Raw genomic sequence first — 57671 nt, 5'->3', positions numbered from 1 at the left:
CTAATAACGTAACATAACATTGTTACGTTGTAAATCCGTTTCTAGCCGGAGCGGATCTCCTTCTACAGAAGGAGGCGGGCGGGATCTCGACGGAAAAGCAAAAAAGCTCCGCGATCTCTCGGGCGGAGAGATTAGCGGAACCCGGCTTGACAGGGACAGACAGAACGGTTGAATCTAAATTGAAACGGAACGTTTGGATCTAAATCGGATTGGATCCGGCTGAATCATGAGGATCTGTTTCCAGCATGAGCTTTTTCAGCGCGGCCGGTAGCTCACAAAAGCCAGCTGCCGGCTGTCCGGCGACCAGGAGTTGACGTTCATCGTTCCCTGTCCGCCGAACAGCTCGGCCAGCACCCGGGAAGGACCGCCTGCAATCGGCATGAGGCGAAGCTCCACCTGCTTGTTCGGAGGATGGTCGGCTGGGGCGACATCGCCCTTGCGGTAGGCGATATAGGCGACGGATCGACCGTCCGGCGAGACATGGGGAAACCAGTTGTTGCTTTCCTCATCCGTCATTCTCGTCTGCCCCCCGCCGTCCGCGTCCATCCGCCAGATCTGCATCAGGCCGCTGCGGGTGGAGTTGAACCAGATGTGCCTGCCGTCCGGCGAATATTCCGGCCCGTCGTCCAGTCCGGGCGTATCCGTCAGCCTGGTCTCTACCCCGCCGAGGACGGGAATCGTGTAGATGTCGTACGCATCGTCCCGCTCGGCGCAGTAGGCCAGCGTGCGGCCGTCCGGCGACCAGCCGTGCAGGTAACTCGGCGCCATCGGCGTCACGAGCACCGGCTGTCCGCCCGCCAGCGGAAGGACGTAGATCCGGGATTGCCCGTCCTCCTCGGCATGATGGCTGACGGCGACCTGCGAGTTGTCCGGAGAAAGCACATGGTCGTTGTTGCACCAATCGGCGAAGCCGGAGTCGATCGGAGCGCTTGTCCGGCCTGCCAGATCGAACGAATGCAGCAGGCCGCAGCTGTTGTAGATCAGCCTTTTGCCGTCGGCCGTCCAGTTCGGCGCTTCGATGAGCTCCTCGAATTCGGCCAGCACGGTACGCTCGCCCGTCCCGATATCCAGCGTCTCGAGGATGCTGACGACGCCGCGGTCTTCCTTCAGGCGCGCTCCCTGCCTTCTTCTAGTTTTCATGGCTTTGCGCCTCCGCTCTGCAAAGTGGATGGATCAGATCGGCATTTCCTTGCCTTCGTAATCGACGAAATGGAACTTCGGGTGCAATTCCGCCTTGCGCTCGATCAAGTCCAGAATGCCCGCCGCGCTGCGGCGAGGATCCGTCGGAGCGCTCTCGCCGCCCATATCCGTCCGTATCCAGCCCGGATGCACGCTAAGCACCTGCACGCCGCCCGCGCCGAGCAGGCTGTGCAGCTGCTCGGTAAACATGTTCAGCGCCGCCTTCGTGATGCCGTACGGGTAGTCGCCGGGGTAAGCATGGGTCAAGCTGCCGGCCTCGGAGGAAATGTTGACGATGGAAGCTCTAGGCTGGAGCAGCAGCGGCAGCATATGCTTCACGACGCGCATCGGCCCGTACAGGTTGATGTCGAAGGAATGCTCGACATCCTTCATGTCGAGCTCCTCGATACCCGTGTCGCGAGCCTTCAGCACCGCTGCGTTGTTGACGATGGCGCCGAGCTGCATGCCCTCCCGCTTGAGCGAGGCGGCCAGCTCGGCGATTCCCGCTTCGTCTCTCACGTCGAGACGCACGCTTGCCAGCTTGCCTGGAAAGGCCGCCTCAAGCGCCTGCATCGCCTCGCTCTTGTCCTGCGGCTCGCGCATGCCCGCAAGGACGTAATGGCCGCGCTCCAGCGCTTCGGCCGCCAGCTCCAAGCCGAGTCCCCTTCCGGCTCCCGTAATGAGAATGTTCATGTCCGCGTTCCCTCCTTGGATCGGGCTGAGCTCCTGTCCATCCCTTTGACGAATCCAGTGCTGTCCCGTCAGGCTAAATTCCGTCTATCCATGCCCGCTTCGGGTGCGGACAAGGCCATGCGGCCTTGCTCTAGTCGTTCTCCAGCAGCTCCACGAGCACCTTCAGCTGCGGGATCGTATCGATGTAGGCGTACCGGCCTCCGGTGTACTCGCCCTTCTGCTGCAGCGGGAAGCCCTTGCCCTCCAGTAGCATGATCCTTTCCTTCATCCCTTCGATGACAAAAGCGATATGATGGGGGCCTTCCCCATGCTCATCGAGGTAGTTCCTCCATGTGCTGGGATGCTCGTCCGGCTCGATCAGCTCCAGCTGCAGCGAGCCCATGTCGATGAACGCCAGCTTGGCCCGGGCGGGACTGGGCGCTCCCATGAATTCGGTCTGCGCGGTGTCGGCCGCGTCGGTCAGCATCGCCTCCGGCTTCGGAATGCCGAAGAAATCCGCGTAAGCCTGGCTGACCTTGTCGATATCGTGGACGAGAATTCCAATCTGCGTAATGACGTTGTTTCCAAGCAATCCTGTCATAGGGAGCAGCTTCCTTTCCGGTTTGGGAGTGTGGTCTCTCATGAAAATGTCCTTGTCGATGCCTAGCGGTCAAATCCTCCGGCAGGAATCCCGGATGACGAGGCTGCAGTCCTGCCTGATGGAACGGACGAGGCTGGCGGCCAGACCCTGATTATCCTCGTCCGCATCGGACTGTCCTTGCTCGATCCGGCCGATCAGCGCCGAGGTCAGCCTCTGCAGCATCTCCCCCATGTCGAAGCGGATCGTCGTGAGCGCAGGCTGATGCCGGCTGCTGAGCGGATGGTCGTCGAAGCCGATGACGGACATCCCCTCCGGCACGGCCAGCCCGTGCTCCCGCAGCGCCCGGACAGCTCCGAACGCTGCGCTGTCATTGGCCGCAATCAGGGCGGTGGGCAGCGGTCCGCCCGCCTGGAGCAGATGCTGCGCGGCCGCATATCCGCCGCTTTCGCTGAAGCTTCCGGGCAGCACCCACTCGGGACGGACGGTCAGGCCGTTGTTCCGCATGGCGTCCCGGTAGCCTTCGTACTTCTGCGGACCGGACAGCCGGTTCATATCGCCGTTGATGAGAGCGATATTCCGGTGGCCGAGCTTCTGCAAATACGAGACCGCCTGCTCCATGCCGAGCGCGTTGTTGAACTCCGCCGTCAGCCGGCCCGGCTGCTGCCGGCCGTCCTGCACCTGATCCACGATTCCGATCGTGAAGCCCTCCGCCGCCAGCTCGTCCAGGAATGGCTCCCGAATCGCCGCTCCGATGAAGATGCCGCCGTCGATCCGGCGCTGAAAGAATATTTCCTTGACCCTGCGGAGCGTGACCGTATCGGCGGGATCCCGGATAATATGGGTCAGCACGAAGTACCCGAGGGACGAAGCATGCTCGATGACGCTCACGATGAGCATATTGGTCAGCGTGTCGCTCGCGACCGTGCCGGGCTCGATCAGGAACAGCCCGATCGTGCGGGAGCTCTTGCCGGCCAGCATCTGGGCGGAAGCGTTCGGGAAATAGTTATGCTCCCGAATGACCTCCATGACCTTCTCCCGCGTATGGGCGGGGACGTTGGAGTAATTGTTGATGACCCTGCTCACGGTACTGCGGGACACCCCGGCCAGCCGCGCGATTTCAACGCTGTTGATATCGGTCTTTTTCATCCGGCTGTCAGCTCCCTTCAGCATGAACACGCGTTTACACCTATCACTATACGCAGGATGGAAAGCGCTGTCAACTTCGGGAACAGAGCAAATAAAGAAGATTGATCATAATCAAAATCCGTATGAACACGCGTTCACACTATGGTATACTGTAGGATGAAAACGCTAGCACTAGTGCTCGGAAAACGATGACGGCCGGAATGTCAGACCGACTCGACAAACGATGCAAGCAAAGGAAGGGATCGCGAATGAGATTAGGCGGACAAGTGTTTCTGGAGCAGATGAACCCGGAGAGCTGGTCGGAGGCGATGGCGGAAGCGGGATTCCGAGCCGCCCCCTGCCCGGTGGACGGCAAAGACCTTGCCGAGGTAGACGATTATGTGAAGGCTGCGGGCAGGCGCGACATTCTCATCTCCGAGGTGGGCGCCTGGAGCAATCCGATCAGCCGGGATGAGGAGACGCGGAGCCGGGCGGTCGCTTATTGCATCGAGCGGCTGAAGCTTGCGGAGCATATCGGCGCGGGCTGCTGCGTCAACATCGCCGGATCGCGCGGCGCGCAATGGGACGGCCCCGATCCGGACAACTTCAGCAGCGAGACGTTCGAGCTGATCGTCGAGACGACCCGCCGCATCATCGACGCCGTGAAGCCGGAGCGGACCGTATTCGCCCTGGAGATGATGCCCTGGGTATTCCCGGACTCCGCGGATTCCTATCTCGATCTGATCCGGGCGATCGACCGCCCCGGATTCGGCGTGCATTTCGATCCGGTCAACATCATTTCCAGCCCTCGCGCCTATTACCGGAACGGGGAGCTGATCGAGGACTTCTTCCGCAAGCTGGGACCTCATATCCGCAATTGCCATGCCAAGGATATCCGGCTCGGCAGCAAGCTGACCGTGCATCTGGACGAGGTCATCCCGGGCACGGGAGCGCTGGACTACCGGATCTTCCTGGCGGAGCTGAACAAGCTTCATCCCGATACGACGCTGATCATCGAGCATCTGTCGACCAACGAGGATTATCGGCAGGCAGCCGCCTATATCCGCGGCGTGGCCGCGGAGCTCGGGATCCGGCTCTGAGCAGCGCGAAAAAAAACCGCCCCGTTCGATGGGGCGGGTTTTTGACGTATCTGGACGGCCATCGCATTGCAGCCGATCAGCCGTTTTTCATCGCGTCGGGATATACGACCGTGTTGAACACTTCGCCCGATGCCTGGTCCTGAATATGGACGGTGACCTTCGTCTTGTCCGCAGCCGTTCCGCTGTACACTTGATAAAGCATGGACGGCAAAGCGACGCCAAGAGCGGCGAATGCGTCGAAGCTCCCTTCGTAGGCGGCCTTGTCCACGACGAGCGTGTACTCCGTGAAGGAATCGTTATGCTCGATATCCTTGACCGAGGCGAAGTCCTTGCCGCTCTTCAGCTCCTCGATGCCCTCCAGCAGGTTGTCCTTCATGCTGCCGATCATCTTGCCGTAGACATCCTTGGTCATTTTGTAGGTCACGGAGCCGTCTTCGTTCTTAGTCGCTTCCTTGACGCCGTCTTCCTTCGCCTTCGCGATGACGGCGTCCAGATCCTGCCCCTCCAGCATGGACGCCGGAATCGTGATTTCATTATGGAAAAGTCCCTTGTCGACCTCGACCTTGCCTGCGTCCTTCCCGGCGTCGCCGTCCGCAGCCGGTGTCACCGAAGCCGCCGGCGCGGATGCTTGCGGCCCAGTGGACGCAGCCGGATCATTTTTGCCGCCGCAGGCGGAGAGCGTCAAGCTAAGCGCAACCACGGCGCCGATGAAGAGTTGTTTGTTCATGCTTTCTTTTTACCCCCTGAGTTCGAGCTTCTTCTGGAAAGGATTGAAATTCCTTCCTCCTTCCACTTATCGGCTGGCCGAGAGCAAAAGAATAGAGACCGCCCTGAAAAGGACGGTCTCTGCTGCCGTTATTCAAATCGGTACGTCCAGAACCTCTCCGTGCCAAAGCGTTCCCGGACTTCGCGGGACGGCTTCTTGTCATCCAGCCCCGGAACCTGGAACTGGGAGCGATGCGCCTGAATGGAGCCGATCTTCTGCTTCAAATAGTCGCCCACATCGAATTGGGTGTCCGGCATGCCGATGGCCAGCTGATGATCTCTCGCGAAAGCCATGCAGTACACGACGGGCCGATCCTTCTCCGGAAGGCCTCCGATGACGCGCACGACGGCTGCGCCGGTCGCGTCGTGATCCGGATGCACGCTGTAGCCCGGGTAGAAGGTGAATACGATATCCGGCTTCAGCTCCTGCAGAATGGCGCCGATGCTGCCGTCCAGCAGCTCCCGCTCCTCGAACTCGATCGTCTTGTCGTGGAAGCCGAGCAGGCGCAGATCCTGGATGCCGATGATGCGGCACGAAGCCTCCAGCTCCAGCTTGCGCACCTGAGGCAGCGTAACCCGGTTCGCAAATGGCGGAATGCCCATTGTACGCGCCATTTCACCGAGCGTCAGGCAGGCGTAGGTGACCTCGGCGCCTTCCCGGATCATTTTGGCCAGCGTGCCCGACAGACCGAAGCATTCGTCATCGGGGTGAGGGAGCACGACTAGTATACGTTTGTTCATACCGGACTCTCCTTTCTCCGCCGTCATCAGAACGGCTCCCGGCTCAGCTGCAGCGCCACGACCAGCTTGCCCGCGCTGTCATGGCCGGCCATGATCAGCCGCTCCGGCTCGGTCTCTTCGTAATGGGTCAGTCCTTCGGAGTACACCCATCCCCGCTCCATCTTCAGGCCGACCCGGAAGGGCCCGACACCCGAAATCGAGCCCTGCGAATATTGAATGGAGGCATTGCTGATGAAGGTCGCCGCCGGGTGTTTCGAGCTATCGTTATGGGACGCGTAAGCGCCCGTCGTCATTTCAAGGTGAAGATAAATGTCCTGATCCTTCAACTGGTCGATGCGGCGCTGAACTTCAAGCGCGTTGATGAGCTGCATCCTGGTCCCTCCTTATTCCTAATCAAGCTGGCGTCCCGCTAGGAGGCAGGACGGCCAAGGTCTGCTGTTCATTGTTCTGTAGAAAGAAAGATACGCCCATCCAGAGGAAAATGCAAGTAATCTCCTTGGATTATCCGTATTTATATGAATGCTATTCCGAAAGCGTCCGTCTTTGGCATCCCTTCGTCCCCTCTATGGAAACTAGATCCTGCCAGCTCCGCTGCCGCCGCCGTTCACGACGACCGATTTCATGAGTCCTCCGGACGCCTCGAACACCTGGCCGAATCGCTGCGGAATGTCTTCCAGGCCAAATCGATGCGTCACGATTCGGATCGGGTCGATCTCGCCGCGCACCATCAGCTTCTGCACTTCCTCGCCGTCCGTCATGCCGGAATACAGCGAGCCGACGATCGTATAATGCCTGTGGATAAGGTCGCTGGAATCAAACGTTACCCGCGCATGCTCGCCTATCGCCACGATCGTGCCGCGCATGGCGAGCGCCCGGAAAGCAAGCTCATAGCTGGAGCTTCTGCCCGAGCATTCCACGACATAGTCGAGCCCATGGCCCCCGGTAAAGTCCCGCAGCTCCGCATCCAGGCCGTGATCGCCGGCGGCCGGATCAAGAGCGAGCTCGGCGCCCATCGCGATGGCATACTGGCGCCTCTCCGCGATGGGATCCACCGCCGCCACCCGCGCGCCGCGCTGGACAGCGAGGCCGATGGCCGCCAGCCCGATCGGGCCGCAGCCGGTGACGGCCGCCCAGTCGCCCGGTCCCATCGATGTTCTCGCCAGAGCCGAATAAGGCGTTCCCCAGTTGTCGAAGAGGAGCGCTCCTTGCTCGTAGCTGAGCGACGGGTCCAGCAGCAGGCAGTTGCGCTCCGGCACGGCGATGCGCTCGGAGAAGCCGAAACCCATATGCTCCACTGTATTCGGACAGCGGATGAAGGCTCCCTCCAGGCATGCCGGGCATTCCCCGCAGCCTTTCACATTGTTGACCGCGACGCGGTCTCCCGGCTGCAGCGAGCGGACGCCAGGGCCGACTGCCGTCACGAGACCGGCAACCTCATGGCCGGCGACGTATTCGGAATGCCTCTCGACATTCCAGAACCATTTATCCGAGCCGCAGATGCCGCATGCCCGCACCTCGACGATGACCTCGCCGGCTCCAGCGGCCGGTTCAGGCACATCCACGACCCGCAGATCCTGCGGGCCGAATGCTTGTACTTGTTTCATCGTGCCGAATCCTCCGATCCCTGCTCTGGCTGCAAAACCTCTCCTTCTACCCTACCACAACTAGGCGGCTTGGGGAAAATGGCGCTGGCGAATGTCCGTCCGGTCCGGCTTCGATTACTCAAGAAACCGTTAGTCCCCTATTCTCACCTCTTCCGAGATGATAAAATGAATCCAACTATTTCCATATATAGGGAGGCGATTCGATTGAATGTGTTTATTTTCGCTGCTCTCATCGTGCTCATTCTCGGTGTCATAAGCATCGATTCCCAGTTAAGACTGCTGAACAGCAAGTGGGATCGCTGGCAGAAGGAGCAAAGGCGCAGCAAGGAGGATACGTAGAGAGCCCGAATTGAAAATAGACCGCCTGGGGGCGGTCTGGACATGGATAAAGCGCGTTGCAGGAAGGTCAAAACCGAATCATCGTGCCCGCTGCTGACACCCGGCCCCATCCGGACGGAAGCAGAACCGGCCGGAAGGCCTCCATGCCTTCCGCGTTTCCGGCTTCCGCTATTCGGCGTTCGGCCTCTCCAGCCTGCTGGAGGGATCGGATCCGTCGATTCAAATCGGCATGGGGAGGCAGCTTCAGCAGCTCCGGATCCCGGGTGAATTCAGCGGTAACCTCCAACGTAAACGAGCTGGTGAAGGAGCCGCAGGTTCCGTTCTTGTACTCCATTTCCATGAGCATGACCGGGTGGGTCCCCGTCCGATGCGGCATGATTTCCAGCTCTACCAAAATGCTTTTATATTCTTTGTGGTAAATATCTCCGGCATGGATAATTTTTTCGCCGAAAATATCCTCCGCGGCAAAGCCTGTAATGCCGTCAAACCGGATGTAATCCGAGGGCTGGAGCGTCAGCTTCACTTTGCGTGCGGCAATCGCAAGCCGGCTTTGGAGCTCCTCCCGGAACAGGTCGGAAGCCTGCATGTCATGGGCGACGGGATCTTTCACCTTCTCCGAGGCCGGCTGACCGCTTGCGGCTCCTTGAGCTTCTAGGATCAGTTGAACTTTCTCTGCTCCGTCCGCCGGCAAGTATGGACGGCTCCATGCGTATGTAAAGGTTACGGTTGGAATCATAAAAAATGATGTCCTCCTCGAGTATGTACGAATCCCTGCAAGATAAAAACGCCGCTTATAGAGAATTGGTATGCGAACATATGTTCGAAAGGAGAAAAAAAGTCCCGAAATGGGGACTTTTAGTCTAGGACATCGCCGTTTCAATGATAAAAGGGCCGTATTACCCGGGAATACCCCTCTATAGCCGCATGACAGAAACCTAAAAGAATCGTTGCTCTGAAGAGGCCCTAAAAGGAGTTCAAGCGGTTGAAGCCCTTATAAATTCAAATGCTGCGGGCTGGCGTCATCCAGGGCCTCGCTCGCCCTCTGCCGTTCGACTGTCCCATCCTCCAGCCGCAGCCAGGACTCGAACTCCCGGCTTCCCTCCGTCAGCCGAATGACGCGGGCTCCGCGCTGGAAGCCCTCCCGGCCATAGGTGGCATAACCCGACGCCCGTCCGTAGGAGAGGCGGATGCCGAGCCATTCGCCCGAGTAGTCATTGATGTGGTCATGGCCGCAAAAGGTTCCGATCACGTCGCCGGCCTCCGCCATCGCGGCGAAAAAGCCGCCGTTCACCTCGGCGCAGCATACCCGCTCATGCTTGTTGCCCGAGCAGGAGCCGGACTCCCAGGCCGCGTTGTACTCCGGCAGAGGAATGTGGAAGAAGGCCAGCGACGGCAAAGGCTCGCCCCCGCCGAGCTTCCTATGCTCCGCCGAGCGGGACAGGTACCATTCCGTCTGGTCCCGGCCGATCCAGCCGTAGCCGGGAATCCGATCGACGCGGGAGTAATCGCCGCTGTCCAGGAAGTACAGCGACGCGGCGGGCTTGCCGTCAACGCCTAACACGGCATGGTCGTAATTGCCCCAGCCGCCGATGCCCGGCTCATGACCCGTGACGCTGCCGCCGGCAGCCATCAGCTCCCGCAGCACCGCCTCGCGGCTGACGCCGCAGCCTTCCTCGGCGTCATGGTTGCCGAGCACCGCAGCCCAGGGAATGCCGCTCTCCGCCGCAGCGGAGACGACTTCGCGCACCGAGCTCAGCGGGTCTCGGCAATGCAGGCTGAAGATCAGATCGCCCGTGAAGACGATGAGATCCGGCCGCTCCGCCTTGAGCACCCTTTCCATCAAGGAACGGGTCAGCTGATCCTCAGCCTCTCCATTTTGCCAATGAGTATCCGTGAATTGAACGATCTTGAACGTGCCGTCCTTGCGGAACCGCAAGCTGCTGCCCATCTCCGCCAACCTCCTTCATCTCATTCCCACAAGCTTCAATGCGCTCCGAGCGCATGATTCCTACCGTATGGCTTTCGGCGGCCATGGCGCCTTTTCCTCCCGCCGTCTTGACCGGCAGTACGATGAACGAGATGGCATGCCTTGCTTGCCCTGCACGATCGGCCCTGCTTGTCCGGCCTAGATCTGCAGTACGGGACGATCCTGGAGCTCGACCTCCGCGGCGGCGGCGCCATGCAGCTCGAAAAGCACCAGCTCGTTGCGGCCGGACTTCAGGAGCGGAGCCGGGATATACAGCGTCCCCTGCGGACCGATCTCCCAGTAGCGGCCCAGATTGAAGCCGTTGATGCAGGCGACGCCTTTGGTCCAGCCTTTCACGTTCAGGAACGTATCCGCCGGCTCTCCCTCCACCTCGAACCCACCGCGGTAGAAGGCCGGCTCGTTCGCAGAGGCTTCAACGGCGGCATCCGCGCCGGACGGCCCGTAACTGATTCCGGACAGATCCTCCAGCGGCAGCGAACGGATCGTCCATCCGTACAGAAACTGCTGGCCGAAGCGGATGCCCTCGGTGACGCCTTTCGGATCCTTGAGCAGCGGACCGTAGTTGATGCGGCCCATATTTTCCACGAGCAGGCTTACGGTCACGCCTCCCTCGGGCACGGAGAAGCTCACCTCCCGCTCCGGATTCCAGCGCTCCAGCGTCCCCTTGTACTCGCCGTCCACGAACACCATCGCTCGGTCCCGCACCTCCTGCGCCGTCAGGCGGCTCTCTCCCCGCGGTCCGGACAGATGCGTCGTGTACAAAATGAAGCCGTAATTCTGCCCAAGCTGCTCCATCGTCTCGGGGCAGGCGCGTGTCACCGGGGCGGAAAGGCTGTCCAGGACGGAGAACAGCGGCGCCCGCTCCGTCAGGCTCACCTTGCCGTAGCCCTTGCTCGGGATAGGCTCCGGCAGCTCCAGCGGACCAAGCTCCGCGTACTTGCCGATCACCTCGCGCACCGCATGGAACTTATCCGTGATCTCCCCCGATTCGCTCACGAGGACATCGTAGTCATAGCTCGTGATCGTCGGCTCGAACTTCTCGCCGTGGTTGGCCCCGCTGTAGAAGCCGAAGTTCGTGCCGCCGTGGAACATGTAGAAGTTGACCGAAGCTCCGGCGGCCAGCATTTCATCCAGCACCTGTGCCGTGTCGGCGGCGTCGCGGGTATGATGCTCCTCGCCCCAGTGGTCGAACCAGCCGTTCCAATACTCCATGCACATGAGCGGCTGATCCGGCTGCGCCTTCAGCAGATCTCCGAACGCCTCGTCCGGGCGCGAGCCGAAGTTGACCGTCTCCCATACCCCGTCCACCATGCCGCCCTGCAGCATGAAGTCGCAGGGACCGTCGGAGGTGAACAGCAGCACGTCCACCCCGCGGTTGATCAAGCCATCCCGCAGATGAGCCAAGTATTCCTTGTCGTTGCCGTAGCTTCCGTATTCATTTTCAATCTGCATCGCGATGACCGGCCCGCCGTTCGTCGTCAGCAGAGGCACCAGCCTGGGGATCAGCTCGTCGTAATAGGCGTCTACCTTGTCCAGAAAAGGCTTGTAGGCGCAGCGCAGCCGCATGTTCCCGTCCTTCAGCAGCCAGGCGGGCATGCCCCCGAACTCCCATTCCGCGCAAATATAAGGACTCGGCCTGACAATGACATGCAGTCCGAGCTCTCCCGCCGTCCGGATATAGCGCTCGATGTCCGCCAGACCGTCGAAGTTGAACCGGCCCTCTACGGCCTCATGCAGATTCCACGGCACATACGTTTCCACCGTGTTGAAGCCTGCCGCCTTCAGCTTCAGCAGCCGGTCCCTCCAATACTCCGGCACCACGCGGAAGTAATGGATCGCGCCGGAAAGGATGCGGATCTCCTGATTTCCCAGCATCAGCTTGGGACCTTGAATGGTCAGACGGGTCATACGGACAGCTCCTCCTTGGGATGGACTTCTGGCGATGCTTCGGCAGCCCGCGCCATGTCCGGTTCTTTCCCTTATCGTATCGGGCTGGGAGCGACTTCAACAATGCACAAAGTCCGCAATTTCTTAACCATTTGTCGCAAGAGACCCTTATACTGGTTGTAGATGCACGACCGTAGATCCATCCCCCGAGAGGAGCCTATGCAGCATGGAGCGCTTGTTCGCCTTCCAAAACCGATCCGACACCTTGCAGCTGTATGGCTGCCATTTCGGCCTCAAGCCGGCCGGCTGGTCCTATGACAAGCATCATCATCATCTCTATGAGCTGTTCTGCTGCATGGACGGCTCGGCGGTGCAGGAAATGCAGGGCGGCTCCGTTCCGCTCGCTCCGGGCGACTGGTTCCTGCTGCGTCCCGGCGTCAGCCATACTCTGGCCAATGCCGGCACGGGTCCGCTCGCCTTCTTCAACTTCCACTTCGACCTCGACGATCTGGAAGTGCGCGGCCGGCTGGGAGCCGCACCGTTCCGGCTCATTCCCGGAAGCCATGCCTCCGACAGCGGACTGCCCGGCTGCGTGGCCGGACTGGAGAGCCTGCTCGGGCAGCAGCTCATCGGCGATCGAGATTCGGCCCTCCCGGACAGCGGCCCCCGCAGCCAAGCCATCCCGCTCGGGCTGCATCAGCAGCTTGCCTTCCAGTCCGCGATCCTGGCGATACTGGGCGAGGTCATCCGCCTGCTGGAAGAGATTCCGCAGCCGGAAGGCAATCACGGCCTGACGGCATCGGCCTATGCGCTCGACATCGCCCATGCCGCGGAGAAGCGGCTGACGGCCGACGGGTCGGAGACCCCGTCCGTGTCGGCGATCGCGGCGGAGATGGGAATCAGCCGCAGCCAGCTGTGCCGGATTTTTGTCCATGTCTACGGCCTCTCCCCCCGCCAATATTTGACCCGGCGCAAATGGAGCAAAGCCAAGGAGCTGCTCGCCATCTCCAATCTCAACGTCTACACCGTCTCCGAGCAGCTCGGCTTCCGTTCGGTCCATCATTTCTCCCGCCAGTTCCGCCGCTGGACCGGCCTGACTCCGAGCCAGTACCGGAAGCAGGAGCAGGAAGGAGCGGGCGGCTAGGCAAGGCTTTCCTTCGCGGGAAAGCCCTTTTCTGCTTGCGCAAGCGCCTTGTGCCGCAGGGGAGTTTTACTTCCTCCCCCAAGTTCGGTATAGTAGGTTCAAATAAGGACAATAAATATCCACGTTATACATAGTTCTTAACGAGCTGCATTCGCAAGAACTGACCTCTCTCCTCATGCAGGAGATCGAGAAAGGAGGACTCATCGAGATGCAAATGAAAACCGGCGTGGAGCAGGCGGTCTATGCCGTGCTGCTGCTCGGCATGCTGCCGGACAAAGCCGTCCTGCCCGGCGAAGCGATCAGCGCCCGCATCGGGGCTTCCCCGACCTATTTCCAGAAGCTGCTGCGCAGGCTCGTCAGCGCCGATCTCATCGCCTCGACGGCGGGAGTGAAGGGCGGCTTCAGGCTCAAGCGGCAGCCGCAGGACATTACCGTCTATGATATTTACCTGGCCGTCGAGGGGCAGCAGTCTCTATACTCCTCCTGCGGCATCCTGCACGACGTGCTGGATCGGCCGGAGCCGACATCCGGCTGTCTGCTGTCGGAGCTCATGCTCGAGGCCGAGCAGTCCTGGAAATCCGTGCTGCAGCGCGAGACGATCGCGTCCCTGTATGCGCATATGTGCTCGGAGACGGAAGTAGACGGCCTGGACGCTTGGGTGAAGCAAAAGCTCGTGCTGTAGCGGGCTGTTCCATTAGAAGGTTGAAGAGAGGATGTTGAAAGCCATGAAAATCAGCCTCCTGGACCAGGCTCCGGTCACGAAAGGCCATGCGGCCCCGGACGCCCTCCAGAATGCCGAGAAGATCGCCGTTCTCGCCGACGAGCTCGGCTACCACCGGATGTGGATGGCGGAGCATCACAATACCCGCCATTTCGCGAGCGCGGCTCCCGAGGTCATCATCGCCCATCTCGCCGCCAAAACCAAACGCCTGCGCCTCGGAACCGGCGGCGTCATGATGATGCATTACTCCCCGCTCAAGCTCGCGGAGGTGTTCAACACGCTGAGCGCCCTTTCGCCGGGCCGGATCGACTTCGGCGTCGGCCGCGCTCCCGGAGGAGACCACTTTGCGACCCAGGCGCTGGCCGAAGGCCGGCCCTACTTGCCGAGCGACCTGTACGACAAGCTCGCCGCCTCGCTTCAGCTCATCGCCGGCGGCGTGCCGACCGATCCGCTGTACAAGAACGTCGTCGCCTCGCCTGCCGGCATCGCCCTGCCCGAAGCCTGGCTGCTCGGCTCCAGCGGCAACAGCGCCGTACGAGCCGGCCGGCTGGGAGTCGGCTACTCGTTCGCCCAGTTTTTCAACGGCCAGCTGTCCAAGGAAATTCTCGACGCCTACCGCTTGAACTTTGAGCCCACCTCCTTCATGCCGGAGCCGGTCGTCAGCGTCACCTACGCCGCCACAGCCGCAGAGACGGAGGAGGAAGCGGAGTTTCTCGCCAAGCCGGTCGACCTGATGCGGCTGTTCCTGACCAAAGGCATGCTTCAGCCGATCATGTCGCCGGAGGAAGCCCGCGACTATCCGCTCACCGAGATGGACCGCATGCAGATCGCCGAGAACCGCAGCATCCATTTCGTCGGGACGGGGCCGCAAATTGCCGAGCGGTTATACCGGGAACGCGAGCTGTACGGCTTCGACGAGGTCATGATCAACAGCACCCCTCACGGCTTCGAATCGCGTCTGAACGGATACCGGCTCCTGGCGAAGGCTCTTCTATAGACCGCTATCAAAAAAACAAGCCGGCTCCTCCAGGGAGTCGGCTTGTTGAAATTCGGTTGCAGCACGGCTTAAGGAGTCGGCTCTCCGCCATTGGCATTCAGCGTCTCGCCGATGACGTAGCTTGATTCCGGGCTCGCCAGGAACACATACGCCGGAGCCATCTCCGCCGGCTGACCGGGACGGCCGAGCGGCGTATTCTCGCCGAACTTCGCCAGCTTGGACTGAGGCTGGCCGCCGCTGATCTGCAGCGGAGTCCATACCGGACCCGGCGCAACGGCGTTCACGCGGATGCCTTTGGGAGCGACCTGCTGGGCAAGCGCCTTGGTGAACGTGTTGTTCGCGCTCTTGGTCGTAGCGTAGTCGAGCAGGATAGGCGAGGGCTTGTAAGCCTGAATGGAGCTCGTGTTGATGATCGCGCTGCCCGGAGGCATATGCTTGACCGCCGCCTTGCACAGCCAGAAGAGCGAGTAGACGTTCGTCTTGAACGTGGCGTCGAACTGCTCCGTCGTCAGATCCGCGATATCCTCCACGAATTGCTGCATGCCCGCCACGTTGGCAAGGATGTCGATGCCTCCAAGCTGCTCCACCGCGGCAGCGATGAGCGACTCGCAGTAGGCCTCGTCCTTCACGTCTCCGGGCATGGCGACCGCCTTGCGGCCGGCCTCCTCGATCAGCTGCACGACTTCCTTGGCGTCCGGCTCCTCCTCCGGCAAATAGGAGAGCACGACATCCGCCCCTTCCCGGGCGAAGGCGATGGCAACCGCGCGGCCGATGCCGCTGTCGGCGCCGGTGACGACCGCTTTGCGGCCGGTGAGGCGGCCGGTGCCGCGATACGTCTTCTCCCCTGCATCCGGCTTCGGCGTCATTTCCTTTTCCAGGCCCGGCGGATTCTGCTTCTGTTGAAACTCCGGACCCGCCTTCTGGTATTGGGACGTCGGATCCTGCATTTTGTATTGATCGCTCATGGCATATCCTCCTTCAGATTCTTGTCTATGTGTATATACCCGCTTTGAAGCCTTTTAAAGGGTTCACCTTCATTCTCCCCTCTTTGGCGCCAAATAAAATCAGCCCCCATCCGGAATAACGCCGAACGGAGGCTGCTGATTTCACTGCTTCCTGACCCTGTTCAATCCAGCCGCTCCCTCTGCAGCTCCTGCATCATGAACACTTGCTCCAGATTGGACGGCTTGAACCCAAGCTCCGTCAGCAGCCGGAGCAGAGCATCGTCGGAACGAAGCATAGGCACAGTCCGCTTGTACGAGCTCCGCCCGGGCTCGGCAATGCGGGCCAGCAGGAAACGAAGCAGAGCTTCGCGATCCTCTCTGCCGTCCAGCACCCGCAGCTGGCTGATCGTAACGCCGATGTCCGCGCCCGCCGGATCGAAGCTCCGCCGATATAGAGCGCAGGCGACCGGCTTTCCCTGCTCAAGCACAAGCAGAGACTGTCCGTCGCGCCGATAGTTCGGCCACTGGAACTGCCACGGAAGCATCCTCTCATAAGGCTTCAAGTCCAGCGCGGTGCCAGGCACAGCCGTCAAGCCGTCCACGTCCGCCGCAAGATCGGGCAGCTTGGAGTCGCAGGCCAGGTAGAGCATGTCGTCGACAACCTCGTATCCCCTGCTTTTGTACAGGGAAATCGCCCTTTGATTCTCGCTGATCGCCTCCAGCGTCGCGATGTGCACGCCCTGCTCCCGGTAAAGCTCAAGCGCGTGGTCGATCATCGCCTGGCCGACTCCGGTTCCCCTCTCCTTCTGAGCGACTCCTGTCCCCCCGTTCCAGGCGACCTTGCGGCCCTGCACCTCGCGGATTCCGTTCAGGACGATGCCGACAGCGCGGCTGTCGCGGCAAGCGATGAAGGAAAGCGCCGGCGAAAGCTCTTCCAGCACAAGCCGGTTCACAAACGATTCGACAGACAGGACAATCGGAACAAAATACCCGGCAAAACCTTCGTTCCATACGTGGACGGCTTCCTCCAGCGTGCATTCGCTCAAACGTTTGAATGTAATCAAGGCTTGATCCCTCCGCAATGAGTGGTAGAATAAGAGCCATAACAATTAAAACCGACTGGTCAGTCTTTATTATAAAAGAGGAAGGATCTGGACATCAAGAACAACCTTTCCCGATTCAACTTCTTCCTCGCATCCAGCCTGCATTGGAGCCTATCTATGCTATGATTTCCCTAGCGGATGGATCCTTCATCGTTCCATGGCTTAGGAACCTTATCCCGTGGGAAGCAAACATAAGGCAAAAGGAGATCGACGATGGCACCAAAGGTTACCGAGCAGTACCGAAAAGAAAAACGGACTTCCATTTTGGAAGCGGCCCTGGACTGTTTTGTCGAAAAGGGCTTCCAGGCGACATCCGTGGACGATATCGTCCGCCGCTCGGGCATGAGCAAGGGCGCCCTGTACGGATATTTCTCCAGCAAGGAAGAAATGTACATCGAGCTGGCCCACAGCCGCATGGATGAAATGGCCGAAATCGTGCACGGCCCGTTCAACCGGCTGAACGGAGCCACGGCTAAAATACAGAGCTTGTTCACCCGCTTCCGGAACCAGTCGCTGGCCGACCTGCGGAAATGGCTGACCTTCCACCTCGAATTCATGGTCTATATTTCCCGCAATCCCGAGCTGGTCGGCATGCATAACAACTACCGGGACAAGGGACTCGGCATTGTCGGGCGGCTGCTGGCCGAAGGCAAGGCAAGCGGGGAATTCCGCCCCGATCTGGATGAATCCGCGGCGTCGTATATATTCTGGTCCGTCCGAGACGGCCTCGCCGTCAACTTCATGGTGGACGGCGATGAAGGCGAATATCAGCGGATTCTGGATCAGATGGAAGAGATGGTGCTGAGGCACCTCCGGAAGGATCCGCTCCGTTGACGCGGCTCCAGCCGCCTGTGGACCGGCCGTCTTCGTAGAACCTTCATTTCGTTCGAATACTCCGTAAATCTTTCTCATTTACTTTGGATATGGAAAACGATTCCATCAGCCGAAGGGAGAGAGATTTACGTTGAGAACAAAAAAAGCCGCGCTTGCGCTGGTCATGGGGGCAGCCTTGGCTTTTCCCCAAGCGATCCACGCCGCTCCGGCCCCGCTGCTGCACAAAGAAAACGCCGCCGGCCAATCCGGCAACTGGTACACCGGCGCGGTGCCGTCCCAAGCCTCGTCCGACAAGCCCGTCCTGCTGTTCGTCCAGGGGCTTCATTCTACGTACGAGCGCTGGATCGGGACCGACAGCTACTATGACGCCGCCTATAATGCCGGGTACCGGACGGCGTTCGTGCAGCTTCCCGATGCCGACGGTCCGGGCGGAGACATGTGGAAGAACGGCCCCATTCTCGCCTCCCTGATCCGCAAGGTCGCTGCTTATTACAACGTGCCCAAGCTCAACATCATCGCCCACTCCAAAGGCGGCATCGACACGCAGACGGCGCTCGTCTATTACGGGGCTTCCCCTTACGTGAACGTGGTCCATCAGCTCTCGACACCGAACCGGGGCTCGGAGCTGGCGGACATGGCCTACAGCAATTGGACTTCCTGGCTCGGCGCGATCATGGGACAGCAGGATGACGCCGTCTATTCCCTGCAGACGTCCTATATGGCGGGCTTCCGCGCCCAGACCGACGTCAAGCCGGAAGTGAACGCGACCAAGACCTATATGTCCGGGGGCGAGGGAGACGACGGCATCTTCACCAGCTACTGGTTCGCCCATGCCGTTCTTCCGGGCGAGGATGACGGCGCAGTATCCGTATATTCCGCCATGGGTCTGCCCTACGGCATTCAGAGCTTTACCAAGAACATCTCGCACAGCGCCATGGCGCGAGCCTCCCAGACGTGGAGCCTCGTGCAGCCGAAGCTGAAGCTGGCCACGGCCGCTCTTGCCCCATCCGGAGCCGCAATGCCGAGCGGACAGCCGCAAGCAGCGCCGGAAGCAGCTGCTTCCGGGCAGCTGCAAGCAACACTCGGTTCGCCGTCTCTGGCGGCGAACGCAGAAGGGCAGGATGCCGACCTGATCCTGCGCGGCGGCCCCGTGGACGGCTCATCGGCCGTCTCATTCCCGCTCGAGAGCGGAATCGGCAGCGTCGCTCTGGAAGTCATGACGAGCCGGGAGGACACATCGCTGACTCTCGTTTCCCCGTCGGGGCAAGTCTATCCTTCCGTGGCCGCTCCGGCGGACAGCGATCCCGACGGCATCTTCGGCAAGGCGGTCCGCCGGACATTCCAGGTCATGCGGCCCGAGGCGGGGGAATGGAGCCTGAAGCTGGACGGCAAAAACGACGCCTTCTTCGCGATGGCGCAGATCGAGGGCTCGGCCCCCGCGAAGCTGAAGGCGAGCCGAAAAGTGGTCCGCAAAGGCGAAGCGGTCCAGCTCTCCGTCGACTTCGGCAAGCCGATCAAAGGCAGCGTCAAACGTCCCAAGCTGACCAAATCGGTCCCCGGCCGCCCGGCATCCTTCTCCTCTACCCGCCAGCTTCCGGACCTGGCCGTCGACGGCAGCCTGAACATGCCTCTGACAGCGCCAGCCGAGCCCGGCATCTACAACATTTCCTTCGACGTGGAGGGCGTGACCGACAAAGGCGAGAGGATCGTCCGCTCGGTGAACTACAACTTTGCGGTTGCGGATGACCAAGGCATCGTCAAATAACCCAAGACAATAGGAAAGACAGGCGGGAATGTGCTCCCCCTGTCTTTTTCTTTTGTTGGGCCTTTCCGGGAACCAGGAAAGGCTGCCGTTTGCTGCGGTTCCCTACTGCTTCGGATCATCAGGCTGCCTGCAATGCATCCGTCCTTCCAAATCTCCGCCGGGAGAAATCGACTTCTCCCTATTTCCTGTCCACTTGCAGCAGCGTCACTTTTTTAACCGAATACGTGTCCTTCAGGCTCTCTTCCGTTAGAACGTTCAGCTTGACCAGGCTCGCGATCTTGGCCGAATCGGCCTTGGAAAGCAGCCGCCACAGCTCGGGGTCGGGCAATGCCTCGTACAGCTTCTTATCGTCGTATTCCTTGCGCTCCTGTGAAACCAGCTTGATCCTATAGCTTCCCGCTTCAAGCTCGGGCGCCGCCAGCTCCAGACAATGCTGGATGATTCCGCTGCGGAGCTCGGACAGCTCCTGCTCGATCTCTTTCTGCTTCTGCTTCAACTGGTAAAAACGCTGCGCCATCTTGTCCATACCCTCACACTCCTCATCAGCATATTTATGCCGGGGCTGGTTTTTTAGGACTTGCAACATTTGCCGAATAGCCTTCGTTAATGGAGGGTAATCAACCCGATAGGCAGTTGACTAGCATGAGAAAGGAATGTTGGACATGAATAAAAAAAACCGGAAAAGAAATCTGCTCGCGGCCACGCTGACAGCCGCTCTTCTGACGGCGCCGATGGCGCTGTCCTTGCCTGCCGGGCAAGCAGCCGCGGCAAAAGCCAGCCCAATTCTCAAGACCACTGCGACGCCATTCAGCATCGAAGGAAAACGAACGAGCATCGCTACGATCCATAAAGACAATACGACGTACATCGCGCTGCGCAGCCTGAACGCCAGCCTCGGCCTGAGCACGACGTACGAGAAGGCAGCCGATACGGTGAAAATAACGGGAAGAGACCGTGTCCTGCAGATCGGCTTGAAGGACAGCAGCTTCAAGCTCAACGGGCAGCCTATTTACAACGGATCGGAAGCGATCGTGCAGAATAATACGACGTATCTGCCGCTCCGAGTCCTGCTGGAGCAGATGGGCTATGCCGTCTCCTATGAGCAAGCCAGCAAAATGATCGGCATTCATGCCGTTCAGGAAAACAAGCTGAAGATCGGCACGGAAGCTATCGCCTCGGAGGAAGGCGGCAAGTCGATCCATGTGTACTATCCCGTCTTGTCGGGTTATAGCGACACGGCCGTGCAAAACAAGATCAATGCCTTCTTGAAGAAAGAAGCGGACCGGAACGTGGCGGAAGGCTCCAAGGAGATGGACCCTCAAGCCAAAGAGAACATGAAGATTCTGGCCGGCAACCCGAAAGCCGATGTCCGCACGCCGAGCCTGGATGGCCAATACACGGTCTCCTATAACGAAAAGGGAAAATTGAGCCTCTACGTGGACTACTACGTCTATACCGGGGGAGCGCATGGCATGACGGTCCGCCAGCCTTACACCTTCGATCTCGCGACGGGCGACGTGCTTTCCTTGAAAGAGGCTGCCGGCGGCAAGGAAAACTATGTGTCGGCGATCAACAAGGAAATCAAGGACCAGATTAAAAATCGGCACATGGACTTGATGGTACCGTTCCAGACCATCGAGGCGGACCGGGACTATTTCCTCAACCGCAACGGAATCGTCATTTACTTCACCCAGTACGAGTACACCTCCTATGCGGAAGGCATGCCGGAGTTTGTCATTCCTTATTCGGCCTTCAAATAGGCCGCTCCATCTGGAATAAAACCAATGAAAGGCCCCGGGCAACCGCCCGGGGCCTTTCATTGCCTTATCGTGATTGAATCGTGTCGATCAATTGGGCTTTGACGAGCAGCCGCTGCACGAGGGCTGCCGTCTCCGCTCTGGTGATCGGCCGCTTCGGCTCCAGCCCCTTGCCGGAGCCCTGCGCCAGTCCGAGCTTCAGAGCGGCAGCGACGGATTCCTGTGCCCATGAGCTGACCTTGCCGCCGTCAGCAAATGGTGTCAGGACATCGCCGATATCATTTCCGCTCTTGACGTCAAGACCGGCCAGCGTCATCGCTCTGGCCAGCATGGTCAGAGCTTCCTCGCGGGTTACGTTGCGGCTCGGGCCGAAGGTGCCATTCCCTTCGCCTTTGACAAGGCTGTACTCCTGTGCAGCCGCTAGCGCGCCTGCGTACCAGTCGCCGGAGCCGACATCGGTGAACGCGGAGGCTGCGGAGCTCGGAGCAAGGCCGAGCGCCCGCACGATGATAGCGGCGATTTCGGCGCGGGTGACAGGCGCATCAGGCTTGTAATGCGCGGCGTCGACGCCGTTGACCACCATTCGGGAGGCAAGGTCGTTCACAGCCGATTCGGACCAGTGCCCCGCAACATCGGCAAATGCGACCGGATGATAGATGAGCGCATAGGCGCTGTTCGTCAAGCTGTTGACGATGGCATAGTAGCTTCCATCCCTCTTCTGGATGAAGGTCGGCACATGCCTTGCCGTTCCGTCTTTGTCCAGAACGATCGCGGTCGTTATTCGGGCCGGATCCGCTTCTGCAGGCAGCGGGATTTCACGTTTCACATAGGAGCCGAAGCGGTCGACATCGATGCTTTTTCCGTTGTAGGATGCCGTCGCCATGAATTCCACAGGTGCCGCGACCACGCTGAAGCCATTGTTGACGCCTGCCTTTTCCGCCCGCGCTGCCATCGCCGCATCGCCCTTGACGACATTTATTCGAACCGTTATCTCTGAGAGCCGGTCCGCGGCGCCAAGCTGAGCCGACAGGCGATCCATATCCAATCGTGCCGCCGGCAGCGTGTAGCTGCCGCTCGGGGACTGCACTTCAAGCACGGCGTTGCGGCCGCCCATCGCCTTGACGAGGTCGCCGGCCAGAACGACGGATATTCCATCGACCTTCTCGCCTGCGGCCGGAATGACAATCCGAGGCTCGCTCCCTGAGGCCGCAAGCTGAGCCAGCAATTTGGCGGAGTCCATTGTCGCGTTGAGCATCGTCTGTCCGTTCACACTTTCAGTCGATACGGTCACAAGCTGATCCTTCGGCTGCCCGTTCACCGTCACGCTCAAGCCGGGCGAAGCGGCAGGTGTCGGGGAAGGCCGGGCAGAAGCCTTGCCGCTCTGATCTCCATCCGAGTCCGGGGATGGAGTCGGTGTCGGCGTTGGAGTCGGCGTTGATGATTCAGTCGGTTTTTCGGTCGGCGGTTCTGTCGGTTCTTCCGAAGGCGCCGGTGTCGGTGTTGCCGGTGCCGCTCGCGACACCGTCAGCGTATAGGTCATGGTGCTGCCGTCCTGCGCGCTCACCAAGAGGTCGATTCTATTGTCCCCTTCGGCCAGAGGCAATGCCGGCGATTCCAAGCCGCCGTGCAGGACATGGGGACCGTCGACCAGCAAGCCCGCGCCGTCATACACGCTGACCGTAACGGTTCCGTATACCGTATCCGCCACGCTCGGCGCGATGGTCAGGCTGTCCACCCCGCTGCCCACGCTGACCGTGTAGTGTCTCGTTCCGGTCGAGAAGGCCGGGCTCAGCTCGCCGGCCGACAAGGAAAGGCCAGTCAGATCTGTATTGCCGGACATCGGCGTCGCGGTGGCTTCATTGGAATAACCGCCGCCGCCGTTCGGAAGGACAGCCTTGATTTTGAAAGAATAGGTCGTTCCGTTATTCAAGCCCGCTGCGGTATAAGAGGTGCCCTCGACAGTCGCGACTGGAGCCGGTCCGTAGCTGCCCGCTTCCGTCCTTTGATAGACGCTGTAGGCCACCGCTCCCCGCGCCGCATTCCAGGCCAGCACAGCTTGTCCGTCGCCTGCGCTCGCCGTCAGATCCGTCGGCGCCGGCGTTTCGATGATGTACGTGAAGGTGGCCGTATCGCTGGAGACAAGGTTCGGTCCCGCAGCCATCGCCTTGACCGTCACGATATCTCCGGGAGCGCCGCTGATGCCCACTCTTGTGCCGGCAGGGCTTCCCGTTGTCGGCGCCGTTCCGTCGAGCGTGTAATAGATCGTCGCGCCAGCCGTTGCCGTGCTCAGGACAACATAGCTGTTGTCCGGCACGACAGTGCCGCTGGCCAGATCAGCTGTCGGAGTTGACGCCTGCTGCTTCACGGTTACAGTGATCGTCCGGGCTGCCGTGCCCCCTGCTCCATCGCTTACTGTCACGGTGAATCTGTCGGAGCCGAAATAGTTTTCAGCCGGCTGATACGTCATCGCGCCGGTCGGCGCAAGCCCCGAGCCTCCGCTTGCGGCCGTTGTCTGCCCGAAGCTCACCGTACCATGCGCCGGAGCTGCCGTCAGCGCCCAGGTCAGAGTCTGCCCCGTGTCGCTGTCATTGACGCGCAGCAGGGTTTTGATATCGGCAGGGGAAGCATTCTGGGCTACCGTCAGTGCTGCTTGGCTTCCCTCGAAGGTCGGAGCGGTATTCTGACCGAGAATTTTCACGAAATTCCCCTGTGCATTGAACAATAGAAGCTGGGACTTATTGCCGTCAACCACATACACGTTGCCGTCGCTGTCCGAGGTCGCCTGGGAGGGCTCGACCAGGTTCGCGTCGGCAAGAGTCATGGCGTAGCTGCCGTTGCTGTTGTACACCTGCACCCGCTTGTTGCCGCCGTCGGAGACGTACATGCGGTCGTTGCGGTCGATGGACACTCCCCAAGGCTTGTTGAAATGAGCGTTGTCGGTTCCGGACACATTCTTTTCCCCGATCGTCTTCTGAGGGGCGTACGTGTCCGCAGCGCTGTTGTACGCATACACGACCACGGTGCTGGTCCAATATTGCGTGATGTACAGATTGCCCTTGGAATCGGCCGCGATTCCCATCGGCCTGTCGGCGAGCTGCGGCGAATTGGCGATGAGCTTGTAGCCGGTGCCATTCGTATTGAAGCGATAGACCAGATAGTTCTGGTCCGTGACGAATATATGGCCTCTGCCGTCAAGCGCTATCGCCTCCGGCACGGGATTCCCGCTGGGAAGGGCGATGGACCGGATATAGGCTCCCTGGCTCCCGAACACCTGAATGCGGGCATTGGAATAATCCAGGACATAGATATCTCCTGTCGTCTGGTCGACGGCCACTGCTTTCGGCGTATTGAAATGATCGTTGTCCGAGCCGAGGACGCCCTTGACCCCGAGCGTCATGTACAAGCTCTCATCCCGGTTGTAGATCTGAATGCGATGGTTGCTGAGATCCGCCACATATAATTTTCCGCTGCTGTCCGTCGCGATGCCGCGCGGAGCTCTCAGATCCCAGTCCGTTCGGACGGCTGCGAATGCCGTCGGCACGGATGTGAACAGGATCGAGAGGATAAGCAGCAGAGATCCCCATTTTTTCATCTGTCTCCCACCTTATGCTAGAATGCGTTTTGCCTACTGTAGCAGATCCATTCTCAACATTTTCACAACATCTCTTCCAAAAAACGACAAAAAAGGCTGTCGAATGAACATTCGACAGCCTTTTTCTTCGGAATGTCGGCTTTTCCGCGCTAGCCCTCTTCCAGCCTATGTCTTTCTTTGATGGCCAGCGCTTGGCGCGCGCCGCTCCTGTCGCCGCCGCCATCATAGGCGTCCGCCAGCAGATCGTCGTACTCCCCATGGCCAAGCTCGACGAGCTTGCTCAGAAGCATCGCTCGGAACTCCTTGCCCGCTCTATCAAGGCATTCCAGAAGACCGGCGGTGAAGGCGGAGCGCAGCTCGAGCCGATAAGCGTCCGCCCATTGATAATGTTCCGTTTCCAGATAATCGCCTCGATACAGCGCCAGCACATGCGGTCCGCCTTCTCCGCCAAAGCCTGCCTTCAATCCGTCCAGCAGCTCCTCCAGGTCGCTGCGGATGGCCGCCGAGTCGATCCAATACCGTTCGTCGCCGTATCGGACGATCTCCCCGCAGCCCTCCGACTTCAACAGGCTCCGCAAGTAATAGAGCGACGTATGCAGCAGCTTCTGCGCCCGCTCTGCCGGATCTTCCGGCCATAAATGCTCCAGAATGGCGTATTTGTAGACCGGCTGTCCCCGATGATGCCAGAGATAGGCGAACAGCTCCTTGGTCTTGCGGGTGCGCCAGGTGAGCAGGCGGCCGTCCGGGCTGTACAGCTCCATGCTTCCCAGCACCTTCAGCGACAGCGCCTGCTTGTCGGCCTGCGAACGTTCAAGGCTGCTCGGCCCGCTTGCTTGCTTGTCCTCCTCCGGCGCGCCGCTGCCGGCCGTCTCCGCTGCGCTGCCGCGCCTCCGAAGCCGGGCTTGCTGGCTCTCGTAGCGGGACAGCGCCTGGAGCAGCTTGTCCTTGGCGACCGGCTTGAGCAGATAGCCGATCGCTTCCGTGCCGAAGGCATCCACCGCATAGTGGTGATAGGCCGTCACAAAAATCACTTCGGCATCCGGACATCGTTGGCGAAGCTCCCCGGCAGCCTCCAGACCGTTCATGCCCGGCATCTCGATATCCAGGAAAATGAGCTCGGGACGCAGCGACTCGCACAGACGAAGCGCTTCGCCGACGAGTTGAAATTTGCCGACGACAGCCACTCCGCCGACCTCGTTCAGCTTGATCTCCAGCACATCGAGCGCCATTTCTTCATCGTCGATCAGAATCGCTCTGCGCATGTCGCCCCTCCGTCAAAAAAATCGTCATTCGGGTTCCGGATCCCGGATGGCTGGCCATCTCCAGCCTCCGCCCGTATCTCATTTGCAGCCGGCGATTGACATTGCCGATGCCGACGCCCCCGCCGCGCCCTTCCTCCAGACGAGCCAGCATATCCTTGTCCATGCCGACGCCGTCATCCTCGACGACAATCTCCACGATATCCCCGACCTTGCGGACAAGGATATCCACCGTCCCCCCCTCGGGCTTCGGCCCGATGCCGTGCCGGACGGCATTTTCCACGATCGGCTGCAGCGTCAGCGGCGGCAGCAGGCACTGAACGCCTTCATCAATCGAATACCGGACCTGGAGGCGCCGGCCGAAGCGCAGCTGCTCGATCGCCAGATAGGCCCGCACCAGCTCCAATTCCCGCTCCAGCGGAACCGCCTCGCCCTGCAGGACGAAGGTGAACTTGGCGCGAAGATAGGTGGTCAGATGCTGGATCGTCTCCCGCAGCTTGTCCACATCCTTATAGCTGAGTCCGACCAGCGCATTCAAAGTGTTGTACAGGAAATGCGGCGTAATCTGCGTCTGCAGGAAATCCATCTCCCGGCGCACCGCCTGCTCCGAGGAGCTTTTCATCGCCAGCAGCGACTGGACGCGGGCCTTCAGCTCCGCAAGCTCGAACGGCTTCTGCAAAATATCGTTGGCTCCGGCGGCAAAGGCGGCGAGGATGTCTCCCGCCTGCCCCGACGCAGTCAGCATGAGCACCGGGAGCTCGGCCAGACCTTGCAGCGACCGGATCTCCCGGCAGATGTCCAGGCCGGACACGCCGGGCATCATCAAGTCCAGCAGCACGAGATCCGGCTTGCGGCTCCGCAGCGCCTCGAGCGCCTCCCGGCCTCCCCTCGCCGCCGTGAAGGAATGCTTCATGGAAGAGATCGCATCCATCGCCACCTTCAGATTGGAAGGCTCGTCGTCGACGATCAGAATGTGGAACGTCTCCTCCCCGTCGCCTTCCTTCCGGGGGCCGGAGTCATGGATGGAATGATGATGGTCGTCCATATTGTCGACGCCGCCATATTCCACACCTGCATATTGAGTGCCGGCAAGCTGCGTATCGGCGTCTCCCGCAGCAGCATATTCCTCAGAAGCCGCCGCCTCCAGTTCCGCGCTCCCGGCAACAGGCAGCGTGAACATGAACCGCGAGCCGCGGCCGACTTCGGATTCCAGAGACATGACGCCGCCTTGCAGCTCGACAAGCTGCCTGGCGATGCCGAGTCCAAGCCCGATGCCGTTGCGCGAGCGGGCGCCTTCCTCGTCGTACTGGAAAAAGGGCTGGAACAGCCGGTCCAGCATCTCCGGCGGAATGCCTCTGCCGGTATCGCTGACCGTGACGGCGAGCATCTTCCCTTGCCGCTCGGCCGATATGGATACCGTTCCGTGATCCGTATAGTTAAGCCCGTTTTCCAGCAAATTGTGCAGGATTTGCCGGAGCCGGTTCTCGTCCGCCAGAACCAGGGGCAGCCCCGGCGGCAATTCGTTGACGAGCTGAATATCGGGATGGACCGGAGCAATCGACAGCGTCTCCATGACGAAGCCGGTCGAGATGTACAGATCGACGGGCCTGAGCTGCACCCGCAGCTCCCCGTATCGGATCCGGTTCATGTCGAGAATATCGTTGACCAGTCCGGCCAGCCGCCGTCCGATCAGATTCAGCAGCCGGATGTTGTCGCGGTGCTTGAAGTCGAGCGGGGCGTCGGTGTTGTCGAGCAGCGATTGCGACAGATTGACGATGCCGTGCAGAGGCGTCCGGAGCTCATGCGACGTTTTGGCCAGGAACTCATCCTTCTGCCGATCGTAGACAAGCAGCTGCTGAGCGAGCCGTTCGCTCTGCAGATAGGCCTCGCGCATCCGGTCCGTCATGAGAAAAGACTGAGACAATACGACGAGCAGCAGCGTGACGATCATATAATACGGACTGTCCAGAGCCAGCTGATAGCGCGTCTGGGCGAACACCCAGCTGATAATGAGAAAGAACGCTCCGAGCAGAATAGAGTAGATCCTCACCCCATGATGCCGATTGCGGAATATCGACGTGAAAATAAAGCCGAAAGCCAGAAGCTGCATCGCAATGCCCGGCCACATGATCGGAACCAGAAACTCATTCGGAATCGCCAGCAGGACGGCCAGAAACAGATAACTGACCCACAGGAACGCCTTCATCCGCTTGCCGGGCTTGTCCTCCAGATAAAGCCGGACGTAATAGATGAAAAATAAAATCGACATCGCCGGCAGGATGAAGAGCAGCTTTTGCAGCGGCAGAAAAGAGATCGACGGCAGCAGCGAAGCCAGCACAATCTCGTTGTCGATGCTGAAAAACAGGCCCAGCGACAGACAGAACAGGCTGAAGAAGATCAGGTACGGCTCCCGGCCCCACTGCCTGAACATGCCTGCAAAATAAATGCCGAAGACGAGCAGGGTGGCGACGAGAATCATGTCGGCCATCCGGGAATTGTCTCGCCGGTTCAGCACCTCACCGCTCAGCCCGAACTCCGGCGGCTGCACGAGTCCGCCTTGCAGATAGCGGTAGCTTGCCACCTGCACGATGATTTCAATGTTGCGGCTCTCGGCCTTGACCGTCCCGAAGAACGGCAGGTTGCTGGGAACAAAGTCTCCCGGAGCGATGTCCGGCCGTCCGCTGCCTCCAAGATCGTCGCCTGCCATATAGATGCGGCTGGACATGCGGATTTTCTTGGCCCTCAGGCTGTAAAAATCGGCATCGCCCACCTCCACCAGCAGCCGGTACGTTCCCGCGCCGAAGCCGTCGGCCGAGACGCTTCCCTTCCAGTTGCCGGGGACGCTCAACAGGCTCCGCTTGCTTTGCAGCTCCTCTCCATGGACGGCAAAATCACCGGGAGTCAGCAGTTCATCTTTATAAAACTCCCATTCGCCCCGCAGTGGAATGATTCCTTGCTGCGCAAAATCCCAATCCCTGGCGTCCAGAATCCCCCCTCGCGCCTCAGGGTAATCCTCGACGGGATGGAGCCAGTTGTAGATGAGCGCAGAGGTGGCGGCGGCAAAGATCAGGACCATGCCGATCAGCACGAACAATTGTTTCTTCATGGAGATGCGTTCCTTCCCGTTGCGAAAAAGAAGATTCAAAGAACGATGAATGGATTAGAGGCAGCCTGCCGAATGGCTCCCGATAAGCACTTTTGATTCCATACACGCCCTATTATATCTCAATTGTCCGTTTTATCCTGAATTCTATTTTTAGTCCACGACAAAAAAGAGGGGTTCAACCCCCCTGCCGGTATTTCAGTATTGGCTACTGCCATCCTCCCGAGAGCATCCGCGGCAAGCTAAAAAACAAGCGCGATATTTATTTACAGATACGCGCAAACTGATTGCCACAGGATCGTTAAGACTGATTGGACTGAAGCTCCCATCTCCCCGCTACGCGACCGTTCCGTCCATTCTTGTTTTCAAGTTACCTGCTATTCAAATACTTGTCCGCTATCTTCCTGCAGCTATCTTTGGAGTCAAATTCAGTATGGATGACATAGTGAATGAAATGATCCTCGACTTCCTCGCGGTCGAAGGCAGCCAAGTATCGAAAGCTATCCTCCAGCAACATCCTCCAGTTGGGCTCCAGAGCAATGCGGAAGGCCAGTTCAAAAGCCCTTTCGGTTTCCTCCATCTGCAGTTTTTTAAAGAGCATTTCCAATTCAATCTCTGCATCCTCGTCATAGGCGGAGAAAATAGCATTAATCCGTTCTTCCGAAATATCATCGCCCGCCAGATCGGCAAATGCCACCGAGAGATAATCCGGATAGGACTTCATGCCGGAATATCGATTCAAAGAGAGCTCGGGATCATGCTCTTCCTTGCATTCGGCAAGGATTTGTTCCACATCGTCCACCGTAAGGAAGCACAAGCCAGGATCGTTGTGCTTTTTTAGACTCTTATAGATTCTATCCGGCTGCTTGAACAAAGCAGAATCATAGGCTTCGCCGCCAGCGAAGAGCCGGCTTGGCTTATGATCTTGATCGATTTGGAAGGCTGTGACCGGAATAATCGTCAAACAATCCACATACGTATTTGCGGCATAAGCTGCCGCTGCCCGATGATGGCCATCCAGCAGCGTGCTCATGAATCCATCATTATAAAGGGCGAGCCCTGTCATCGTCTGTCCATTCCGGATCTGCTCCAGATAATAGTCGATTCTCTCTTCGTTCAAGCATCCTGTGCCCTGGGACGGAAGCAGGAATTTCGGGGTGCCGTTGCTGTAATGATACTTATAATAGACATCGGCAGCAGCCGGATATCGCTTCTTGGACGTCGATAGATTCCAAAAAAACCGACCCTCCCCATCCGTTGGAACCATTAGAATTCTCGTGATCAGGTAATAACCATCGTCTAACATAGAAAGCATCGGCTTAGCCTTTTCAAACGCATGCGCGATATCGGAGGAATGATCGGTCTGGGAACATTGGATGGTTCTTATGAATTCTTCATCGACCTGTTCTCTCCCCAGCCCTAGGCTCAAAAGCTTTTCGCATGTCGGACAATAAATAGCATCGCCCGAACTGTCGCTCAACGGCTTTCCATCCAGCAAGAGAAAACGATGCGGCTGACCGGTCCGATCCGCCCCATACCGATTGCCTAGTTTCCTTGTGCCGTTATGAACCTGGAACAATACAGCGTCCTGCCCCCATCTGCTGTGCTTGGCTTCGATCCGATCTTCATAAACCACCGTCTCCGGGAAACGAATCCACGACATCGTATTCCACCTCCAGTCCTAATCCTTATAGGGATCGAACTCATCGGCTCCCGCCATGCAGACGCCGATCGGCTTCAATACATGCAGAACCTCCACGGTCTCGGAATGCGCATTCAGCACCTCTTGCAGCCTGCGGTAAACAAACGGACTTTCGTCCGTGCCCGCTCCGCGCAGCTCGACGCCGAACGCCTGAACCGCATCCTGCATCTGACGAGAAGTTATTTCTCCGCCGCTGCGCTTGCGCGTCTTCCAGTTCATCTTGCCGGCAGCCTGCGTCCGGCTCATGATCCGGCCGGCTCCATGCACCGTGCTGTAGCAGGCATCCCTATTTTCAACGGTGTCCTTGCCCCGAACGATGACGGAGATGTCCCCCATGCTGCCGCCGATGAAGCCAAGCTGTCCGGGAGCTGAAGGCGTCGCTCCCTTGCGCACGACGATCGTCTCCCGAGCCCCATGCTCCTCTTTCCAAGCGAAGTTATGATGATTATGCACCGAAAAGTCTGCCTCCGCTCCGAGAATGGACAGCATCCGATCCATGACGTAATCCCTGCCGGCATAGGCGTAACGGCCCGCCAGCCTCATCGCCCGCTCATACATGTCGCCCAGCTCGCTGTCCAGCTCCAGCAGAACCGGAGGCTGGTCCATCTTCTCACCGGGGGCGTTGTCCAGAAACTTGCGTCCTGCCACGAGATTAAGAAAACCGCTTGCTGTCTTGTGGCCGAAGCCTCTGCTGCCGAAGTGGTTGGCGACCCACAGTCTTCCGGTGTCCGGCTCCTCGAACAAGTCCACATAATGGTTGCCGCTTCCGACAGTGCCCAGCTGGCTGCGGGCCAGCTCCTTCAGCTTGTCATGTTCTTTGCCGCCAAAGGCTTGGTACACAGCCCAGTCCGGATCGTAAAACAGGTCATGGTCGACCTCTTCCTTGTTGGTGCGTCCCACGCCGAACGATATTTGCCGGGCAACCTCATCCATAATCAATCCCAATCTCGGCTTGATTTCCGCTGCGGACAGGTTGGTGCGAACCGCCTTGTTGCCGCAGGCGATGTCATACCCGACGCCGGAAGGGGAGATCTGATTGTCATACACCACGACGCCGCCGATCGGCTGGCTGTAGCCCTTGTGATGATCCGCCATGAGAAGCGTCTGAACGACATTCCCGTGTCGGGAGCAGGTTACCGCCTGCGATAAGGCGCCTTCATCAGGACTGCCCCAGACGCGAACACCATTTATTTCTTGATAAGCCACCGTTATTCTTCTCCTTCCAGGTCCATCCGGGCAATCCGCTCCACGAGCGTATCGTAGCCCTGAATCGACTGTGCGATATAAGACAGCACCGTATCGCTCCATCCATAAATGTAAAACGTACGGGGATCTGCGCTCCTGTACGGCGCGATATCCACGATGAACGCTTTGGCCTCCGGGTTCACCTTGGCCCGGTAGCGTTTGAGCTACTCATAGAATTGGCTTCCGCTGTTCTGCTGCTCATCCGTAATGAGAATGATCTGATCCACTTTTTTACGCTGATGAATCAGCTTGCGGACCGGCGCTCCCGTATCCGTCCCTCCTCTTGTCTCGATCCGGGCGGCTTGGGACAAGATGCCTTTTTTGCGTGACGGCTTGGCATCCATGACGTCGGTATCGAACAGCCAAAACAAGGATTTCCCCTTCGTCTTTTTGTACATAGCCAACGCGAACACTGAGCCTACTTGCAAATAATACCCATCCATCGAGCCCGATATATCGAGGAAGATCGCCGTATTGTCTCCCAGCTCCGGGAGATTCTCAAAGGTCAGCTCCGCCGCGTTCTCCAAAGCTTTCTTCAAGCGGGGCTCTTGCACCTGCTTATACGCGGTGGCCAGCCGGAACGGCAGCACCTTGGCCTTGCGGAGCGCCTGCCCGTCTGTCAGCCTTTCCACGACGTAATTCAGGTTCTCCGGATGGTCGAGAATGCCCTCTCTCAGCAGCGTGTTCAAGTTGCGGAGCAGAGCAAAGGTCGGCATTTGGTACATCAAAGCTTCCCAGACGGCTCTCGTAACTGGAATCGATCCCGTTACCGTCTCATGCGGAAGCTTGCCCTTCCCGATCCACTTCAGCCGCTCCTCGTCGGAATCGGCTTTCTTCAGCCGCTCCAGAGCCTCCACTTGAGGCAAAAGCGAAAGATCGGCTTCATGGCCGCGAAGGTAGCGGAACAAGGCTTGCTGCCTGGCATCCAGCGGCTTCGGATGGCTGATGGCGATAGCATCTCCGATGCTGTAGCCCCGGCCTCTCCCGTTATATTTGACGGCCCAATATTCCGAGATTTGGCCCAGGAAACGTCCGACCTGGCGTTTGACCGCCCTGCCGCCCTCCCCCCGGCCCATCCCTTTCAGAACCGTAAGGAAATCGGCCAGATCAGCCGGAGTAACAACGAGCTGCTTGAAAACCTTGGCGAACAAATCGGAGCGATATATAGACAATACAGCCAGGCCGAACAGAGGCTGCAGCCGCATGTAGCTTTCTTGACGGGCGAATACAAGGCTTCTCGCCATGAAGGTCGGGTTGCTCTGAGCCATCTCGTGATGCAGTTGGCCGGCCTCCTCCAGAAGCTCCTTTTGATCGGCATAAAAGGTAGTTCCCATTGTGTTCGTCAGAAGCGTCTGCACGTACTGCTCTTCCAGGGATCGTCATAGGCAGGATACTGTTCTCGATTGCGGAAACCAGCAGCGGCGGCGCCGAACAACTTGCTTGCAATGCTCATCGTTCAACCTCCTTCATTAAAATGCCGGCGAGGAAAAAGGGGGATAGGTCCTGCAGGAATTGAACCTGCACCCGGTTGCCCGGTCTGCATTTGAAGTCGAAGAATCCCATCCCGGCGCCTCGCCGGCCTATGATTGAAATCATCGAGGAAAGTGGAGCTGCGGAAAGGTACAGACTGCTCTACCACTGAGCTATTCCACTCTGGGGCGGAAGCCGGAGTCGAACCCGGCGGCACGTCGCAATCGAATTTGGCGGAGTAACCCTTCCTGGCGCCTCGATGATCGGAAGAGCAGCAAGCGGGCTGCTTTCCTTGCCTCCTATCTTGACCGATTTTATCAAGCCCGAACATGGCGAAAGTATTACAGCTTCCACATGCATGGCTTTATTTTTGTTTTGCTTTCCAGCTCCTGATTTGACTGCTACAATGAACGGACATTTGACCGTGCAAGTGAGCATCGATTCCGAATGGGGGCGTCATCCATCATGGCCAGAGAGAGCTTCGACAAAGAAATCCAGTTCCTGCGAATGCTTGTGCTGACGAGCGGAGCCTATACGCGGAGCCAGCTGGCAGACCGGCTTGGCGTATCGATTCCGACCGTCGACAAGACCATTCGGAATCTTAAGGAAGCCGCTGGAGCAGCAATGGCTGGCGCCGGCGATGCGGGTCTCGATCTTGCCGATCAGCTGCGTTACAGCTACCACGGTGCGGCCGATCCAATGCTGCTGTTTCTGTTTCGCGCCAAGTCCGTAAAGGCATCGGAGTCCGTTCGAATCCCTCTTCTGCTTGGAGCTCTCAAGGAAAGTTCGCTTACCGTCATGGAGCTTCTGGATTTCTGCTGCGCCGCTCTCCCTGCCGACCTTGCCGCTCCGGACGAGAAGACGATCCGATCGGATCTGAAATACCTGGAGGAAGTCGGCGTCATTTGCAAAGCCGGCAGCGGGCGGCCTTCCCGCTACCGGCTGAACGACGACCTCATTCGCGAGCTGTCTGCCGAAGAACTGCTAGATCTCTATGACTTCGTGGATATCATGGCCAACACGCAGATTCCATCCGTCCAAGGTTACCTGCTTCGAGAGGGACTGCAGAAGCATCTCTCCCGCAGCGCCGAGCCGGGAGCGGGCGAGCTCGCTTCCTTCGGCTACAAGTATCATTATTATTCCCGGATTCTGGATGAAGCTCATCTCTTCCCTATCCTGAGCGCCATTCGGGAACGCCGGCGGATTTCCTTCCTTTACTTCTCCCCTAAGACGGAGAAGAGCTACTCCTCCCGCAATACGAATCCTCTATTCGAGAAAGAAGCCCAAGGCCGTAAAAACCATGTGCTCCCTCTGAAGGTCGTCTACGACCACCAATATGGCCGCTGGTATCTGCTTGGTTGGGGAAAGGGGAGCCTGATCAAGTTCCGGCTGGAAGGCATCATCGGAATGGATTCGGAAGAAGCCGTATCGGAAGATGAGATGTCCATGAAAATTATCCAGCTGGAAGATGCGATTCGCTACAGCTGGCTCATCGATACAGGGCGGCCGATCAAGGTTCGCGCCCGTTTCTTCAATCCCGGCGCCGGGTTCAACTTCGTGCGGGAGCGCGTGCTGCTGCAGGGACAGTGGGGAGAAATCGTGGAGGAAGAGCAGGAGAGCAATTCCTTCCTCTATGAGATCGTCGTGAATGGAATCACGGAGATCAAGCCTTGGCTGCGGAGCTTCGGATCGAGCTGCGAGATTGTCGAGCCCCGCCATCTGCGGGCGCAGATGATTCAGGAATGGAAGGAGATTGCGTCCTACTATGAATCCGTTTGAAAAAATATTCAACTACCAGATCGCCTCCCGGCTGGAGGACGGCGGCATCTCGACGGTCACCTCCCATGAACGGTCATGGCTGAAGGGGATGCTGCTCCATCCTGCCGCATCCGAGGCGCTCATGCCGGAGACGCGTCTCAAGCTGGAGCGACTGCTCGAAGGGGTTCAGGCTCTTGAGCCCGGGTCTGCCCTCATCTCAAGGGCAGGCAGCCACGAGCGCCAGGTCTACCATCCCCATCTGCGCCAGCTTCGTCAGCTGATCGTATCCCGCAGCGGATTCCGGATTACATACGAGTATAAAAACGGGAGCGCCCAGACGGCTCAAAAGGGAATGCCCTACAAGCTGGAGTATTCCATGGTAAAGAGGGAATGGTATCTTCTTTGGTATTCTCAGCAGCACCGAATGCTGATGAGGAGCCGCTTGAACGGGATTCATTCTGTCCAGGCGGAGACTCTGGAGACGATGGAGAGGGAGCGATGGATGAGAGCGTCGCGCATTTACTTGGAGAGTCATCGGGGTGAAACGATCATTCAGATTGTGCGGGAGTACAACGAGGAGCTGTCCAGGATCATGTACGCCTTCTCTTGTTTTGAGAAGGAGGTTGCTTATGATGCCGAGGAGGACAGCTATCGCGTGACGCTGAGCTATCCCCGGGATGAGCAGGATTTCCTGCTTTCCAAGCTTCGCTTCCTAGGCAAGAGGGTGCGAATCGTTCAGGGGCACTACCTGAAACAGAGGATGCGGGAGACGGCGGAGAAGGCTTTGCGGCGGTATGGGGTCGAAATCAGCGAAATGGAAACAAACTAAAAGCCCCTTTCGAGGGGCTTTTGGCTATTTCTTATTCAACCTCAATAGTGCGGTGATCAACTGGACCCTGATTCCCTCAGCGCCGACCGGAATAAATCATCCAATGCTTCGGATCCGATCTGACCCGAAGCCTCGAATCCTGATGCTGCCCGTTCAAGAGCTGCCAATCTATCTTCTAAATATTCGTGAATCGCAAAAATCTTGGGCTCCTCATCCATTTCTTCTCCCGATTTTTTTCGATCAAGCAAATGGCGGACTTCTTTCCTTACCGGACTGGACTCCGGAAGAAGGGTGTCGACCAGCACTTCAAACTCCATGGGCGGCATTTTGTTGAATCTTTCCATCCATTCGCAAGCCAGGACGGGACGAAGCACATAAAAATATTTCTTTATTTTGACTTGATCACCCTGCAGATACATCCGGAAGTTCCCTTTGGCCATATGCATGTAGTGGTAAAGACAAGCTCTCGGCGAGAAAGCAGATTTGGAAAGTTCACGGATATTCCCGGTTATGGATGGCTCCTCTTTGTAGACTATAGGGGACTGAAGCCATTCCAGCAGAGATGGATTCGATTTGGACATCAGCTTCAAGGCTTTTTTGAGATCCCAGCCATTGATGTCCAAGTCATTGCTTATAGGCCGCTCGATGACGTCCCTCTTATCGAAGACGGATAGATAATCCGCCTGGGAACGAATATAGATGAACCTGACATCGTAATCGCTGTCTGTGGAAGGAAAGCCCCAAGCCCGGCTGCCTGACTCGCAAGCATAGAGGATTTTGACATTCTCATCTTGTTCTATTCTTTTTAATTCCTCGGCAATTTGTCGGCCTATATCACCCGATATCATCATGGTATCCCCTCTTTAGTAGGAAACTTGCTGCGTACGTGCTAGAGCTTATTTTGCATGAGGATTAAAGCTTCGAACAAGGCAGACGTTATACAGCAACGATTCCTGCCATGATAAAAAAGGGCCTGATTCCAAGCCGGATTCAGGCCTTCTCTAAGCTATAGACGCGGATCGATCTCCTTCTCTTGCGCCACCTCGAAAAGAAGATTCGCCGCGATCTCTTTATACCCCTGATGCTTCGGCGATATTTCATCAAAGGGAATCTCCAGCATTCTCATCCCCAGCTTATACTCGTTTAGAGAGGTGCGGAGCTTCTGATGGATGCTCTTTTGCTTGAGCAGCTTATCGTACTTATGCTTGAACCTGTAGTCGTATCCATAGATGATGGATAAATACTCCGGATTTCGCACCTTCATATAGGGAACCGTCTGCCCGCTCCAATGCTCCGGCTTGATGACGACACCTTCCATATGGTTTTCAACCGTAAGCTTGGAGAAAAAGCCTTCCGCTTGCTCGAGAGCGTCAGCCCCCGACAAATCTAGCAACAGCGACTCATCGTCGGACAGAAACGCGTACATCTCCGATGTGCTCCATTGCGGAACTTGTTCGGTTCCATCTTCATGCACGATCTTCAGGACGGCAAAAGCTTTGAAGTCCATTTCCTCGTTGCCCGCATACAGCTCCAGTTGTCTCTTATAGACCTGGTAAGCCTCTACATGTTCGATCAAGGGAACGTAGCCGCTGCGGATCTCATGGACATGCTTGTAGTTCTGGTAGACGTTTGAGCCATATTTGTCGCTTAGAGCCGACTTGGCGATGTGATGCTGGTCTCTTTCAAATCCGCTTGCGTCATATTCAGCCAATAATCGGTTATAAGCGGATTCAAACCCGGTTTGCTTCAACAAATCGAGCTCCGTCTCCAGCGCTTTTTCAATTATCTTGAATTGCTTCTCGATCAGCCCTTCGCCAAGCGCTTTCCACGGAAGAAGCTCTCCATCCAGGACCAGAACCGACACTTTATGCTCCTCCATATAGCTGCCGAACTTATGAAGCAGCTTCCCATAAATCGGCGACAAGTCGACTTGCTTGATTTTGTAGCCGTTGCGGCTGACGGCAAAGCATTGCTCCTGCTCCTTATGCAAGTAAAGATTGCATCTTGATCCCATATATTTCGGCTGGAGCACCACCTGTTCGATACCGTGCTCCTTGAAATAATGCAGTCCGCGCTTCAAGGATTCAAGCTCATTTGTCTCCCTGTCCTTGTCTGCAGGAGACATCGTGCCCGAGATGAAGTTGATCTTATTGCGAGAGCAATAATGAAGCCTTCGAGCTTCCTCTTCCCCAAGGTCATTGAGAGATACCTTCCGCTCCTCCTTGAACAAAGTTTGGAGTTCCTCAGATACGACGACTTCCCGGGACTTCCGGGACTTCAAGAAAGGCTTGAACGAGATGCTCACGGAAGTCAGCTGGTTGCCATGCACGCTGCCGGTATCGATATGGAGCTTGTTGCGGATACGGAAGGACTTTTTGGCCGCGACGTGGCCGAAGATGTGATAAGGCTGATTTCGCACCGCTTCCTCCTGCAGAAAAGCGAGCTGCTGCTCAAGCAGCGCTTCCCGGTCGATGCGCAAGTTGCGCTGATGCCGAGCAGAGTTCGGATCCAGCTTGCCGATGTATTTATTTCTGCAGGGGGCATGCGTCACATAAAAAGATGGTCCTTTCATACCCGCATATCGGTAAAAAGGCTTCGACAGCTTCACCAAATGTTGAAACTTCTCAAAAAGATCGGAGTCGTCCTTCAATACTTGCGTCGAGTCAAAATAGGTATACAACAGCTTCGACTCGACTCCCTTGATCTCACCTCTCAAATACTTGTCGACGAAGTTTTCATGATTGCCCAGAACAAAGTAGAAGTGGTCACGGTTGTCGTACAGGAATTCAATGATTTCCCTCGTCTGCTTGCCTTTGTCGATCCAGTCTCCGACCAAAACTAGCTTGGTGTGCTTCAGCTTATCGGAAGCAGTCAGCTTGCCCTCGACGATCTTGTACCCATGATCAAGCAGCAGCCCCTTCAGATCATCCACGCATTCATGGACGTCTCCGATGATGATGTACTGCTGGTCCTGAGGCAGAATGGTCCCCAGGTAAGCTTCAAGATTCTCGATGACAACGCTGTACTCCGGGTTGACTTCCCTCATCTCGCCTTGGACAAAGTCCTTCGCGCGCACCTTATGAATTCTGTCGTAATCCTCGCGAGCCAGCGAACCGAGAACCTCTTTTTTCAACCGGTTGAGGTGGTTCGTAATCAGTTTCTTTGAACGCTCCGAAGCATAATAGTCTTCCCGCTTCCGGTAATCAAAGAGGATCACCTCGAGATGGTAATTGTTCTGGAAGGCGACATCCTTCACCTTTGCTCGGAAATCCTCTGCCAGTCCGGTCGTATCGACAATGACGAATTCGGCATTGACCGGGAAGGAGGTAGCTGCTTTCAGTCTTTCAAACAACAGATGAAATGCCTGCTCGCTGGATTCGAGCATTACCTGGTCGTACTTGTCGTACTCATAGCCAAGAATTTCTTGACGAATCTGATCCGAGGACAGGTATTGAATGTTGGCCCTCGCATTTCGGCTGTTATCTTCAAATCGCAGCCCTGGAATCAGCACTTCCTTCGCGAACGTGGTTTTGCCGCATTCCGTCGACCCGACCAGCATGAAGATCGTATGCACCTTCGTTTGAATGTTCATCCTTCATGCTCCTCTCTTCTTCAGAATGGCGCCTTGCGTTGTCTTGATGCCATCGATGCCGTCTCCGATGGCAACGAATTCGGCTAGCATGTTTGTTTCTTTGAGCACATCAAGCATCCACTCCCGGAACGCTTCTTCGCCCATCTCCCATTTGTGGTCGTCATGCCTGAAGCCGCTCAGCTCGTAATAGCGGTTGAAATCCGCGTTCGGAGTCGTAAGGATGAATCGTTCAAAATCGACATGAGCGCCAATCAGATGAATGAGCTCCTTGGCTTCATCTTGACTCATATGCTCTATGACCTCCGTCATCACGACATCGACCTGTTCGCCGTTGTAGTTGTCCAGAAACTGTGCCAGTGAAGTGTGAGTAACGATATTGTCGATTTCCTTGGCCTCCGCTTTGCGCTTGACCTTCTCCAGCAGCTCCTCATTGATGTCGACCGCATAATAAGTGCCCTCGATTTTCCCTGCAAAGGGGATTGCATAGAAGCCCTCTCCACAGCCGACATCCAAAATCGATTTATCAAAGGCAAGCGCACTGCCGATATAATTCCTCCGCTGCTGAGCCGTGCCGCCGTAGGCGAACTGGATGGCATAACGCTCCGTCTTTTCCATCTCGGCTTTGTATTTCTGGAACCGATCTCTGGACGACAGGAAGTTTCGTACAAACAGGCTGCGGATATAGAACGGCGCATCCAATACATTGAAGCTCTTGATGTACTTGTCCAGGATGCTGTCCGAGATGTCGATGTACTCGTCGCTGAACATCGACAGGAACAGGCACAAGACGCTCACGACATGAAGAAGCTCATATAAACTCTTGTTCGTCTTCACCGTCAGCGAATAGCTCTTATGCGAGTGATGAGTAATTTCAAACGAAAAATCCTTCAAATGCTTCTCGAAAGAATCGATATACCGAACCAGTTCAATATGGATCATATTGATAAAGAATGTATGTTCAAAGCCTTCCACATCCGTCTCATCAGCCTTTTTAAGCGGCGTTGAAAAGAATTCATTGATCGCATTGAGCGGAAACTGCGGCGTATTGTACCTCGAGACGTTCAAATACTCAAAGTCATCCTGCTGATCCCGCTTATAGGAAATTTCATTGTCCGCATCCTTGAAGTAGACATTGAACGTCTGCTCATCGCTGTACCAGCCGTAGGCAATCCCTTTGCGAATGGCTCGGAGCAGCATGCCGGAATTGGGGTTTTTCTTGATCAGGAAAGAAAACTGCGGATTGGTGGATCTGACTTGCACGATGGACATCTTTATCTTCTCCCGGTTTATGGATTGGAATGGCTGATTCGTCCTTAGTTATATATTCGACTCTAGTAGAGCAATTGAACAGGGTGGAAGTATTACAAACGAATTATCGAAGCAAATACCGTGGAGGTTGATGTGGACCAAGACGGGATCAAAGAAGTAGTCGCTACCGTAGGCACAGCAGCGGAAACAACACTCGACAAAACAGCGAACGATTTGCTGGCAAGCGCAAATCTTAATGAAATCATGAATGCCAGTTTAGTCATATACGATCCGAAGACCAACATCTTCAAAGCGGAAGTTTCCAAAGGTCGGCTTTCTAATTGGAGAATGGAGGATAATCAGCTTCAGCACATTCATTAAAAGCCTTCGGGCTTCTTCTGCGAGAGCACCTTTATTCGAATAAATAAACTCTTGCTACAAATCGATGATTACCCCGATTTTCGACTCGACTTTAACTGTCACGACTTTGAGAATCTGTATCCTTCCTATCGAATAAAGTGAAAAATAAAGACGCCAGGATAATGCCTTGCTCCTAGCGTCACTTTGCAAATATCCAGAGTGTTCAGATTTACACTAATCATGCAAAATTCGGAGCTTGTGCTGGGTAAATAGAGTCTGCCAACGATCATTTTTTCACTGGGGACCGTTGATCAGCAAGCCCACGCTGTCATACAGCTGACTGCAACGATTCCATATCCCGTGTCCGCCACACTCGGCGCGATCGTCAGGCTGTCTACCTCGCAGTCCACGCTGACCGCTTCCGTCCCTTGATAGACACTGTAAGCCACAGCTCCCTGCGCGGCATTCCAGGTCAGGACAGCTTGTCCGTCGCCCGTGCTGGCCGTCAAGATTTGAACCTATAAATCGAAAACCGGCCTCACATTACGAAAGGTCGGTTTTCAATAAAGTTCAGTTATTTTGTTTAAGAGATTTCGTTCACTAGTTGAGTCAGGGCCTCGCTAATTGGCGTAGCTGGACGACCGAGCAGCTTTTCGAAATCATTGCTTTCGAGCTCCAGTGCGCCTTCTCGAATGGCTTGCTGGATACTTACGAGAATAGGGATAACGAAGTCGGGTACACCTGCGCCTTTCATGATGTCGGCATAAGCGGCGTCATCGACCTGTTGGACAGGCACTTCCTTGCCTAATACCGTGCCAAGAGCAGATGCCAGTTCTTCTTGAGTCATCAGCTTACCCGAAAGTTCATAAATGGTATTGTCGTGTCCGTTCCCCGCCAATACGCCTGCAACCGCCGCCGCGTAATCTTGCCGCAGTGCCCAACCCACTTTGCCAGATCCAGCGGAGGTCACCCAAGGAGCTCCTGCCATCACGCCTTGAATGCTCGCAATTTCATTCTCCAAGTACCAGTTGTTGCGTAAGAAGGAGTAAGGAATGCCCGTTTTGACGATGGCTTGTTCTGTGACACGGTGTACTTCAGCAAGGAATAACTTGCTTTCGTTTGCATTCGTTGCACTTGTATATGCAATGAATTTAACTCCAGCACGCTCTGCAGCAGCAACAGCATTTGTGTGCTGCCGAATTCTTGTTTCATTGTCTCCATCCGCAGAAATAATCAATAGACGATCGATACCTGCAAAAGCAGCATCCAATGTTTCTGGACGGTCAAAATCTCCTTGACGAACTTCTACTCCACGAACTCGCAATCCTTCTGCTTTCTCTGGATCGCGGACACTGACAGCCAAATCACTCGCCGGTACAGATTTCAATAGCGTCTCTACAACTATAGTTCCCAATTTCCCTGTCGCACCTGTGACCAACATTTTCATCTTCTATTCCTCCACTTATATTTTGTTGTAATACCCATTGTTATAACAGCATTAGTTACAACAAGTCTATAAAATAAAAGCTCTCTTATAAGGAGCTCTCATTTATTTGAACCTTGGTGTGAGTTGGCTCAAAGTCGTTTGCGCCAACCTGTGTTCCATAGCGAATTGAGCCTCATTCAACTCGGATTGGAGAACCGACTCAATGTTCGCCCCGACTGGACATCGCTCATTCGGATCTGCGTGAAAACGGAATAATTGGTTGTCTTCAATCACATTTACAGCCCGATAAACATCGAGAAGCGTAATTTCCTCAGGTGCCTTGAGTAGAGAAGCACCTCCAACCCCAGGCCGTATTTCCACTAACCCCATTTTTTTTAACATCCCCATAATTCTCCGGATTATAACGGGGTTTGTATTTACGCTGCCCGCAATGAAGTCCCCCGTACATTCGTTTGGACTGACCGCAATCAGGGAAAGGATGTGAACAGCAATAGAAAAGCGAGTGCTTATTTGTTTCAAGTGCATCACCACCGTTGTAACCATTATAGTTACTACCTAAAGTAAAGTCAATATCCGTGCCTAAAACTGCCCGTCCCTCGGTTTTAAGGGTTTATCTCACGTTCACTCCCTCATTCGCAGGATTTCATCACCTTGGATATATGCCCCTTCGAGTTTAGGACAGGAGCGCCCCGCCCTCAATCAGGATAACGGAGCCGGTGGTGAATCCGTTTTTCGCAAGGTAAACATAAGCTTCGGCAATATCTTCCGGCTGCGCGATCCGTCCGACAGGCAATTGGCTCGCAATGGCGTTGAACATGGATTTCCGGTCTTCCTCCGGCATGCCTGCGTAGACAGGCGTATCTACGATTCCGGGAGAAACCACATTGACCCGAATCGGGGCAAGATCCACCGTCAATCCCCGCATCAACCCCTCCAACGCCGAGTTGATTGCAGCCAGCGTGGATGCCCCCTTCGGAGGCCGTTTGCCGTAAACGCCGGAAGTCAAGGAGATGGAGCCTTCTTGGTTCAAATAGGGGATAGCCGCTTTAACGGTGATATACTGGCCCCAGAACTTGCTGTCGAAGGCAGCTTGCGCCTGTTCAACCGGCAATTCGCGGAACTCACCCATCGCGCCTTCGCCAGCGGTGATTACCAAGTGATCAAACTTGCCTACCTTTTCGAAAAATTCCGCGGCTTTCTCTTCACTCCGAAAATCCAGCTCGTAAGCTTCCACATTCCCGCCAAGCGTTTGTTTGGCTTCCGAGAGCTTGGCAGCGGAACGGCTTGCAATAACTACCGTTGCCCCTTCATCCAGAAATGCCTTGGCAGTCGATAATCCAATGCCTGATGTGCCTCCTACAACGATGACGCGCTTCTCTTTCAATGACATTACGATAGCCTCCCTATTTTCCCCTTAATGGTAAGCCCGCTCATATTGCTTTGGAATATGGGTATATTCACTTCTAAGCGATTGAGCAGCATGGATAGTCCAGTAAGGATCTCGAAGCATGCCACGGGCGATCGCCACTAAATCCGCTTCTTCGCTGCAGACGACGGATTGAGCAAGTGCCAGGTCCTCAAGCATGCCTACAGCTACGACGGGCACCCAAGAGCTTTGTTGGTAAAAGGGAATTGAAACGGATGAATTAAATATCCGTGCGCCCCGTGAAACTCAATCATATCTACGCCTGCCTGAACAGCCCGGCGGGCTGCATCCGCGTAGAGCTGTACCATCTGATTGATCTCATCGACTGCAAGTGCGCGGGGCATCTTAAGGAGAAAATAAGGGATTCAAGTCAGAACCTCCATTAATGGATTATTTCCGTCGATCCTATCGTCAACTCTTCGCCTATCGGATATTCCCATAGTCCCAGTTTTCCCTTCGCTGGAATATAGGGCTTCAGCAGACGGAAACCCGCTATTTCCCACGCAAAATAACCTGGACTGTAATCGCCTAACAGGAAGTCGTCCCCCGTCACGACCTTCCCGCAATCCAGAGTAGCTGACGTATCATCAGCTTCGATGACTTGATAACAATTCGTAAGCTCGCAGGTTGCAAGAATAACCCCCGTAGGGAGGTTTTGTTCCGTATAGCCATTTTTGGCGAGTAAAGAACGGATGGGTTCATATTTGCAGGCCTGCTTATCGACTTTCCGGCTTGCATGAATGGCCAACGGCCCGCGATACCGCGTCTTCCAGGATCTAGTTTCATAGAGAGTCTCGCCTTGAACAAGCAGAGTCGCCCACGGTTGAATCATCGATAATACTTTCATTCCTCTACGCTCCATTAAAGTTCATAATGAAGTACTATTCCCCAAACATTGTCCAGACTTTCCATACCCCCAAAAAAAAGCGCAATCCTTCCCGTCGCATTAGATTTTCGGGAAAAACCTCTGTTTTACACGCTCCATTAAGCCTGAATTTCGTTTACGATTTGACGTTCCATGAACATATATGGTCACGCTCTTCGTGCAGCTGACCAAGCGGCTGACGATAAATTCAAATCACTTTTCAACATCAACAAAGCTGAAGGACAATAAGAGACGCTCGGGAATTCCCCGAGCGTCTCTCCGTTCTTTCCGGCTCATCTATTACATTACTTTTACATCAATGCCAACGCCGATTCCACATGTGTGGAGTAGACAGTGTGAACAAAACTTATCTTCACAATGCGTTACGCCTTAGTTCATAGAAATACTGCACACTTGGATGCTTTAACTTCATCTTCTCGGACATGGTTAAGATCCGCTTTTTTCCAATCCTTCTGTCCACCAAGGCTAGGATATTCAATAAGATCTCCTTGCTCTCTAAGCTTTCCTCTATAGAAGTAGATAAAAACTTAGTAGCCACAACGATAAAATTTGATTTACTTAATGAAGCCTGCGCTGACAAAAGCTCCTTTGCATATTCTGAACTTATTCTGCTTCTGGCCATTACTTTTAGACGATCTTCCGGCACGGTCCCTTTGGCAGCTTTTCTAACCGCTTCAATATCGTCATTGCTGATAGGAATTTGAATATGTGGATCATTCTTGATTTCCAGCTCCGTCTGATACCATCTGATGAAGCTGGTTTTATCCATCATATTGAGTACGTTCTTTTTATCTACAGAGATGTAACAAATACCTGTTTTATCCGGTAAATAACGGTAGCCTGGTGCGCGGTATTCTACCCTTCCTTCTAACGCAGGACAGAGAAAGCTCTCCAGTTGCTGCTTCATTTTGCTCCAGGACATGTAATCCCCTCCATATAAAAACAGAGGAAAGGATTGTTGTCTCTGGGTTGCCCCGTCTCCATTCATCCGATCCTCAACATCTTCAAGTTTTTTTCTACTTTCTACGCCGAATTCTCCCTATCGAACTAACCACTCTTTACCGCAATCGTCCGGTGCCTCTCCTGACTTGGCCACTTAATTTCCTTCTTCCTCCGCCCCATCATGCTCCTTATTTGCATATTCATTGAGCAGCGCACGCACTTCAGTTGTTGATTTCGTGTTCATTAAGCTATTTCTTAATTCGCTTGCCCCTCGAAATCCACGGACATATATTTTAAAGAATCGGGAAAGCGGTCTGAACGAACGTGGTTCCAGTTCTGAATATTGATCATGGAGATCTAGATGCAGCCTTAGCAAATCAAGCAATTCCTCACTGCTGTGATCCTTCGGCTCCTTCTCAAAAGCAAATGGATTATGAAAAATACCGCGCCCAATCATAATACCATCCACACCGTATTGCTCAACGAGCTGCAAGCCGGTCTGACGGTCAGGGATATCCCCGTTAATGGTCAGAAGTGTATTTGGGGCCACCTCATCACGAAGTTTCTTAATCTCCGGAATCAGTTCCCAATGAGCATCTACTTTGCTCATTTCCTCTCTTGTCCGCAGATGAATAGACAGATTGACGATGTCTTGTCGCAAAATATGGCTTAACCAGCCCCGCCATTCGTCTAAGGCACTAAAACCGAGCCTTGTTTTTACACTGACGGGCAATCCCCCGGCTTTTGCGGCCTGGATGATATCCGCTGCGGTTTCTGGACGGCAGATCAGGCCGCTTCCCTTCCCGTTCTCTGCCACATTCGCTACGGGACAACCCATATTAATATCGATGCCTCTGAATCCTTCTTTCGCCATACCGATGCTCATCTGACGAAAGTATTCCGGCTTATCTCCCCAGATATGGGCTACAATGGGCTGTTCATCCTCTGTAAAAGTCAAGCGCCCGCGCACACTGTGGTTCCCCTCCGGGTGACAGTAACTCTCTGTATTCGCAAACTCTGTAAAAAACACATCCGGTCTGGCTGCTTCACTAACGACATGGCGAAAAACAACATCCGTCACATCTTCCATGGGCGCCAGTATAAAAAAAGGGCGTGGTAAATCACGCCAAAAATTATCTGTCATATCAAAAACCTCTCTATGAAAACTAGGGCAATTCCTTATCCCGAAGCGGTAAAACTCACTTACGGCATGTTAAAGCAAAGTATATTATAACCCCGAGAGAATCATAGTCAACCAATAGATTCAAAAAAAGAGGGTGCCCCCTCTTTCCTATTTCCTCCAATAGATCTCCGTTTTACTTTTCCTTTTGTACTAACAGCGCCACCGACTCCACCTGTGTCGAGTGCTTAATAGTGACGTAAATACAGGGGGCTAAATTACGCCCCCGCTGACAACGGATTTCCAAAATTATAGTGGATAATAACCTCACCATCCAGCTCAATCTCTATTCGTACAATTAACCGCTGAAGCACTTCTCGAAGAGCTTCCTCGTCATCGATTTGCAACTCCGCAAAGCGCCTAACTTCTTCCCTGAATTGCTGCATAATACATTCATTGGCTTCACCCTGACTGACAACCGAGCTGAACATTTTGGTATTGCCAGGAGCAATAAACTGTTTCATCAAGAGAAGGGCTACAAGCCACGTCTCAAAAATACCCGTTGGTGAAGGCTGTTTTCATAGGGAGATCCGTCTTCTGAATCTGCAGTTTGAAGCCAACTCCATGAAAAAATGAGACGTTTGCATGTTTTTGCCCTACAAACAGCGACTGATGTGCATCAAGGTCATTTACCATCCCTGCAGGTTCGTTTAGCTCATATTTTCTGACTTCGACTCACAATCGCCATATGCCGCACATTAAAATATGCAACATAATGTCACCAAAGCCTAGACACTCCTGACTCTATGCCTTCTCAGAAATCAAATACGACTCCCTGTAGAGAGCCGCAAGATGGGATCTATCAATTTCGTCCCATCACTGACATTATAGCAGACGTGTGATAATACAGCTTTTTACTTGCTTTACTTCGCCTCAGGCAATAGCGTCAAGTATTTCTTCTTATAGATTTATGTTATCTGGTAAAAGAGGGTCTAACTTTTATGAATCAATTCTATAAGACTATCATCTGGCTGTTAAAACGACTTAGTCTGTCATAATTTGATGTTAGTAGGATCCACTATTTGCTCCATTCGTTGCTTAGAACTTCAGCTTGTTTCATTACCAGTTCTATAGCTTCGTGGGCTTTATCGGGTGGATACTTATACTTTTGTAAAGTGCGGCGTACTAGAATCTTCAATTTTGCACGTACGCTTTCACGAATCTGCCAATCGACGGTAGTGGACTGACGGAGCTTTTCTGTTATTTCAATAGCGATCTTCTTTAGCATCTCGTCACCTAGCGTACGTACTGCACTTTCATTGTTTGCCAGTGCATCATAAAAAGCAACCTCATACGGATTTAACCCTAATTCAATTTCCCTTGTCATTTCAGACTGGAAATCTTTTGCCATTTGAATCAGTTCTTCTATCACTTGTGCTGTTTCAATGGTACGGTTATTGTACTTGCGCAATGTCGCCAGTAGGCGATCTACGAATTTTTTTTCTTGTACAACATTGTTACGAGTTTTGGCTTTTATATTATCTCTAAGCAGTTTCTCTAACAATTCAACTGCCAAGTTACGATGCGGCATCAGGCGAATATCCTCAAGAAATTCATCCGAAAGAAGGCCAATATTCGGCTTTTCTAGACCGCAAAGAGCAAATACATCCGCAACTCCTTCGGCCACAATAGCATTATCAATAATCTGTTTAAGTGCAGAATTCTTATCCTCTAAGGTTCTTTTTTTATCAACAGTGGTGAATTTGCTAATAGCGGCTTTAACTGCTGAATAAAAGGCGATTTCTTTATGAAATTCCTTTGCTTCATCAAGGGTACTGCAGAGTGAAAAAGCTTTTGTTGCGGATAATACCAGATCGAGAAACCGCTGCTTTCCATCTTTAAGTCCTAGCACATAGTTTGCCGCAGGCACTAAAAGATTGTGAGCCTCTAAAGCAAACTTAGCAAGGTCAATGCCATTATTTTGGGGAGTTTTGGCAAACATGCCTCGGATGGCATCCATTTTTTCCAAAAAGACAGAGTAGGCTTCATCCGCACGCATGGTTGGCTCGCCTTTACCCTTAGAGTCCGTATATATTTTTAACGCTTGCTTCAATTCGTTTGCGATCCCAATGTAGTCAACTACAAGACCGCCCGGTTTGTTATTAAATACACGGTTGACTCTGGCAATAGCTTGCATAAGGTTATGGCCTTTCATCGGCTTATCTATATACATTGTATGACAGCTTGGAGCATCAAACCCGGTCAACCACATATCACGTACAATTACCAGTTTAAGCGTGTCACCGGAGTCCTTAAATCGCTTCTCTAAGCGTTTTTTCGTCTGTTTATTGTAAATATGGGGCTGTAATAAGGCTTTATCTGAAGCTGATCCTGTCATTACTATTTTAATAGTGCCCTTCTCCGAGTCGGTGCTATGCCACTCCGGCCTAAGGGCAACGATTTCGTTATATAAATGAACACAAATATCTCGGCTCATCCCAACAATCATTGCTTTACCTTCAATGACTTCGGATCGGGTTTCAAAGTGAGTCACTAGATCTGCGGCGACTTGTTTCAGCCTTGGTGCAGCACCCACTAGCTTCTCAAGACGACTCCACTCTCCCTTTGTTTTTTCACGCGAAGCAAGATCTTCTTCATCTTCGACTACCTCTTCAACCCGTTGAGATAGTTCATTAATCTCTGTATGATTTAGATCTAGTTTAGCCAGACGAGATTCATAATAAATCGGTACAGTTGCTCCATCCTCTACCGCATCTTGAATGTCGTAGATAGACACATAATCACCAAAAACTGCACGTGTATCCTTGTCTTCTTGGGATATAGGGGTGCCTGTAAAACCGATGAAAGAAGCATTTTTCAATGCATCACGCATGTGTTTTGCGTAACCAAACTTGTAATCCCCATTTGCAGTTAGAACAGCTCTTAACCCATACTGACTACGGTGAGCTTCATCGGAAATGACCACAATATTATGGCGACCACTTAATAAGGGATGCTCAGTTTCTTCATCAAGTAATGCAAACTTCTGAACTGTGGTAAAAATAATGCCTCCAGACTCACGTTCGGCTAATAATCGGCGCAATTCATCACGACTATTAGCTTGTAAGGGCACTTGCTTTAAGAGATCCTGTGCGTTACAAAAAGTTGCAAATAGCTGGCTATCAAGATCGTTTCGATCTGTAACCACAACTACTGTCGGGTTATTCATCTCTGGTTGCTGTAAAAGTTTTCCTGTGTAACAACACATAGAAATACTCTTTCCCGACCCTTGGGTATGCCAGATAACACCAGCTTTTTTGCTACCTGGAATAACTTCTTTTCCATAGGTTGCTCTTGTTTCTGCAATTACCTCTCCTCGAGGCTTTTTAGCTGCAATCACGGTTGCACGTACAGCTTCACGCACAGCATGAAACTGGTGGTAACCTGCTATCTTTTTAACAAACTTCTCGCCGTCTGTTTCAAATAAAACAAAGAAACGAATATAATCCAAAAATAACTCACGATTAAAGAAACCGCGAACCAGTATTTCCAACTGCCATTCAAGTATGGGTTTATCATCCTCGTCTTTAATCGTACGCCATGTCTGAAAGCGTTCTTTATTCGCGGTTAAGGACCCTACTCGTGCTGTATAACCATCGCTTACAACCATGGCTTCATTATAAATAAAGAGATCGGGCATTTCCCCTATGTAGGTTTGCAATTGATTAAATGCATCCCAGATATCAGCATTCTCATCACTTGGACTTTTCAATTCCAGTACCGCTAACGGTATGCCGTTAATAAAACACACCACATCGGGACGGCGCGGCTTTTTAGTTCCAATAATAGTGAACTGATTCACCACAACAAATCGGTTTTGGGAGATGCGGTCAAAATCTAATAAAAATGCATGATCATGTACTAACTCGTCATCGCGCTTGAATTCAACAGGAATGCCTTCTAATAACCATCGATGAAAAATCCGATTATTTAAAACTAAGTCCAGACTCGTTGGATCCTTAAGCTTCATTAACACTTGCTCATAACAGTCTGATGGCAGATGATTGTTTATGCGAAAAAATGCAGCCTCCAAGTCTGATTCTAACAGTACCTGGGTATAGTTTTCTCGCATAGGGTTGTTTCCATCATGAGCAATTTCTGGACCATATAATATGTCCCAGTCGTTCTCTTTGAACCAATCTAGGCAGAGGCGTTCTAAATTCACTTCGTTCATTCAACTAACCCCCTCTGCTAATTTTTCTAATAATGCTTCGATGCACTTATTGTGATCATCAGTATACCAAATTGGATAGATATTGGCCGCGTTTAATACATCTCGTCGTGCTAAGCGCTCCTCTTCATCTTGAAGTTGAAGGAAAGCATAGTGCCTAGGAACATTTTCGCTACCTTTGCGTTGTACAATATTTGTTAGTGCCTGAATAGTTCTGTCAACTGATAGACTACAGCCAAGAAATAGTAATGTTTTATTGCTAATTACTTCAATTACGTCCTCCAGGATAGATTGATTAGAATAATGATGATCGTATTCAGATTTAGTGAAAATTCGGTTGCGTGAGGAATCTGCCTCACCATGAAGTTTGACAAGAACACGCTTGTTTTCGCCTAATTCACGTGATAAATACTTTGCATCTGCACCGAGTAGTTCTTTATCAAAATTAAGATTCGCATAAGAATAGCATTTAGAAATAACTGAATCAAAGTTGGTGGTAATTACGGCATTTTTAAATAGATAGGGCAAACGTTGAACTGACCCTACAATCTCTCTCTTAGTACCGAATTCATTTTCAATCTGTTCCAGAAAAGAACCATTAGGAAGATTATCAGATAGAATTTGTGCTGCTTCCTCGTAAGATCCGCTCTTAATCAATTCATCGAATTCCGCTGGCGGTATACGCGTTTCATTAAGCACCCGATACAAAAAAGCGGTCCAACTAGAATAACCACTCGGCATAGATAAACCTGCACCGACGAAAGGAATTATTGCACTGCGGCGGTAGATTTCCTGAAGTTTCCTATACCTACCGCTATTATCAAAACGAGATAGAATCTCATTAGCATTAGTCAGGTTTTCTTCGTGTTTTTTTTGAAGCCATTCATTAAAAGCTTCTTGATAACCATCCGAATCTAAATCCCTAAGTATTACATCTCTGTAAAATGTATACCCAGCAATAGATACTTCTCCATCTTCATTTAAAAAATCATGGAATTGTTGCTTTAGGTATTCCATAAATCAATTACCCCTCATCAATTCAATTTCGCCAGAAAGAAGCTTGGGCAGAATGGATTCCTTTAATTGAGAGAGGATCCTTGATTCGTAGATATTATCTTCGATTCGAGAATAAATAAGTTTCACGTGGTTTGTGTACTTCTCTATTAATTCATGTGATGGAACTATAACAGGTATAGGACTGAAGCTCTTCTTACTTATCTCAGCAAATGTAGTACCACTTGCCCTTTGTTTTATTTCGTCCATTTGAAACCCACACCACTGTACAACAAACTCAGGGGGCAGTATCTTGTCACACACCATTGCAATGAATCCTTGGTTTATCGCTAATGGCACTTTTGCAATGGCCAGATAACCTACTGGTGCTCGTGAAGACATTAAAACAGTATTAGCAGGAAGTAATCCAGAACTGATCCTTTTTAAGCCTTCTTCCGTGATTTTTCTTTCAGTTTCAATTAGAATTTTCTCTTTTATATTCGATAAATCCTTTGGTGTTGCCCAGTTAACGCTCCCACCATCCCAAAATTCACTATTTCTTGTAGATGGTGTAGCGCCTCCTACAACCGTTACTTCTCTACCAATTTCTGATATTGCCCAACCCTCAGGTATATTACCTAGATCTGATTCTTGCATTGTGGACGGAAACATAGCTGCTACCTTTGTAAGCTCTCTGAAAACATCGGTTTTTTTTTCTTTTAGCTCAGAAAGACCTGTATCATCTATTCCCGAAATAACCCTTATAGCTGCGTGTTCAGCATCTTTAAATGTACCACCTGCGTTTAGTACAGCCATTTTTGCTCTCACTGGCTCATAATCTATGAACCAACTTTTGAAGATTGCTTGGGCAATGGATTCAAGGGTCTGATTGATTTCAGTGTTAAGACTTATCTTTTTTTCAAATACTTTAACAATATGATTAATTTTTTTCAGCGAGTAACTATCGGGCCATGGAATAATTGCATTCTCAATTTCTCTAGGATTAAACGTTGGATATGTTCCACCATCAGCCACTCTCACAAGGTGATCAGTAAATATATCTGAAGTAATCACACTATACAGGTACCATGCAGTTTCCGGATCATGAACTGAAACGACACAGAATCCTGTCGATGCCACCCAATTTTCCCCGACATTCTCTAAGATTGCATATTGCCGTAGGTTTGGACGAACTGTTGAGATAATAATATCATTATTCTTCAATCTTCTTCTTGCTCTTGATGGTGCATCACTATATTTAAGCCTCTTTGGGTTTTCCATTTCCCCTGAAGAGACAGACGAAATATCGATATACCATATTTCATTGGGTTCATTACTTTTCTTAACTGATTCAGCATTTACCTCAGCAACATCACCAAGCTTTATTGTTTTCCAGCCTAGTGGTAGTTGAATACCTACCTGGTTAAAATCAAAACTCATACCCCAAGTCCTCCATGCTTTTCTTAATCTCTGAGGTCAACACATCATTTTGTTCGAATTGAGCTTTTAACCGACTCGTAAGTTTTAACATTTTCTCAGCAAAAGGCTCGGTCTCATTTTGTTGCTCAGCAGCACCGACATAACGTCCAGGGGTAAGAACGTAGTCGTTTTCTTGTATATCTGTTATTGTTGCCGAATAGCAAAAGCCAGGTTGGTTACTGTATCCCTCCCCACGTTGCCATGAGTGGAATGTATGTGTGATCTTGTTGATATCTTGCTCTTTGTCGAAATCGCGTAATACGCGATCTTTCATATAACCTAGGCTCCGGGCATCAACAAACAAGGTCTTACCAGTGCGATCAAGTTTCTCATTACCACTCTTCTTATTTTTTGTTAGGAACCAAATGCAGGCAGGAATTTGTGTGTTTGTAAAAAGTTGACCCGGTAATGCAACCATGCACTCAATTAGATCCGCTTCTATCAATGCCTTACGTATTTCACCTTCGTTATTGGTATTTGAACTCATTGATCCATTGGCAAGCAGAAGTGCCATAGAGCCTTTATCGTTCAAGTGGTAAAGCATGTGTTGCAACCACGCAAAGTTAGCATTACCTTGAGGAGGAGTTCCGTATTTCCATCGAACATCGTTTTCCAGACTGGAATGCCACCAGTCCCTTACATTAAACGGGGGATTAGCCATTACAAAATCCGCTCGTAAATCCGGATGCTGATCATCAAGAAAGGAGTCGGCGTTTTTCTTTCCAAAGTTAAAATCAATGCCACGGATTGCCATGTTCATGGCTGCTAATTTCCACGTAGTTGGGTTGCTCTCCTGGCCATAGACTGAAATATGTCTTTTCTGCTCTGATGCATTGTAATGCTTTTCCTTAGCGTGTTCCTCAATAAACTTTTGACTAGACACAAAGAACCCACCTGAACCCATTGCCGGGTCATATACTCGACCTTTGTAGGGCTCTAACATTTCAACAATTAAAGTTACGATACTTTTGGGAGTGTAATACTGTCCACCTTGCTTACCTTCTGCAAGAGCAAACTGGCCCAGGAAGTATTCGTAAACATGGCCAAGTATGTCTTTGCTATTCAATTGGAGAAGTTCTCCATTATATACAGGGTTGCTAAAACTAGTGTCTGAGAAGCTATTAATAAGTCCAATCAATTTGTCGTTATCTACTTGGTACTGACTAATGCGGTTAAGAATACCCTTAAGTTTGATATTTACTTTTTCGATCTCATCGAAAGCGTTGTCGATTAGCCAAGAGATAGAACGTAGTTTTACGTCCTCCTCCTTCTCATTTTTCCATATTGTTGATCCAATGGGTAACGCAACAAGGCTTTTCAAAGTACCCCAGCGCGCCGCTTTTGGCACCCAAAAAATATTTTTTTCCTGGTAATATTCAATTAGCTCTAGTTCTTCATTAATTGCTTGTTCATAGTCTTCATCAGATTCATAGTCTTCTCGTGGCAAGTAATAAATATTATCAACAATATCCTGTTGAAACAGGTCCTTAAGCTCGTTTTGGCGCTCTTCAAACGCGTCAGAGACATACTTCAGAAAAATCAATCCTAAAACAATATGCTTATAGTTAGCTGCATCAAGATTGTTACGCAGTTTATCTGCTGCTTTCCACAGCTTGTCATCGAGCTCTTTTAAGAATTGCTGTTCGTTGTCGATCATGTGTTACTCTCCTTATGATTACAATTTATATTATTTAACAGACCATATTGATATAATGTTACATATTGATTCATGTTCTAAACAAATTCGACTTAATCAACCTACATTCCTTCCACTTTTACTGTTAATTGATTAATATTCAGAGGGTTACTTCCTCTTCCATATCAAAATGCCTATTCATGTCAGGTTGTTGCTTTCATTAAATTATGATAGGAAATAATAGAACAAATAAAAAAAGGACAGAGCAGAAATAGCTATCTACTCCGACCATTTACTTTTTCATTAAGCGATACTGACATATCTCATTTTCGAATCATCAATATTACGCTCTCCACATGCACCGTATGCGGGAACATATCCACCGGCTGAACCTCCACCGTCCGGTACCCTCCGGCTTCAAGCACCTGCAGATCCCTCGCCAAGGTCGCTGGGTTACACGACACATATACAACCCGCTCCGGCTTCATCTCCAGAATCGTATCCAGCAGCTGCTCGTCGCAGCCTTTGCGAGGCGGATCGACGACGATGACGTCCGGCTTGATGCCTTCCGAGCGCCAGCGCGGAATGACAACCTCGGCAGCTCCCGCTTCAAACGATGCATTTTCAATGCCATTTAATGAAGCGTTCCGCTTGGCGTCCTCGATTGCCTCCGGAACAATCTCAACCCCATACACATGTCCCGCTCGGCGGGCCAGGAACAGCGAGATCGTCCCGATGCCGCAATAGGCGTCGATGACATTCTCGCTGCCGGTCAAGCCGGCATAATCGACGGCGGACTGGTAGAGCCGGAGCGTCTGCGCCGGATTGACCTGATAGAACGAACGTGCAGAGATGGCGAAGCGGATCCCGTCGAGCTCGTCGTAGATGACATCGCTGCCCCAGAGGGTGCGCGTCTCGTCGCCGAAGATGACGTTGGTCTGCCGCTTGTTGATGTTCTGCACGATGCTCGTCACTGCGGGCAGAGCTTCGCGAATGCCCTGGATCCAGTCCTCCAGGCGCGGAATGCGCGGGCCATTCGTGACGAGGACGACCATCATCTCGCCGGTCACGAATCCGGTCCGGACGACGACATGGCGGAGTATGCCGCGCCCTGTGGCTTCGTCGTACGCGGAGATGCCGACGCGGTTGCCGATGGCTTTGACCTGCCGCACCGCAGAGTCATTGTTCTCGTGCTGGATCAAGCACGCGTCCATGTCGACGATGCGGTGAGAGCCGCGGGCGTAGAAGCCGCCGATCAGGCTGCCGGCCGCGCCTCCGTCCAGGTCCGCCATCGCCATGCCGATGGGGACCTGCGCCTTGTTCCGGTAACGCCATGGCTCGTCCATCCCGATCGTCGGATGGACGATCACGCCTGCGCGCGAGCCATGGTCTTCGGAGGCAGCAGCAGCGCCGGACTCAGCGGTCTCGCGGCTTTCAACCGCCCGCGAGCTGCCGGCCACGGTCAGCTTGCCGATGCGCTCCAGGCTGTCGATGACATGCTGCCTTTTCCAGGCCAGCTGCCCTTCGTAGCTCATATGCTGCAGCTGGCAGCCGCCGCACTGCTTGTAGATCGGGCACGGAGCCTCGACCCGGTCCGGGCTTGCCTGGAGCAGCTCCAGCTGCTTGGCATATCCATAGGTCTTCTTGGTCTTGAGCACCTTGGCGGTGACTTTCTCGCCCGGCAGCGCTCCCTGGACGAATAGAGTAAAGCCGTCGACGCGACCTACCCCTTCGCCTTCATGCGTCAGCCCGATGATATCGAGCGTGACCGTATCGTTTTTGCCGACTGGCAAAGCTGGTTTCATCTCTTCGTTTCATCCGTTCTCTTCGTAGTCTAAAAGGTCCGACAGAGGCTCCCAGCCTCTTCTGCCGCGGAACGAATAGTTCCGCTCTCGGCCTTGTCCGTCAGTCAAGAATACCATATTTCCGCCTCTTTCGCTCCGTGGCAGAAGTCTCCAAGCCCTTTTTAGAGGGATGCTGACCATAGAGCGCTCCCGATGGTCGGTCTACTGGCAAGCCGAAGCGGTGATCCTAATCCTGAACCTGCTGAAAGCAAAGCAGCAGGAAGACAAAGAGCGCCAGACATAA

At 54.1% G+C, this 57671-nt stretch carries 48 protein-coding genes, 1 tRNA gene and 1 pseudogene; 11 read left to right on the top strand and 39 right to left on the bottom strand.

Annotated features, from left to right (window positions below; translation table 11 throughout):
* Positions 1–255 precede the first annotated feature (255 nt).
* The 4 genes from PHU01S_RS17460 to PHU01S_RS17445 form a co-directional block, all read right to left on the bottom strand.
* Positions 256–1140 (bottom strand): TolB family protein, encoded by an 885-nt coding sequence (locus tag PHU01S_RS17460; protein WP_127508872.1) that lies wholly within the window; start codon positions 1138–1140, stop codon positions 256–258.
* A 33-nt stretch (positions 1141–1173) separates the two neighbouring features.
* Entirely contained in the window at positions 1174–1872 is a 699-nt protein-coding gene (locus tag PHU01S_RS17455) for an SDR family oxidoreductase (RefSeq protein WP_127508869.1), read from the bottom strand.
* Between the two features lie 130 nt (positions 1873–2002).
* On the bottom strand, positions 2003–2452 hold the full coding sequence (locus PHU01S_RS17450) for a VOC family protein (protein WP_127508865.1): 450 nt from the start codon (positions 2450–2452) through the stop codon (positions 2003–2005).
* A gap of 69 nt (positions 2453–2521) precedes the next feature.
* Complete coding sequence (locus PHU01S_RS17445) at positions 2522–3598, bottom strand: LacI family DNA-binding transcriptional regulator (RefSeq protein WP_127508862.1); 1077 nt, start codon at positions 3596–3598, stop codon at positions 2522–2524.
* A 248-nt stretch (positions 3599–3846) separates the two neighbouring features.
* Here PHU01S_RS17445 and PHU01S_RS17440 point away from each other — a divergent pair, with 248 nt between their 5' ends.
* A complete protein-coding gene (locus PHU01S_RS17440; protein WP_127508860.1) occupies positions 3847–4677 on the top strand; it encodes a sugar phosphate isomerase/epimerase family protein in 831 nt (276 codons plus the stop codon).
* A gap of 76 nt (positions 4678–4753) precedes the next feature.
* Here PHU01S_RS17440 and PHU01S_RS17435 read toward each other — a convergent pair whose 3' ends face one another.
* From PHU01S_RS17435 to PHU01S_RS17420, 4 genes are all read right to left on the bottom strand, one after another.
* Positions 4754–5404 (bottom strand): hypothetical protein, encoded by a 651-nt coding sequence (locus PHU01S_RS17435; RefSeq protein WP_021882084.1) that lies wholly within the window; start codon positions 5402–5404, stop codon positions 4754–4756.
* Between the two features lie 128 nt (positions 5405–5532).
* Positions 5533–6183, bottom strand: coding sequence for a bacillithiol biosynthesis deacetylase BshB2 (gene bshB2 / locus PHU01S_RS17430; protein ID WP_049869714.1), 651 nt, complete (start codon positions 6181–6183; stop codon positions 5533–5535).
* Between the two features lie 26 nt (positions 6184–6209).
* Positions 6210–6554 carry a YojF family protein gene (locus PHU01S_RS17425; RefSeq protein ID WP_021882082.1) on the bottom strand — a complete coding sequence of 115 codons (345 nt, stop codon included), beginning with the start codon at positions 6552–6554 and terminating at the stop codon, positions 6210–6212.
* Positions 6555–6755: 201 nt separating this feature from the next.
* Entirely contained in the window at positions 6756–7787 is a 1032-nt protein-coding gene (locus tag PHU01S_RS17420; RefSeq protein WP_127508857.1) for a zinc-dependent alcohol dehydrogenase, read from the bottom strand.
* Between the two features lie 204 nt (positions 7788–7991).
* On the opposite strand from PHU01S_RS17420, the gene PHU01S_RS26920 reads away from it, so the two are divergent.
* On the top strand, positions 7992–8126 hold the full coding sequence (locus PHU01S_RS26920; RefSeq protein ID WP_021881241.1) for a hypothetical protein: 135 nt from the start codon (positions 7992–7994) through the stop codon (positions 8124–8126).
* A gap of 67 nt (positions 8127–8193) precedes the next feature.
* Here the strand turns inward: PHU01S_RS26920 and PHU01S_RS17415 are convergent, their stop codons facing one another.
* From PHU01S_RS17415 to PHU01S_RS17405, 3 genes are all read right to left on the bottom strand, one after another.
* Complete coding sequence (locus tag PHU01S_RS17415) at positions 8194–8862, bottom strand: hypothetical protein (protein ID WP_127508854.1); 669 nt, start codon at positions 8860–8862, stop codon at positions 8194–8196.
* A 255-nt stretch (positions 8863–9117) separates the two neighbouring features.
* On the bottom strand, positions 9118–10074 hold the full coding sequence (locus PHU01S_RS17410) for a metallophosphoesterase family protein (protein WP_127508851.1): 957 nt from the start codon (positions 10072–10074) through the stop codon (positions 9118–9120).
* 177 nt (positions 10075–10251) lie between these two features.
* Positions 10252–12021 (bottom strand): glycoside hydrolase family 35 protein, encoded by a 1770-nt coding sequence (locus PHU01S_RS17405; RefSeq protein WP_127508847.1) that lies wholly within the window; start codon positions 12019–12021, stop codon positions 10252–10254.
* A gap of 205 nt (positions 12022–12226) precedes the next feature.
* Between PHU01S_RS17405 and PHU01S_RS17400 the strand changes: the two genes are divergently transcribed.
* From PHU01S_RS17400 to PHU01S_RS17390, 3 genes are all read left to right on the top strand, one after another.
* Entirely contained in the window at positions 12227–13144 is a 918-nt protein-coding gene (locus PHU01S_RS17400) for an AraC family transcriptional regulator (RefSeq protein WP_049868100.1), read from the top strand.
* A gap of 208 nt (positions 13145–13352) precedes the next feature.
* Entirely contained in the window at positions 13353–13826 is a 474-nt protein-coding gene (locus PHU01S_RS17395; RefSeq protein ID WP_049869715.1) for an RrF2 family transcriptional regulator, read from the top strand.
* A 43-nt stretch (positions 13827–13869) separates the two neighbouring features.
* A complete protein-coding gene (locus tag PHU01S_RS17390) occupies positions 13870–14862 on the top strand; it encodes an LLM class flavin-dependent oxidoreductase (RefSeq protein ID WP_049868101.1) in 993 nt (330 codons plus the stop codon).
* Positions 14863–14930: 68 nt separating this feature from the next.
* Here the strand turns inward: PHU01S_RS17390 and PHU01S_RS17385 are convergent, their stop codons facing one another.
* Together PHU01S_RS17385 and PHU01S_RS17380 are read right to left on the bottom strand one after the other, a co-directional pair.
* Positions 14931–15827 carry an SDR family oxidoreductase gene (locus PHU01S_RS17385; RefSeq protein ID WP_049868102.1) on the bottom strand — a complete coding sequence of 299 codons (897 nt, stop codon included), beginning with the start codon at positions 15825–15827 and terminating at the stop codon, positions 14931–14933.
* 161 nt (positions 15828–15988) lie between these two features.
* Positions 15989–16870 carry a GNAT family N-acetyltransferase gene (locus PHU01S_RS17380; protein ID WP_164763100.1) on the bottom strand — a complete coding sequence of 294 codons (882 nt, stop codon included), beginning with the start codon at positions 16868–16870 and terminating at the stop codon, positions 15989–15991.
* Positions 16871–17122: 252 nt separating this feature from the next.
* On the opposite strand from PHU01S_RS17380, the gene PHU01S_RS17375 reads away from it, so the two are divergent.
* On the top strand, positions 17123–17743 hold the full coding sequence (locus PHU01S_RS17375) for a TetR/AcrR family transcriptional regulator (RefSeq protein WP_049868106.1): 621 nt from the start codon (positions 17123–17125) through the stop codon (positions 17741–17743).
* Between the two features lie 163 nt (positions 17744–17906).
* Complete coding sequence (locus PHU01S_RS17370; RefSeq protein ID WP_127508896.1) at positions 17907–19508, top strand: esterase/lipase family protein; 1602 nt, start codon at positions 17907–17909, stop codon at positions 19506–19508.
* Positions 19509–19686: 178 nt separating this feature from the next.
* Here the strand turns inward: PHU01S_RS17370 and PHU01S_RS17365 are convergent, their stop codons facing one another.
* Entirely contained in the window at positions 19687–20034 is a 348-nt protein-coding gene (locus tag PHU01S_RS17365) for a hypothetical protein (protein ID WP_021878009.1), read from the bottom strand.
* Between the two features lie 136 nt (positions 20035–20170).
* Here PHU01S_RS17365 and PHU01S_RS17360 point away from each other — a divergent pair, with 136 nt between their 5' ends.
* On the top strand, positions 20171–21268 hold the full coding sequence (locus PHU01S_RS17360; protein ID WP_048748735.1) for a PdaC/SigV domain-containing protein: 1098 nt from the start codon (positions 20171–20173) through the stop codon (positions 21266–21268).
* Positions 21269–21332: 64 nt separating this feature from the next.
* On the opposite strand, the gene PHU01S_RS17355 is transcribed toward PHU01S_RS17360, so the two are convergent.
* From PHU01S_RS17355 to PHU01S_RS25855, 8 genes are all read right to left on the bottom strand, one after another.
* Positions 21333–24857 carry an S-layer homology domain-containing protein gene (locus PHU01S_RS17355; RefSeq protein ID WP_127508840.1) on the bottom strand — a complete coding sequence of 1175 codons (3525 nt, stop codon included), beginning with the start codon at positions 24855–24857 and terminating at the stop codon, positions 21333–21335.
* Between the two features lie 149 nt (positions 24858–25006).
* Positions 25007–26119, bottom strand: a complete 1113-nt coding sequence (locus PHU01S_RS17350; protein ID WP_127508837.1) for a response regulator — start codon at positions 26117–26119, stop codon at positions 25007–25009.
* On the bottom strand, positions 26091–29222 hold the full coding sequence (locus PHU01S_RS17345) for a hybrid sensor histidine kinase/response regulator (protein ID WP_127508834.1): 3132 nt from the start codon (positions 29220–29222) through the stop codon (positions 26091–26093). Before PHU01S_RS17345 ends, PHU01S_RS17350 begins: the two co-directional genes overlap by 29 nt.
* Before the next feature lie 367 nt (positions 29223–29589).
* Entirely contained in the window at positions 29590–30882 is a 1293-nt protein-coding gene (locus PHU01S_RS17340) for a hypothetical protein (protein WP_127508831.1), read from the bottom strand.
* Positions 30883–30900: 18 nt separating this feature from the next.
* Entirely contained in the window at positions 30901–32127 is a 1227-nt protein-coding gene (locus tag PHU01S_RS17335; protein WP_127508828.1) for an RtcB family protein, read from the bottom strand.
* A 2-nt stretch (positions 32128–32129) separates the two neighbouring features.
* Complete coding sequence (locus PHU01S_RS27160) at positions 32130–32309, bottom strand: hypothetical protein (protein WP_373864544.1); 180 nt, start codon at positions 32307–32309, stop codon at positions 32130–32132.
* 21 nt (positions 32310–32330) lie between these two features.
* Entirely contained in the window at positions 32331–33500 is a 1170-nt protein-coding gene (locus PHU01S_RS17330) for a TROVE domain-containing protein (RefSeq protein WP_373864543.1), read from the bottom strand.
* Between the two features lie 166 nt (positions 33501–33666).
* Positions 33667–33811: transfer RNA gene (locus tag PHU01S_RS25855), tRNA-OTHER, on the bottom strand.
* 290 nt (positions 33812–34101) lie between these two features.
* Between PHU01S_RS25855 and PHU01S_RS17325 the strand changes: the two genes are divergently transcribed.
* Together PHU01S_RS17325 and PHU01S_RS17320 are read left to right on the top strand one after the other, a co-directional pair.
* The gene (locus PHU01S_RS17325) at positions 34102–35415 is read left to right on the top strand and encodes a helix-turn-helix transcriptional regulator (RefSeq protein ID WP_127508823.1); all 1314 of its coding nucleotides are present in this window, start codon (positions 34102–34104) and stop codon (positions 35413–35415) included.
* Positions 35402–36223, top strand: a complete 822-nt coding sequence (locus PHU01S_RS17320) for a WYL domain-containing protein (protein WP_127508819.1) — start codon at positions 35402–35404, stop codon at positions 36221–36223. The genes PHU01S_RS17325 and PHU01S_RS17320 overlap by 14 nt, the downstream gene beginning before the upstream one ends.
* 56 nt (positions 36224–36279) lie before the next feature.
* Here PHU01S_RS17320 and PHU01S_RS17315 read toward each other — a convergent pair whose 3' ends face one another.
* The 3 genes from PHU01S_RS17315 to PHU01S_RS17305 form a co-directional block, all read right to left on the bottom strand.
* The gene (locus PHU01S_RS17315) at positions 36280–37074 is read right to left on the bottom strand and encodes a nucleotidyltransferase domain-containing protein (protein ID WP_127508816.1); all 795 of its coding nucleotides are present in this window, start codon (positions 37072–37074) and stop codon (positions 36280–36282) included.
* A gap of 155 nt (positions 37075–37229) precedes the next feature.
* On the bottom strand, positions 37230–39815 hold the full coding sequence (locus PHU01S_RS17310) for a metallophosphoesterase (protein WP_127508813.1): 2586 nt from the start codon (positions 39813–39815) through the stop codon (positions 37230–37232).
* Positions 39816–39818: 3 nt separating this feature from the next.
* Positions 39819–41084 carry a class I SAM-dependent methyltransferase gene (locus tag PHU01S_RS17305; RefSeq protein ID WP_127508810.1) on the bottom strand — a complete coding sequence of 422 codons (1266 nt, stop codon included), beginning with the start codon at positions 41082–41084 and terminating at the stop codon, positions 39819–39821.
* Between the two features lie 132 nt (positions 41085–41216).
* On the opposite strand from PHU01S_RS17305, the gene PHU01S_RS17300 reads away from it, so the two are divergent.
* Complete coding sequence (locus PHU01S_RS17300; RefSeq protein ID WP_164763099.1) at positions 41217–41444, top strand: hypothetical protein; 228 nt, start codon at positions 41217–41219, stop codon at positions 41442–41444.
* Between the two features lie 290 nt (positions 41445–41734).
* Here the strand turns inward: PHU01S_RS17300 and PHU01S_RS17295 are convergent, their stop codons facing one another.
* From PHU01S_RS17295 to rlmD, 14 genes and pseudogenes are all read right to left on the bottom strand, one after another.
* Positions 41735–41932 carry a hypothetical protein gene (locus PHU01S_RS17295; RefSeq protein WP_127508804.1) on the bottom strand — a complete coding sequence of 66 codons (198 nt, stop codon included), beginning with the start codon at positions 41930–41932 and terminating at the stop codon, positions 41735–41737.
* Positions 41933–42006: 74 nt separating this feature from the next.
* The gene (locus PHU01S_RS17290) at positions 42007–42870 is read right to left on the bottom strand and encodes an SDR family oxidoreductase (protein WP_127508801.1); all 864 of its coding nucleotides are present in this window, start codon (positions 42868–42870) and stop codon (positions 42007–42009) included.
* A 102-nt stretch (positions 42871–42972) separates the two neighbouring features.
* Positions 42973–43389, bottom strand: coding sequence for an Rrf2 family transcriptional regulator (locus PHU01S_RS17285; protein ID WP_127508893.1), 417 nt, complete (start codon positions 43387–43389; stop codon positions 42973–42975).
* 154 nt (positions 43390–43543) lie between these two features.
* Positions 43544–44260 carry an SDR family oxidoreductase gene (locus PHU01S_RS17280; protein WP_127508798.1) on the bottom strand — a complete coding sequence of 239 codons (717 nt, stop codon included), beginning with the start codon at positions 44258–44260 and terminating at the stop codon, positions 43544–43546.
* A 24-nt stretch (positions 44261–44284) separates the two neighbouring features.
* Positions 44285–44643: pseudogene (locus tag PHU01S_RS17275) on the bottom strand (oxidoreductase); the annotation flags it as partial.
* Between the two features lie 35 nt (positions 44644–44678).
* Positions 44679–45143 carry an ASCH domain-containing protein gene (locus tag PHU01S_RS17270; RefSeq protein WP_127508795.1) on the bottom strand — a complete coding sequence of 155 codons (465 nt, stop codon included), beginning with the start codon at positions 45141–45143 and terminating at the stop codon, positions 44679–44681.
* Between the two features lie 391 nt (positions 45144–45534).
* Positions 45535–46104, bottom strand: a complete 570-nt coding sequence (locus PHU01S_RS17265; protein WP_127508792.1) for an SF0329 family protein — start codon at positions 46102–46104, stop codon at positions 45535–45537.
* Positions 46105–46278: 174 nt separating this feature from the next.
* Positions 46279–47268 carry a tRNA dihydrouridine synthase gene (locus PHU01S_RS17260; protein WP_127508789.1) on the bottom strand — a complete coding sequence of 330 codons (990 nt, stop codon included), beginning with the start codon at positions 47266–47268 and terminating at the stop codon, positions 46279–46281.
* Positions 47269–47522: 254 nt separating this feature from the next.
* The gene (locus PHU01S_RS17255) at positions 47523–47768 is read right to left on the bottom strand and encodes a hypothetical protein (protein ID WP_127508786.1); all 246 of its coding nucleotides are present in this window, start codon (positions 47766–47768) and stop codon (positions 47523–47525) included.
* A gap of 554 nt (positions 47769–48322) precedes the next feature.
* A complete protein-coding gene (locus PHU01S_RS17250) occupies positions 48323–51478 on the bottom strand; it encodes a type I restriction endonuclease subunit R (RefSeq protein WP_127508783.1) in 3156 nt (1051 codons plus the stop codon).
* Entirely contained in the window at positions 51479–52492 is a 1014-nt protein-coding gene (locus PHU01S_RS17245; RefSeq protein ID WP_127508780.1) for an SIR2 family protein, read from the bottom strand.
* Between the two features lie 3 nt (positions 52493–52495).
* Entirely contained in the window at positions 52496–53908 is a 1413-nt protein-coding gene (locus PHU01S_RS17240) for a restriction endonuclease subunit S (protein WP_127508775.1), read from the bottom strand.
* A complete protein-coding gene (locus tag PHU01S_RS17235) occupies positions 53898–55604 on the bottom strand; it encodes a class I SAM-dependent DNA methyltransferase (RefSeq protein WP_127508772.1) in 1707 nt (568 codons plus the stop codon). Before PHU01S_RS17235 ends, PHU01S_RS17240 begins: the two co-directional genes overlap by 11 nt.
* A gap of 302 nt (positions 55605–55906) precedes the next feature.
* Positions 55907–57388, bottom strand: coding sequence for a 23S rRNA (uracil(1939)-C(5))-methyltransferase RlmD (gene rlmD, locus PHU01S_RS17230; RefSeq protein ID WP_127508769.1), 1482 nt, complete (start codon positions 57386–57388; stop codon positions 55907–55909).
* Positions 57389–57671 lie beyond the last annotated feature (283 nt).

It is taken from the genome of Paenibacillus humicus NBRC 102415 (genome assembly GCF_004000905.1).
In the GTDB taxonomy this organism is placed as follows: Bacteria; Bacillota; Bacilli; order Paenibacillales; family Paenibacillaceae; genus Paenibacillus_O; species Paenibacillus_O humicus.
Note: the sequence above shows the minus strand (reverse complement) of the source record. Positions and strands in the feature narration are given on the sequence as shown.

Bases quoted from the DNA above. Each gene is read 5' to 3' on its own strand.
- PHU01S_RS17460 (WP_127508872.1), bottom strand. From the start codon at position 1,140: ATGAAAACTAGAAGAAGGCAGGGAGCGCGCCTGAAGGAAGACCGCGGC.
- PHU01S_RS17455 (WP_127508869.1), bottom strand. From the start codon at position 1,872: ATGAACATTCTCATTACGGGAGCCGGAAGGGGACTCGGCTTGGAGCTG.
- PHU01S_RS17450 (WP_127508865.1), bottom strand. From the start codon at position 2,452: ATGACAGGATTGCTTGGAAACAACGTCATTACGCAGATTGGAATTCTC.
- PHU01S_RS17445 (WP_127508862.1), bottom strand. From the start codon at position 3,598: ATGAAAAAGACCGATATCAACAGCGTTGAAATCGCGCGGCTGGCCGGG.
- PHU01S_RS17440 (WP_127508860.1), top strand. From the start codon at position 3,847: ATGAGATTAGGCGGACAAGTGTTTCTGGAGCAGATGAACCCGGAGAGC.
- PHU01S_RS17435 (WP_021882084.1), bottom strand. From the start codon at position 5,404: ATGAACAAACAACTCTTCATCGGCGCCGTGGTTGCGCTTAGCTTGACG.
- bshB2 (WP_049869714.1), bottom strand. From the start codon at position 6,183: ATGAACAAACGTATACTAGTCGTGCTCCCTCACCCCGATGACGAATGC.
- PHU01S_RS17425 (WP_021882082.1), bottom strand. From the start codon at position 6,554: ATGCAGCTCATCAACGCGCTTGAAGTTCAGCGCCGCATCGACCAGTTG.
- PHU01S_RS17420 (WP_127508857.1), bottom strand. From the start codon at position 7,787: ATGAAACAAGTACAAGCATTCGGCCCGCAGGATCTGCGGGTCGTGGAT.
- PHU01S_RS17415 (WP_127508854.1), bottom strand. From the start codon at position 8,862: ATGATTCCAACCGTAACCTTTACATACGCATGGAGCCGTCCATACTTG.
- PHU01S_RS17410 (WP_127508851.1), bottom strand. From the start codon at position 10,074: ATGGGCAGCAGCTTGCGGTTCCGCAAGGACGGCACGTTCAAGATCGTT.
- PHU01S_RS17405 (WP_127508847.1), bottom strand. From the start codon at position 12,021: ATGACCCGTCTGACCATTCAAGGTCCCAAGCTGATGCTGGGAAATCAG.
- PHU01S_RS17400 (WP_049868100.1), top strand. From the start codon at position 12,227: ATGGAGCGCTTGTTCGCCTTCCAAAACCGATCCGACACCTTGCAGCTG.
- PHU01S_RS17395 (WP_049869715.1), top strand. From the start codon at position 13,353: ATGCAAATGAAAACCGGCGTGGAGCAGGCGGTCTATGCCGTGCTGCTG.
- PHU01S_RS17390 (WP_049868101.1), top strand. From the start codon at position 13,870: ATGAAAATCAGCCTCCTGGACCAGGCTCCGGTCACGAAAGGCCATGCG.
- PHU01S_RS17385 (WP_049868102.1), bottom strand. From the start codon at position 15,827: ATGAGCGATCAATACAAAATGCAGGATCCGACGTCCCAATACCAGAAG.
- PHU01S_RS17375 (WP_049868106.1), top strand. From the start codon at position 17,123: ATGGCACCAAAGGTTACCGAGCAGTACCGAAAAGAAAAACGGACTTCC.
- PHU01S_RS17370 (WP_127508896.1), top strand. From the start codon at position 17,907: ATGGGGGCAGCCTTGGCTTTTCCCCAAGCGATCCACGCCGCTCCGGCC.
- PHU01S_RS17365 (WP_021878009.1), bottom strand. From the start codon at position 20,034: ATGGACAAGATGGCGCAGCGTTTTTACCAGTTGAAGCAGAAGCAGAAA.
- PHU01S_RS17360 (WP_048748735.1), top strand. From the start codon at position 20,171: ATGAATAAAAAAAACCGGAAAAGAAATCTGCTCGCGGCCACGCTGACA.
- PHU01S_RS17355 (WP_127508840.1), bottom strand. From the start codon at position 24,857: ATGAAAAAATGGGGATCTCTGCTGCTTATCCTCTCGATCCTGTTCACA.
- PHU01S_RS17350 (WP_127508837.1), bottom strand. From the start codon at position 26,119: ATGCGCAGAGCGATTCTGATCGACGATGAAGAAATGGCGCTCGATGTG.
- PHU01S_RS17345 (WP_127508834.1), bottom strand. From the start codon at position 29,222: ATGAAGAAACAATTGTTCGTGCTGATCGGCATGGTCCTGATCTTTGCC.
- PHU01S_RS17340 (WP_127508831.1), bottom strand. From the start codon at position 30,882: ATGTCGTGGATTCGTTTCCCGGAGACGGTGGTTTATGAAGATCGGATC.
- PHU01S_RS17330 (WP_373864543.1), bottom strand. From the start codon at position 33,500: ATGGGAACTACCTTTTATGCCGATCAAAAGGAGCTTCTGGAGGAGGCC.
- PHU01S_RS17325 (WP_127508823.1), top strand. From the start codon at position 34,102: ATGGCCAGAGAGAGCTTCGACAAAGAAATCCAGTTCCTGCGAATGCTT.
- PHU01S_RS17320 (WP_127508819.1), top strand. From the start codon at position 35,402: ATGAATCCGTTTGAAAAAATATTCAACTACCAGATCGCCTCCCGGCTG.
- PHU01S_RS17315 (WP_127508816.1), bottom strand. From the start codon at position 37,074: ATGATGATATCGGGTGATATAGGCCGACAAATTGCCGAGGAATTAAAA.
- PHU01S_RS17310 (WP_127508813.1), bottom strand. From the start codon at position 39,815: ATGAACATTCAAACGAAGGTGCATACGATCTTCATGCTGGTCGGGTCG.
- PHU01S_RS17305 (WP_127508810.1), bottom strand. From the start codon at position 41,084: ATGTCCATCGTGCAAGTCAGATCCACCAATCCGCAGTTTTCTTTCCTG.
- PHU01S_RS17290 (WP_127508801.1), bottom strand. From the start codon at position 42,870: ATGAAAATGTTGGTCACAGGTGCGACAGGGAAATTGGGAACTATAGTT.
- PHU01S_RS17280 (WP_127508798.1), bottom strand. From the start codon at position 44,260: ATGTCATTGAAAGAGAAGCGCGTCATCGTTGTAGGAGGCACATCAGGC.
- PHU01S_RS17270 (WP_127508795.1), bottom strand. From the start codon at position 45,143: ATGAAAGTATTATCGATGATTCAACCGTGGGCGACTCTGCTTGTTCAA.
- PHU01S_RS17265 (WP_127508792.1), bottom strand. From the start codon at position 46,104: ATGTCCTGGAGCAAAATGAAGCAGCAACTGGAGAGCTTTCTCTGTCCT.
- PHU01S_RS17260 (WP_127508789.1), bottom strand. From the start codon at position 47,268: ATGACAGATAATTTTTGGCGTGATTTACCACGCCCTTTTTTTATACTG.
- PHU01S_RS17255 (WP_127508786.1), bottom strand. From the start codon at position 47,768: ATGAAACAGTTTATTGCTCCTGGCAATACCAAAATGTTCAGCTCGGTT.
- PHU01S_RS17250 (WP_127508783.1), bottom strand. From the start codon at position 51,478: ATGAACGAAGTGAATTTAGAACGCCTCTGCCTAGATTGGTTCAAAGAG.
- PHU01S_RS17245 (WP_127508780.1), bottom strand. From the start codon at position 52,492: ATGGAATACCTAAAGCAACAATTCCATGATTTTTTAAATGAAGATGGA.
- PHU01S_RS17240 (WP_127508775.1), bottom strand. From the start codon at position 53,908: ATGAGTTTTGATTTTAACCAGGTAGGTATTCAACTACCACTAGGCTGG.
- PHU01S_RS17235 (WP_127508772.1), bottom strand. From the start codon at position 55,604: ATGATCGACAACGAACAGCAATTCTTAAAAGAGCTCGATGACAAGCTG.
- rlmD (WP_127508769.1), bottom strand. From the start codon at position 57,388: ATGAAACCAGCTTTGCCAGTCGGCAAAAACGATACGGTCACGCTCGAT.